This window comes from Shewanella surugensis (assembly GCF_023284005.1).
Taxonomy (GTDB): Bacteria; Pseudomonadota; Gammaproteobacteria; order Enterobacterales; family Shewanellaceae; genus Shewanella; species Shewanella surugensis.
In genome coordinates, this window is the sequence record NZ_JAKIKS010000021.1 from 1 (window position 1) to 57,671 (window position 57,671).

Annotated in this window: 43 protein-coding genes, 1 other RNA gene and 2 pseudogenes (1 of these 46 running past the window's edge); 17 read left to right on the forward strand and 29 right to left on the reverse strand. The window is 42.3% G+C overall.

The features are described from left to right. Positions 1-4: 4 nt before the first annotated feature. The 7 genes and pseudogenes from L2764_RS07295 to L2764_RS07325 form a co-directional block, all read right to left on the reverse strand. Positions 5-145, reverse strand: a pseudogene (locus L2764_RS07295) (phosphoenolpyruvate carboxylase); the annotation flags it as partial. A 3-nt stretch (positions 146-148) separates the two neighbouring features. After that, positions 149-322 carry a hypothetical protein gene (locus L2764_RS07300; RefSeq protein ID WP_248939563.1) on the reverse strand — a complete coding sequence of 58 codons (174 nt, stop codon included), beginning with the start codon at positions 320-322 and terminating at the stop codon, positions 149-151. Further along, on the reverse strand, positions 297-1,517 hold the full coding sequence (locus tag L2764_RS07305) for a phosphoenolpyruvate carboxylase (protein ID WP_248939564.1): 1,221 nt from the start codon (positions 1,515-1,517) through the stop codon (positions 297-299). The genes L2764_RS07300 and L2764_RS07305 overlap by 26 nt, the downstream gene beginning before the upstream one ends. 57 nt (positions 1,518-1,574) lie before the next feature. Then, the gene (locus L2764_RS07310) at positions 1,575-2,228 is read right to left on the reverse strand and encodes a hypothetical protein (RefSeq protein ID WP_248939565.1); all 654 of its coding nucleotides are present in this window, start codon (positions 2,226-2,228) and stop codon (positions 1,575-1,577) included. Then, complete coding sequence (locus L2764_RS07315; protein ID WP_248939566.1) at positions 2,228-5,908, reverse strand: ATP-binding protein; 3,681 nt, start codon at positions 5,906-5,908, stop codon at positions 2,228-2,230. Before L2764_RS07315 ends, L2764_RS07310 begins: the two co-directional genes overlap by 1 nt. Positions 5,909-6,234: 326 nt before the next feature. Beyond that, positions 6,235-6,942 (reverse strand): DUF3581 domain-containing protein, encoded by a 708-nt coding sequence (locus L2764_RS07320; protein WP_248939567.1) that lies wholly within the window; start codon positions 6,940-6,942, stop codon positions 6,235-6,237. Between the two features lie 352 nt (positions 6,943-7,294). Beyond that, positions 7,295-7,912, reverse strand: a complete 618-nt coding sequence (locus tag L2764_RS07325) for a carbonic anhydrase (RefSeq protein ID WP_248939568.1) — start codon at positions 7,910-7,912, stop codon at positions 7,295-7,297. Between the two features lie 644 nt (positions 7,913-8,556). Between L2764_RS07325 and dauA the strand changes: the two genes are divergently transcribed. Next, positions 8,557-10,281, forward strand: coding sequence for a C4-dicarboxylic acid transporter DauA (gene dauA, locus L2764_RS07330; RefSeq protein ID WP_248939602.1), 1,725 nt, complete (start codon positions 8,557-8,559; stop codon positions 10,279-10,281). A 243-nt stretch (positions 10,282-10,524) separates the two neighbouring features. Here the strand turns inward: dauA and L2764_RS28175 are convergent. The 6 genes and pseudogenes from L2764_RS28175 to L2764_RS07355 form a co-directional block, all read right to left on the reverse strand. After that, a pseudogene (locus tag L2764_RS28175) lies at positions 10,525-10,680 on the reverse strand (transposase); the annotation flags it as partial. A 338-nt stretch (positions 10,681-11,018) separates the two neighbouring features. After that, on the reverse strand, positions 11,019-11,534 hold the full coding sequence (locus L2764_RS07335; protein WP_248939603.1) for a peroxiredoxin family protein: 516 nt from the start codon (positions 11,532-11,534) through the stop codon (positions 11,019-11,021). A 585-nt stretch (positions 11,535-12,119) separates the two neighbouring features. Further along, complete coding sequence (locus L2764_RS07340; RefSeq protein ID WP_248939569.1) at positions 12,120-12,449, reverse strand: hypothetical protein; 330 nt, start codon at positions 12,447-12,449, stop codon at positions 12,120-12,122. 44 nt (positions 12,450-12,493) lie between these two features. Beyond that, entirely contained in the window at positions 12,494-12,907 is a 414-nt protein-coding gene (locus tag L2764_RS07345) for a DUF3010 family protein (RefSeq protein WP_248939570.1), read from the reverse strand. Positions 12,908-13,032: 125 nt separating this feature from the next. Further along, the gene (locus tag L2764_RS07350; protein WP_248939571.1) at positions 13,033-14,760 is read right to left on the reverse strand and encodes a hypothetical protein; all 1,728 of its coding nucleotides are present in this window, start codon (positions 14,758-14,760) and stop codon (positions 13,033-13,035) included. Positions 14,761-14,905: 145 nt separating this feature from the next. Then, entirely contained in the window at positions 14,906-15,766 is an 861-nt protein-coding gene (locus L2764_RS07355) for a Gfo/Idh/MocA family protein (protein ID WP_248939572.1), read from the reverse strand. 554 nt (positions 15,767-16,320) lie between these two features. Between L2764_RS07355 and L2764_RS07360 the strand changes: the two genes are divergently transcribed. Next, positions 16,321-18,825 (forward strand): alkaline phosphatase family protein, encoded by a 2,505-nt coding sequence (locus L2764_RS07360; protein WP_248939573.1) that lies wholly within the window; start codon positions 16,321-16,323, stop codon positions 18,823-18,825. 672 nt (positions 18,826-19,497) lie between these two features. Here the strand turns inward: L2764_RS07360 and L2764_RS07365 are convergent. The 6 genes from L2764_RS07365 to L2764_RS07390 form a co-directional block, all read right to left on the reverse strand. Next, on the reverse strand, positions 19,498-19,989 hold the full coding sequence (locus L2764_RS07365) for a YybH family protein (protein ID WP_248939574.1): 492 nt from the start codon (positions 19,987-19,989) through the stop codon (positions 19,498-19,500). Between the two features lie 45 nt (positions 19,990-20,034). Then, the gene (locus L2764_RS07370) at positions 20,035-20,928 is read right to left on the reverse strand and encodes a CopD family protein (RefSeq protein WP_248939575.1); all 894 of its coding nucleotides are present in this window, start codon (positions 20,926-20,928) and stop codon (positions 20,035-20,037) included. Positions 20,929-20,933: 5 nt separating this feature from the next. Then, positions 20,934-21,332, reverse strand: a complete 399-nt coding sequence (locus L2764_RS07375) for a copper resistance CopC family protein (protein WP_248939576.1) — start codon at positions 21,330-21,332, stop codon at positions 20,934-20,936. Between the two features lie 70 nt (positions 21,333-21,402). Next, positions 21,403-21,921, reverse strand: a complete 519-nt coding sequence (locus L2764_RS07380; protein WP_248939577.1) for a DUF411 domain-containing protein — start codon at positions 21,919-21,921, stop codon at positions 21,403-21,405. Between the two features lie 107 nt (positions 21,922-22,028). Continuing rightward, positions 22,029-22,523, reverse strand: coding sequence for a hypothetical protein (locus tag L2764_RS07385; RefSeq protein ID WP_248939578.1), 495 nt, complete (start codon positions 22,521-22,523; stop codon positions 22,029-22,031). A 100-nt stretch (positions 22,524-22,623) separates the two neighbouring features. Then, positions 22,624-24,789, reverse strand: a complete 2,166-nt coding sequence (locus L2764_RS07390) for an MFS transporter (RefSeq protein ID WP_248939579.1) — start codon at positions 24,787-24,789, stop codon at positions 22,624-22,626. A gap of 1,035 nt (positions 24,790-25,824) precedes the next feature. Here L2764_RS07390 and L2764_RS07395 point away from each other — a divergent pair. Beyond that, entirely contained in the window at positions 25,825-26,736 is a 912-nt protein-coding gene (locus tag L2764_RS07395) for a DMT family transporter (protein WP_248939580.1), read from the forward strand. A 144-nt stretch (positions 26,737-26,880) separates the two neighbouring features. Here L2764_RS07395 and L2764_RS07400 read toward each other — a convergent pair whose 3' ends face one another. From L2764_RS07400 to L2764_RS07415, 4 genes are all read right to left on the reverse strand, one after another. Further along, positions 26,881-29,283 carry a hypothetical protein gene (locus L2764_RS07400; protein WP_248939581.1) on the reverse strand — a complete coding sequence of 801 codons (2,403 nt, stop codon included), beginning with the start codon at positions 29,281-29,283 and terminating at the stop codon, positions 26,881-26,883. A 373-nt stretch (positions 29,284-29,656) separates the two neighbouring features. Beyond that, positions 29,657-29,989: a hypothetical protein gene (locus tag L2764_RS07405; protein WP_248939582.1), complete on the reverse strand. Its 333-nt coding sequence runs from the start codon at positions 29,987-29,989 to the stop codon at positions 29,657-29,659. A gap of 15 nt (positions 29,990-30,004) precedes the next feature. Beyond that, positions 30,005-30,526 (reverse strand): hypothetical protein, encoded by a 522-nt coding sequence (locus L2764_RS07410; RefSeq protein WP_248939583.1) that lies wholly within the window; start codon positions 30,524-30,526, stop codon positions 30,005-30,007. 75 nt (positions 30,527-30,601) lie between these two features. Continuing rightward, a complete protein-coding gene (locus L2764_RS07415) occupies positions 30,602-31,225 on the reverse strand; it encodes an SMI1/KNR4 family protein (RefSeq protein ID WP_248939584.1) in 624 nt (207 codons plus the stop codon). A gap of 852 nt (positions 31,226-32,077) precedes the next feature. Here L2764_RS07415 and L2764_RS07420 point away from each other — a divergent pair. Then, on the forward strand, positions 32,078-33,583 hold the full coding sequence (locus tag L2764_RS07420) for an eCIS core domain-containing protein (RefSeq protein ID WP_248939585.1): 1,506 nt from the start codon (positions 32,078-32,080) through the stop codon (positions 33,581-33,583). A gap of 478 nt (positions 33,584-34,061) precedes the next feature. Here L2764_RS07420 and L2764_RS07425 read toward each other — a convergent pair whose 3' ends face one another. The 3 genes from L2764_RS07425 to L2764_RS07435 form a co-directional block, all read right to left on the reverse strand. Continuing rightward, positions 34,062-34,838, reverse strand: a complete 777-nt coding sequence (locus L2764_RS07425; protein WP_248939586.1) for a phosphoadenylyl-sulfate reductase — start codon at positions 34,836-34,838, stop codon at positions 34,062-34,064. Then, the gene (gene cysI / locus L2764_RS07430; RefSeq protein ID WP_248939587.1) at positions 34,831-36,546 is read right to left on the reverse strand and encodes an assimilatory sulfite reductase (NADPH) hemoprotein subunit; all 1,716 of its coding nucleotides are present in this window, start codon (positions 36,544-36,546) and stop codon (positions 34,831-34,833) included. The genes L2764_RS07425 and cysI overlap by 8 nt, the downstream gene beginning before the upstream one ends. A gap of 125 nt (positions 36,547-36,671) precedes the next feature. Further along, positions 36,672-38,480, reverse strand: a complete 1,809-nt coding sequence (locus L2764_RS07435) for an assimilatory sulfite reductase (NADPH) flavoprotein subunit (protein WP_248939588.1) — start codon at positions 38,478-38,480, stop codon at positions 36,672-36,674. Positions 38,481-39,109: 629 nt separating this feature from the next. Between L2764_RS07435 and L2764_RS07440 the strand changes: the two genes are divergently transcribed. The 7 genes from L2764_RS07440 (at position 39,110) to L2764_RS27975 (ending at position 48,108) form a co-directional block, all read left to right on the forward strand. After that, positions 39,110-40,342: a Re/Si-specific NAD(P)(+) transhydrogenase subunit alpha gene (locus tag L2764_RS07440; RefSeq protein WP_248939589.1), complete on the forward strand. Its 1,233-nt coding sequence runs from the start codon at positions 39,110-39,112 to the stop codon at positions 40,340-40,342. Next, positions 40,342-40,617 carry an NAD(P) transhydrogenase subunit alpha part 2 gene (locus L2764_RS07445; protein ID WP_248939590.1) on the forward strand — a complete coding sequence of 92 codons (276 nt, stop codon included), beginning with the start codon at positions 40,342-40,344 and terminating at the stop codon, positions 40,615-40,617. Before L2764_RS07440 ends, L2764_RS07445 begins: the two co-directional genes overlap by 1 nt. A 17-nt stretch (positions 40,618-40,634) precedes the next feature. Continuing rightward, entirely contained in the window at positions 40,635-42,017 is a 1,383-nt protein-coding gene (locus L2764_RS07450; protein ID WP_248939604.1) for an NAD(P)(+) transhydrogenase (Re/Si-specific) subunit beta, read from the forward strand. Between the two features lie 322 nt (positions 42,018-42,339). Beyond that, positions 42,340-43,560, forward strand: coding sequence for an acetate and sugar kinases/Hsc70/actin family protein (locus tag L2764_RS07455; RefSeq protein ID WP_248939591.1), 1,221 nt, complete (start codon positions 42,340-42,342; stop codon positions 43,558-43,560). A gap of 290 nt (positions 43,561-43,850) precedes the next feature. Beyond that, entirely contained in the window at positions 43,851-45,041 is a 1,191-nt protein-coding gene (locus L2764_RS07460) for an acetate and sugar kinases/Hsc70/actin family protein (RefSeq protein WP_248939592.1), read from the forward strand. 522 nt (positions 45,042-45,563) lie between these two features. After that, positions 45,564-46,754, forward strand: a complete 1,191-nt coding sequence (locus tag L2764_RS07465; RefSeq protein WP_248939593.1) for an acetate and sugar kinases/Hsc70/actin family protein — start codon at positions 45,564-45,566, stop codon at positions 46,752-46,754. A gap of 280 nt (positions 46,755-47,034) precedes the next feature. Further along, on the forward strand, positions 47,035-48,108 hold the full coding sequence (locus L2764_RS27975; RefSeq protein ID WP_248939605.1) for a hypothetical protein: 1,074 nt from the start codon (positions 47,035-47,037) through the stop codon (positions 48,106-48,108). Between the two features lie 34 nt (positions 48,109-48,142). On the opposite strand, the gene L2764_RS07475 is transcribed toward L2764_RS27975, so the two are convergent. The 3 genes from L2764_RS07475 to L2764_RS07485 all read right to left on the reverse strand — a co-directional run bounded on the left by L2764_RS07475 (position 48,143) and on the right by L2764_RS07485 (position 49,428). Continuing rightward, positions 48,143-48,781, reverse strand: a complete 639-nt coding sequence (locus L2764_RS07475; protein ID WP_248939594.1) for a 5-formyltetrahydrofolate cyclo-ligase — start codon at positions 48,779-48,781, stop codon at positions 48,143-48,145. Between the two features lie 100 nt (positions 48,782-48,881). Beyond that, positions 48,882-49,062: non-coding RNA, 6S RNA (gene ssrS, locus L2764_RS07480), on the reverse strand. 57 nt (positions 49,063-49,119) lie between these two features. Further along, positions 49,120-49,428, reverse strand: a complete 309-nt coding sequence (locus L2764_RS07485) for a cell division protein ZapA (protein WP_248939595.1) — start codon at positions 49,426-49,428, stop codon at positions 49,120-49,122. Positions 49,429-49,946: 518 nt separating this feature from the next. Between L2764_RS07485 and L2764_RS07490 the strand changes: the two genes are divergently transcribed. The 6 genes from L2764_RS07490 to gcvP all read left to right on the forward strand — a co-directional run. Continuing rightward, positions 49,947-50,519 (forward strand): UPF0149 family protein, encoded by a 573-nt coding sequence (locus tag L2764_RS07490; protein WP_248939596.1) that lies wholly within the window; start codon positions 49,947-49,949, stop codon positions 50,517-50,519. A gap of 13 nt (positions 50,520-50,532) precedes the next feature. Next, entirely contained in the window at positions 50,533-51,783 is a 1,251-nt protein-coding gene (ubiH, locus tag L2764_RS07495) for a 2-octaprenyl-6-methoxyphenyl hydroxylase (protein WP_248939597.1), read from the forward strand. 42 nt (positions 51,784-51,825) lie between these two features. Then, complete coding sequence (locus tag L2764_RS07500; protein WP_248939598.1) at positions 51,826-53,067, forward strand: FAD-dependent monooxygenase; 1,242 nt, start codon at positions 51,826-51,828, stop codon at positions 53,065-53,067. A gap of 408 nt (positions 53,068-53,475) precedes the next feature. Further along, positions 53,476-54,570, forward strand: a complete 1,095-nt coding sequence (gcvT, locus tag L2764_RS07505) for a glycine cleavage system aminomethyltransferase GcvT (RefSeq protein WP_248939599.1) — start codon at positions 53,476-53,478, stop codon at positions 54,568-54,570. Between the two features lie 26 nt (positions 54,571-54,596). Further along, a complete protein-coding gene (gene gcvH / locus L2764_RS07510; RefSeq protein WP_248939600.1) occupies positions 54,597-54,986 on the forward strand; it encodes a glycine cleavage system protein GcvH in 390 nt (129 codons plus the stop codon). 222 nt (positions 54,987-55,208) lie between these two features. Further along, positions 55,209-57,671 carry the 5' portion of an aminomethyl-transferring glycine dehydrogenase gene (gene gcvP, locus L2764_RS07515; RefSeq protein WP_248939601.1) on the forward strand. It continues 438 nt past the right edge of the window, so the window shows 2,463 of its 2,901 coding nt (coding positions 1-2,463); its start codon is at positions 55,209-55,211; the stop codon falls past the right edge of the window.

Here is a 57,671-nt window from a genome sequence, read left to right on the forward strand (position 1 = left end):
AAAACTAGGACAGCCACAATTCCACATCACGAATAATAAAGTTTCCCATATAAACAGGATCGGGCTCTTCTATCAAGGCCAGCTCAAAATACGCTTTATGCTCCTCTGATAGCGCTTCATAACCGCCAATGACTTGATACAACCAAAACTAGGACAGCCACAATTCCACATCACGAATAATAAAGTTTCCCATATAAACAGGATCGGGCTCTTCTATCAAGGCCAGCTCAAAATACGCTTTATGCTCCTCTGATAACACCGCATAATTACGCGCCAATGACTTGATACAACCAAAACTAGGACAGCCACAATTCCACATCACGAATAATAAAGTTTCCTGTATAAACAGGATCGAGCTCGCCTATTGGGGCCAGCTCAAAATACGCTTTATGCTCCTCGGATAGCGCTTCATAACCGCCAATAACCTGATACAACCAAGACTCGTGCCCCCAAGATAATTCATGCTCAACCAAGTATTCTAATGCTGACTGTGGCTTTCCAGAATCAATCACACTCAAAAAATAACCATCAACGGCTTGCTTAAGTGGATTATCCGGAATGGAGAAATCCTCCTCATCGTTAAGTAACACCGCAGCGTGACTCGCTAACGCCTGAGGCTCAACATGAAGGCGGCTAATGGATTTAATCCGTGCCACCATGTCTAACAGCTCAGGTTCTTGACTGGTATTGTAAATATCGACAGAGGCGGACGCTAACAAAGCATCTGCTTGATTGAACAAAATCGGCACTTGTTTATGCGCCACATGATCAAGGGGTCGGTAATCCGGATGTAAGCTGGCATGCAATAACCAACCTTTGAATAATCGAGTGCGGCCTCTTATGTGCCTAAAACGACCTAACAACTCCAGTAACCTTGCCTGCACCACGCTCAACTCTTGAGTACAATCACTCAAGGTCTCCTGCATATTAATCACCAACAACTTACGCAGCTCACGAATATCACCCGCAATATCCGTCAACTCACTAAATTGAAATAAAGATAAACCATTAAGCAGCTCTGTGACTTGGCTCTGAGCCAATTCATTTTCTCGAATTTTGGCATTAATGCTGCCGACATAACCAAACTCGTTGTTTATTCGCCCCCACAATATCCGAATAGCGTGACGTAAACTGTCGCTAAAACGATAAACATGCTCACTTAAATCATTTAAATACGCTTCGCTGCTACTGTGATCAGCCTGCTCTCGTGCTTCTTTATAATGGGCTGCTAAGGTTTTAATGCTCGCAATCGCCGAGCCAATATTGGCATCAATTTGCCGATGACGCTCATCACTTAGGCTTTCTTCTAATAGCGCCCGCACCGTCCCTTTAAGACGTAGCCCTTGCTCCTTTTCAGGACGCCATAACACCCCAGCCGTTTCCAGTTTCTGTAATACATTTAAATCACGGCTATCTTCAGAGATCTCACCTTGCTGATAAACATCCATGATAAGTTCGCTGTGACGACTGAGTAACTTCAGTAATTTGACACCCGCTTGATGCAAGTTATCACTCATCTGCACATCCTCGAATATCACATCCTTGAGTGCCAGATAGCCATAAACCTAATAACATCACAATAAATCCTTTTGAGTCGCCGTTTCGGCTTGCGCTTCCAAGCTCAAACCTTCAGTTTCATCAATAAAACGAATCACTTCATAAAGATAATCAAGCTTTCCTGTCGCCATGTAGATTTGTTTTTCACTATTCGGTTTGATTAAATAGCCTAATTCTAACAAACGCTTAAAGATGAGTTTAAGTTGTGAGTCACTCTGGCTACTCGTCGAGCCAAATAATCGATAATGACTCAATTTGGCCAATTGCTCACGAAAAGCGGGTGTATCTTCAATCCGCGTCTGTAATTCAGTTAAACGAATAGTGGCACCTTGGGTTAATGGTGCATCTTGACCACTGGACTCTTGCACTAAAACCAGCCACTCCACCAACGGGGTTAAACTGTTACAAATGGTTTTAAATTGCCCAGAAATGACTTTGCGCTCTTTATCACCCAGTTGTAAATAACCACAGAAAAACACATCACCTTCAGCGGCGAGACTCACAGTCCGGTTGATTTGATTTAAATAGGCCTCTATTCGCTCTCGACTCACTGGGTTTTGCAACGCCCGCCACGCCTCTTCATGGGTGGTACGGCAAATAAATTCGCCTTGTAATAATAATTCAATGACGACACTCATGCCCACTAATACCGTTTCATTCGACTCAGACATTAGCTCGCTTCCTTCTTAACAACCCACTTCTGCTTCAACTTTTCACTAATCACATTGATCTGCGGCTTAACCACTTGTAATTGACGCGTTTGCTTATTGATAATATAGCGATTAGAAAACAAGTTCAGCACCTCAGATTCGGGGTTCGGAAATGCGCCTAATACCAAAATATTATTGTTCTCACAGGCATCAAAAATTTTCTTCACGTTGCTATGATGCAAGGTGCCTAACTCATCAATCGGCCAATGCACAGTGACATCCGAACGCCCTCGTAATAAGCGAGTAAAAGCCAATAAGAACTTACATAAAATAAGGTAAGCCATACCATGGCTTGAAGATTCATTCAGTTGACGATCGGTACGGATCACTAAGTCACTATTACCTTCTTTTAAACGCAGCTCAATTTCCAATAACTTAGCAATTCCGCCGGTGAGCGCTGAGCGGCCAATGATATCTAAGGCGCGGCGCATACTGACGATGTAATCCTCACCGGGCAATCCGGTAAAGCCCTCCGCTTTCCAATGGGTGAAGGCTTTCACAAACGCTTCAAGCTCTGGCCAAAATTCAAGCTCGCTGATCCGTGATCGTATTTTCACCTCAGAGCCCGATACCCCCTCTAGAAACAGTTCTTCACTGACTTCACGGGTAATACGGGCACTTTGGGTCACAATGCGTCTATCAATATCCACCAAGACATCATAAAACGCCGTTAAATCAACACCAAAAATACGTCCTTGCTCTCTAAGCGCCGTCACAGATTGCGGCACCATCACATTTAATAACTGCGCCAATTGCGGTACCAATTTTCGATAATCCAGTAATCGAATCGACTTATCATTGATAAAGCTGGACTCTTCTCGAGCGCGCTCCCAAAACTCCGCTAAACCTGAGCCTGATTTACTGGCGATAACTGAATCAAAGTGCTCAACATATTGCTTAACCGAACCCAATAGATAATCACGCTTTAATAATAACTCTTCACTCTGGCGTAAACGCTCAGGCAAATGCCCTTGCACCTCATCCTTATTTTTCGGTAATTTAAGCTCGGAAAGCTTGCGTAATAAACTGCGTAACTTACTTAAGTTTTCAGACGCTTCAACTTGGGCTGAATCAGAAACCTTACGTTTTTGGTCAAGCTCATCTCGCTCAACTTTTACGGCTTTGGCTTTGGCCTTCAATTGCTGCTCTAAACTGGCCGTTTCTCGTTTCACATCGCTCAACTGCGTTTGTAATTTAGGTTTACGTTTCAGCCAAGTATGTTGATACCAATCCTCAAATCGCAATACCTCACTGCGGCGTAAATCAGCATCCACTATCTGCGACTCAAGTTTAGCGATATCTTGTTTAAGCTTAAGGATCTGCGCTTCATCGACGCCACAGGATTTAAGCTCATTTTTATACCACTGCTCGCAAGCCTGCTTATCGGCCTTCGCCGCTTGTCGGCGCTGCTCGATATTCACTTTTATCTGAGTAAGTTGTGTCTCAATCACACCAATGACGTCTTGCCAATAGGCTTTTTTCTCCATCACCAAATCTAGCATTTGCTCTTTATGTGCTGCTTGCCAATCTAATTCACTCTGCTTCAGTAGCTTGATTTCCCCCTCAAGCACCGTTAATTGCTTTTGTGAGTCACGCTTACGCAGCGCTAACGCGTGATTGATTGTCTCTTGCTCTGTACGCTTTTCATCTAATAAACGCCGCAGATCTTCACGGCTATTTTGATACGCGGTTCTGGAAAAAGTCAGTTCTCGACTCATTTTATCTAGCTGCTCAGTCGCAGCCACCAGCTGCTCTTCCGCGTCAGCTTGCAGCGCTTTGGCGCTCAATAATGCTTCTTCGGCTTTGCTGTGCTCGATACGTAAGGCTTGCTCCGATTGCGCAAATCGAGGGGATTCGATGGCCTTTAAATCAATGCCAAGGCCATATACCCCTGCTATATTTTCCTTTATCACATGAGGGTTAAGATCACTTCGATGCAGTAATGACTCATTAATGACTTTACCTAAACTGCTTTCCCAGCCTTGCACATCACGACGTAAAAACTCAAGTAAAGTATGAGATTCGGGAAAGAGCACATGCTCCACTTGTTCCAATTCAGCTTGTCGCTCGCTCACACGCATTGTGGCAATGCGTAATGCCTCATGGCTTTGCTCACGTAAACTACGTAACTTGCGCTCTTCACTACTCATACGCTCAAACTTAGCGTTACAGGCTTCTTGTTCTTCGTCAGCTCGACTTATGCGCTCATCAAATACCGCCAAAGCCATTTTCTCATCTTCGGTATAGGCCACATTGTTCACCGTTAACAACAATTGAGCTTTCGACAGTTTAAGCTGATAGTGCTGCTCACTCGATTCCGCTTTCTTTTCCTCAAAGGTTAAACGCCATTCTTGCTCTAAAGCCTCAATATCACCGCGAGCAAAATTATTCTGGGTATCTAAATACCCACGTTGCTTATCTTGCTCAAGATGTAACTGTTCAAGCGAGCGGTTTAACTGCTCACCTATTTGGCTGCATCTGGCGTTATAAGCCGCTTCGACGTCTTGGTGTTGTTCAGTTTGTAATTTATGCTGTTCGATAAATGACGCTTTGTCACTCTGCCATGTGGGTAGTTTTTCTAAATCCGCTTTTGCTCGCTCAATATCCGTCTCTAAAAAAGTGTCATATTGATTCTCAATCGACTCTAATTCATCTTCACACTTCGCTAAATCCCCTTTAGCCGCCGATAAGTCTAAATTAAGTTCATCACGTTGCTCTTTCCACTCTCTATCGAGCTGCTGTAGCGAGTAATTATGGCTTTTCGACAAGGCTTGATTGCACTCTTGGCGCTCAATTTCAGCCCCCTCATCTTGCACATAGCCTTGTGTTAGGCCACTTAAGCGCAATTCAACACTCAATAATTGATCAAATTCTTGCTCTAATTTATCAAATTCAGGGCCGATTTTTTCAAAACCTTGAATAAGCTGACTTTCACGGATCCACGCTTCAACATGCTGTGGATTTAAACGTGAACTGGGCGGCGTGACTCCATCTTCTTCTAAAATCGCTGCCACCATGGACTTGACCGTTTCCATTTTGCCTTCTTTGGAGTGCACAGCTTTAGCCAGTTTTTCAATGTGCCGCAGCGCATGCTCACCATCACATAAAGAAAACTGTTTCGCATAAGTGCGTAATTCACTGCGATGCCCCCCCGTGCTCAATAAGGCTTTATCATTTTGAATAATGCTGCGATACTCTCGCGTGTTTAGCAACTTAGTTGTGCTAATACCCGCCCGCTTATATTCGCGTCCAAGCTCTGCCATGGTATAACAAACAAGTTGGTTGTTTTCACGGCTTTTAGTGTAATCTTCAAGGGTAAAGCCTTTAGCAATAAAGCGATAATTCACCCCTTTACCGTCACCGGCAGAGGCTAAAACCCCTTGATACATTAATCCATCTGACTTTTGATACTCAAAAATGATATAGCTGGATTCATGAGGTAAATACCAACGCTCAAAACTGTCTCTTGTTGACGGCACCACACGGCTAGGATATTCACCATAAAAGACAGGTACCAGACGTTGCAATGTGGTTTTACCGGATGCATTGGTACCACAAATATTCGTATGGCCGTCCAACATGAGTTCAACAACGCCGGGTAAGTGCGTATCTATGAGTATGATGCGATGTAAACTTGGCATTTCTTTCCTTATCCAACACCTGCAAAGTCGCAGGGAAACCTTGGCTCGACTGAAAAATCAGTTTATCCGCCGAGTAAAATGAGATTAATACATTACGCGAAAGTGAATGTAAGGAGAGTAAATTAAAACAAAATGACGCGCTTAGCAAACTTAGGAAAGACGTCGGATACACTTTTTGACTAAAAGTACTAAAAAGCATAATGATAGAAGCTTGAAAATAAACCTAAAAAGATGCATCCATTGTGTTCTTGGACCATATATAGATGATGGCGAGCACTCACTCACCACACATTTAAACCATGCTTAACGATTTAAGCATAATAAACTTAAGCACTGACCGCCAATTTGAAACCTTCGTATTGATCGCACATTTTCTGCATCAATTCTTCATCAATGGCTCTCAAACCACTCAAGACTAAGGTTTTCTCACCCGTTCCAACGAGCTGTTCACCACAATGTAATTCAAAGTTTAATGTCACGTCACCGCGTTTACCGTCAATTTTTAAATATTGCTTAACAAGATTCAGGGTCACTTCAGAGAACACTAAGGTGTGTAAATCAACCGACATGCTTTCATAAATAATGAGCGGACGAGCAGGGTTAACCATGACCCCTTGCGCTTTCATCATAGGCACAAGTACATGAATAAAATTCAGTCCTGAAAAAGCCACATAACTGCGGATGAAGGCTTCAGTCTGCGTCAGGCAACGCGTCGTCTCGCCACTGCGATGGACTTTTAAATAGCATTTTTCTTTTTCGTCACAGATATCAAAATCTTGTTCTTCGCTATCAGAAAAAGCTAACGGCACGTGATCGCCAACCATACCCGCAAAATTAAAGGTCATTTTTTGACTTAAACCATATTCTGTTAATACTAAAGCAAAAAGTAAGTCTCCAGGCACACAAAATCGCTTCGCATTCACATCATGAATAGGATTAAAATCTTGAGCCACATGCTTAGCGAAAGTACTCGCTTGCGTCCGGCTAACCGAAATAACTTGATTTTTCTTATTAAAATAAGGACTTAAAAACATATAGCTTATTAACACTTAATATAAATCAAAAAATAGCTGCGAAGTATACAGTAAATGCATCCCTTTACTCACCCGATGAGCTAAATAAATAAAAATCAAACAATAAACAGTTAAAAACAGCCTATGAAAGTGAAGATTTATTCATCAGTTAATTCAGTAGGGAATGAAAAAATATTTGAGGTTGATACTGTGATATCGACAGTCAAGCTATGAATGGACGATGTCCATTCATAATTGAAGCTTATATTTATCACAGCTGGCAATTTATTTTGAAGGACGTTTAGGCAGCATGCTGGATATTTAGACTATCATCGCTGGCACAAAATATTAAACGCCCTTGAGATTTATTCAATCAGAGGCAACTTTGACATTCATCTGATTTATCAAGGTCTATATTGACACCTAAATCTTTTATTTTCCCGTCTTTTAGATTATATATCCACCCATGAATACTAATCTCCTGACCCCGACACCTAGCATTTTCTATTATGCTAGTTCGACCAACATTCTTTACCTGTTCAATTACACTTAATTCACAAAGCCTATCAAGCTTGTCATCATCAAGAGGGCTTAATTCGTTTTCATATAGATTATAAACATCTTTAATATTGTTTAACCAATTTCCAATAATACCTAAATTATGTTGTTCCATTGCAGCCCTAACTCCACCGCAACCATAATGACCGACCACTAATATATGTTTAACTTTTAATGTTTCTACTGCATATTGCAATACAGAAAGACAATTGATATCACTATTAACCACTAAGTTTGCAATATTTCGATGAACAAAAATTTCTCCTGGCATCGTTCCCATTATTTGGTCTGATGGCACTCGACTATCAGAACAACCAATCCATAAAAAATTAGGTTTTTGCTCCTTATGGTTTTTCTCAAAAAAATCACTTTCATTACGTTTTATTTTTTCTGCCCATTCAATATTTTTTTCCAAAAGTCTTTCATATATCATATATAAAACCCAGAATGAAATTAACTAAAAAAATAAACACTGCTTTCAATTTAACAACATAAAAAATTAACAGCATTCAATGTAAGAATGGAACCTGTAACCCCATAATTAATAAACTATAACTCATAAAGCATAAACCATAAACCATAAACCATAAACCATAAACCATAAACCATAAACCATAAACCATAAACCATAAACCATAAACCATAATTCATAATTCATAATTAACAATTAATAAACCATAAACAATAATTGATAGCTAACAATCAATAATCAACATTTAACATTAATTTAATTCACTTATTAACCAACATCCAATCCATAACAAAACAAGCGAATACCAACATACCTATATAAACACCACTTTATATTGCAAACAAATAAAAACAAGAACAAACCAGTAATCACATAAAAATTAACACAAACAAAACCCAATCACTATATAATAATTCAAAATTAATTTAGAATCACATTAACAAAAAAACAAGTATACAATTAAAAAATATTAATTGATAATATCAAATCACCTGCCACCATTAAAATCACACTAATTACAATGAAGGATTAAAATAACAAAACATACAATACTAACAGTACGATTATAACAAAGTCATTATAATTTTATAAACCAAAGAATTTAAATTATGAATAGAGCTCATTTACTGTCCTTAAGATTAAGCCATGCATTACGAGAAACCTTTCAAGAAAAAAAATACAATTTAAATAGCTTAATAAAGGATATATTAGCTGGTATAACTGTTGGCATTATTGCGATCCCTCTATCTATGGCTTTAGCAATCGCTATTGCCGTTCCTCCTCAGTATGGTTTGTACGCTGCAATGGTCAGTGGTTTCATCATTGCGCTTACGGGGGGAAGTCGTTACAGCATATCTGGCCCTACTGCTGCTTTTGTGGTTATTCTTTATCCAATAACGATCCAATATGGGTTGGGTGGTCTACTTCTTGCCACAGTTATGTCTGGTGTCCTACTAATAATAATGGCTTATGCTAGATTAGGACGGTTAATTGAATACATTCCAGAATCCGTTGTACTTGGCTTTACTGGTGGTATTGCCATTGTAATATTCACACTTCAAATAAATAATTTGTTAGGGTTGAATATAGACACGATGCCTGAGAACTATATTGACAAACTTGATATAATATTCAAATCCATCCCTAGCTTCAATCCTGCCAGCTTATCTGTTGCGAGTTTAACATTAGCTATCATGATATGTTGGCCACGCCTTAAAATTCCAATCCCCCCTCATTTACCCGCAGTCATTATATCCAGCATATTTACTTATGTTTTAAGTCAATATAACTTTGACATTGCAACTATCGGCTCAGAATTTAGCTATTTACTAGACGATGGTACTGTAGGGACCGGGATTCCTTCTGTTCTTCCCGTTTTTAATTTCCCTTGGTCTTTCCCTACTTCTGATGGTACTCCTCTAACATTAAGCTGGCCTCTCTTTATTGACTTACTCCCTAAAGCCTTCACCATTGCGATGTTAGGTGCTATAGAATCATTACTCTGCGCCGTTATACTCGACGGTATGAGTAATAAACGACATAGCGCGAATAGTGAATTGCTCGGACAAGGAATTGGTAATATTGTCGGTCCATTTTTTGGGGCTATCACTTCAACAGCAGCAATTGCCAGATCATCAGCTAATTTCAAATCTGGTGCTCAATCACCACTATCAGCAATGATTCATTCCGTTATTATTTTTATTGCTATTCTATTTCTAACGCCCTATTTAGCAAAAGTATCAATGCCAACAATGGCAGCACTGTTAGTCGTAGTCGCATGGAATATGAGTGAAACCCCTAAAATCATTAGTGTATTAAAAAAGGCCCCGATCAATGATATCGTTGTACTTTTACTCTGTTTATTTTTAACGGTATTCTTTGATATGACCATTGCTATTGTTTCCGGTATTATTCTAGCATCAATATTATTTATGAAAGAAATAGCAAAAACAACGAAAATAACGAACGTCACCACTAAATATTTATCTAATGACAGTCAATTAATGAACAATTCTAAAATTATTAAAATTAGTGGCCCATTGTTTTTCGCTGCAGCTGACCGCTTATTTGGAGAGCTGAGTTATCAAGCAAAACCTCTATCAAAAATAATTTTATGCTTAGAAGATGTTCCTTTATTAGATGCAGGAGGCTTATCTGCTCTTGAGCACTTTATTCGTGAGTGTAAAAAAAATCAAACACAGGTTTACTTAGCTAATTGGCAATTTCAACCATTGAAAACCCTAGCTAGATCTGGATTGGCTCCAATAAAAGGTGAACTCATTTTTTGTGCTTCACTCTCGTTAGCCTTAGAAGATGTAAAAAAAGACTGATGTATTCCTTTGTCGCACCAGTGCTGCAAACCTTTATATATTCAAGCAATTAAGTGTAGCGCGCTTACCAGGCTATAGCCTAAAGAAGTGAACTTATTATGAAGTTCACTTCTTTTTTGGATAGATTAACAAACGATAAAACACAGGTGTAGTTCTGCATATCATGGGGCCGAAGGCTGGGTTTTCAGTATAACGACACAACGATTTAAACGGCGTTATACCATTTCCTAATTACCCATAAGCTCAGCCATACTTAAATACTTCTGCGACATACATAAATCGTGGCAACATGTCTTCAAGCGAGAACCTTCGATTAAAGCGATAACAGTACTCAGCTAAATATCTAGGGAAATGTTTGAGATTAATTGAATGATAAGTCCCTGTTGTTGCATTTTTTACACAGGGCAACCGCACGAACGTTTTTTGAACATATTATGAGTATTTTTAATGTGTTACCGGTATAGTACTCATCCTGATCAATGTATTTATCACCAGTTTTTGTATGATAACCGAACGTTACGCTTAAACAAAACCAACAGGAGTAAGCCTTAACAATCAGAAGATGATATAACGAGAGTAAGCTTGCCTCTAGAAGACTAGAGCTCCGTTGCCTTAAGTATAGCGGTAAGCCACTGCACTAATGACTGAGCAATCATCAAGGTCGGTGCATGAGCTAACGTAAGCATTAAGCGGGATCCTGCACGTAAGTCGCCCCGCTAACCTAGCATTTTATCCCGTTAACGTTTTTCAATCCCTAGCGTCTTTAAATTATTGGCAATATCTTCAGCCGCAGTATTGGCATTAATATCATCATCAATTTTTAAAATGGTACCATTTTTACCAATGTAAAAGGTTTCACGGCTCGCCACGCCTAAAAAATTCAGCACATCATAGGCTTTCGCCGTTGCCTTCGTTGGATCGCTCAGCATAGGAAAATCGACACTTTCTTGCTTAGCAAAAGCTTGATTATCCTCTAACGGATCCACACTCGCCATCATATACACCGCATTATAAGCGCGAATTAACTGGCCTTTTTGCACCAAAGAGCGGCATTCTTGAGTACACACTTTGGTATTAGCCATCGGATACCACGCCAGTACCACGGTTTGTTTACCTAAATAATCACTTAACTGATAAAACTCACCATTAGTGGCTTGCAGCTTAAAGTTAGGCGCCTTATCTCCTACTTTCAATGACGCTGCACTGGTCCAAAAGCTCGCCACTGACAAGCATAAAACCATGGCCATTTTCATGCCCGCTCTTAGTCCGCCCCTTTTACTGACAGATAACGGCATTACTGTACTCTGAGTCAAAAAAAATCCTTTCATATTATTCTCACTTTTTATTAAATAATGGTTTAAATGATTAATCCATCTCAAGCTAACGGCTTATTAAGCAGACTTCAAGCTCATTATTTATCATCAAAATGAAAGGAGGATTTCAATCCTGATGACTTAAGTCGGCTACTGCTTTAATGCATCAATAAACTGTTCTGCTTGATCTAAACGGTAATCGCTAGGTAAAACCAATACAAACCTTGCCCCTAGAGCACCGCGTATTATCGGCGATGAAATCAGTGTCTCATGCCAATATACCCGTGATACTTGAAGATGCAGGATTCAGCTGGAATTAAAAGCCTTGTAGGCAAGGCTTTGAGCAGATGACCTAGTGATTCTAAGTTAATGCTCAATAATGCAGAATAAAAGGATTTTAAACCAGCCTATTAGGAGTCATTAAAACCAACCACTTCTGTGTTGCATGCTTTTAAAAGGTGCCTACATTCCCGCAATCATGCGCCTTAAACTGATTGGTTTTACTGGCTCTGAAAACATGCATCTTCAAGTATCACGGGTATAAAATGTTAATGGCGAACCTATATTATTTTGGGTAAGAGCCATCAATTGAGTGGCTGCAGACGGTGTTAGCTCAACCATCACCGAGATATTATCATTCCCCTTTCCATTCAAGTACGCAGCAGAAACATTCATGTGGTTAAGTGCAAAAATCGTTTCCGAGTTCGCCTCTGGCGTTGTCAATTGAAAATACACCGCCGACTTGGCTGAAGCGTCGTCAGAAGGTGCCACGCAACCAGAAAGCACAGCAGCCAGCATAAATAATGCAGTCGCACAAAAAAGGCGGTGATAGTGTTGCTTTACTAACGTAAACACATTGATATCCCCTATGTTGTTATTTTACTCAAACCTTCACCGTTTTATAATAGCCCCTCATAGGCTAAATCATAAGCCTTCGCTAAATCTTGCGTTTTAGGCTGCAAGGCTTTACGTTCATTCTCACGCTTATCCGTTGCTCTTAACGTCGCGGGATGAATAAACACCACCTCAACATTGGCAACCGCTAATAAAATCCCTTCTATCAAAAAGGTCCCCGCGCCTCCAGCACCTTGCCCAGTAGTAGCACGGCGATTAATCACGATTTTATCCACACCATGGGCTTGGCAATAAATCTGCACATCTTTGACTAATTGAGCGACATCGGCTTGAGTCGGGTTTTTGAGTAAACTCAATTTATTAACTTTAGGCGCAATCAACTCATGTCGCTCTCGAGAGCCAGACAAGGCAACCATTCTAATGTCATTAGACTTTAACAATAATCCCGCTACGATCACGAAGCATCTCCTTCACTTAAATAACTTAAATAACTTAAATAACTTAAATAACTTAAAATTATAATAAAACAGCAGCCAATAATGACTGCTGTTGAGGTATTCACTGAAACGGGCTCTAAAACCGCTTAGTTTTGATTATTTTTAAATGATTTCACATAAGAGTGAAGCACAATGCCTTTATTATCCACATCCAAAGCTAACTTCACTTCCATATTTTGCGGTTTCATTTGAGATAAGTCGAGCACATCATTGGTCCCCGCCATCTCTGCATAAGCTTGGAGTGGCTCCAACATCTTGCTCGAATCAAATGACAACATCGCCAAATCATTTTTAACCACCATTTCATGGCTTAAATGCTCCGCAGCGACTTGTCCTTTATCACCATTAAAAATCACTAAATGTTTGCCTTTGATCGCCATTTTTAATGCAATGGGCCACTCTCCTGGTAAAGCTAGCACATGAGTAACATCAGTCGCAGTGCCATCAATCGGTAAACTCACTTCAGCCAACGCAGGCGCAAACATCTTCATCATATTAAATAATAAGGCGGGCTCGTCACTACTGATACTGGCAATAGCATCCACACTCTTAAGCTCAGCACCATCATTGCCTTCAGTCAACTTATAATCCAATAGCGCCGCACTAGCGCCCATCACCCCTTGTGCCATTCCTGTCATCATACCAACCATGGCTGGATCGCTTTGCGCAAGTTGCTGCTGAAACTGCGCTAAAGGTTCACACTGATATTCAGGCATCAGCAGATTATCCCAAATGTCTGTTAATGAGCCGGAGATCTTCGATACATCGAGTCCAAGTCCCATCGCCGCTACCGCACCATCAAGATGACTCACATAATGAGGAATAAAGCCTCTCATATCACTGAGCGCTTTGAGTATAACCGTATTATTACTTTCAACCACGGTGGTTAAATCAAACATACTCGAATCTTCGCTGACCGCAAAACCTTTCAAACCCATGACCGTTTGAGGCCAATTAGCGCCAATACCTTGAAGTTCTATTCGGCAGTTATCTTGCTTTAATTCTGAAAAAGCATCTTCACCTTCTTGCGTTGCATAACGGGTTAACTGCTGTGCTAATCGATTACCCTCTGTGGTGGTTATTCCAGTGATCAAAGATTGGTGATTAATGAAACTGATGCTCGAATGCGAAAAGCTGTATTTTTCAATGATCTTTTCTAAAGCGCCAGTATCAGCCAATGACTTAGGCATAGATGAAAGCTCAAGCGCCGTATCCAAAATATCATCATTATTCAATTCAGTATTAAATGTCACAATTAACCGGTTATGATTGATTGCCACTATCATATCAAGTGAGTTTTCTTCGTCCCCCAGTGCATACACGCGATAATTAATATCTTGTAATTGCGCTTGACTATGGGTCATGCCACTTGAGGTTTCAGCCTTATCAAGCTGACCCCAAAACACACTGGCATCGGCAATATCCAACTTAAAGACGGGAATCGCACCCAGAGTATAAAAATAGCCACGTATCGCTTCTGCTAATCCCCAAGTCTGAATAAAGGTTGCCCCTTTTTCTAAACTTGCGATATAGGTTTGAGATAAATCAAATAGAAACTTAGCGCGAGGATCGTCTTCTCCCGATAAACCCTCGAACAATTCGGCCGTAGCATTTTTATCCGCATCCGACAGTGAATTGACATACGTTTTAATCGGAAAAGGCTGTAATTGACCTGAAAATAATGCCGTGTCACTCGGAATATAAGTCAGTGCAGTGTTTTGCTCGAATGGATTATCACTCCCGGTCTCTTGACTCAGCCAATACCCTACCGCGCCGGCGGCGACAATGGCCCCAGCAATCAAGATTTTTTTCATTTCTAAAACTCCATGTTTTTTTAATTTTTACTGTTCAATGATATAAAAGATTAATCTTACGCTATAAATCAAATCAATGCGGCACAAAAGTCCATGCACTGTACTCAAGCACTGTTTATTTTTCTGTTTTTTTATTTTCTACCTTTTATCTTTTACCTTTCAAGGTCTGCTCAACCACCTTTTGCACCGCAAGCGCTTCTTTAAAGCTGGCTAATCGATGTGGTTTGTTTTGCATCATCAGACTCACCTCATCCAGTTGAGAAGCCACCGACCCTTGTGATCGAAGCAGTGGTATATTTTGCCACCCTGATTGCTGACCTATTTTAACCACTGAAAAATCCGCATAGCGTAATGATTGTTGCTCACCATATAAGCTCCATTCATTCACATCGGGGGCTGAGCCACCCACGGCCCCCATTAAACGCACAGGTAAATCACCACAACGATACTCCGCCATCACACTGATCTCTGCAGCGCCATTATCAGCAAAAATGACATGACCATGAATCAATTGCATTTCACCTAACAGTCGATGATGCATAAACACAAAATGTGAGAAAACTTCGCGCAAAAAACCGCCTTGTTCACGGCCCGATAACCAACTTGATGCCCCTTGCTGCCATGTTCTCGGCCAAGCACTGTACTGAAAACGTATATCGACGGATAAATGCGGCCCCAAATCCCCTGCTGCGATCACTTTTTGCATCATTTCAAGTTCAGGGCTGCTCGCTAACGATAAATTAACCGCCGCCTTGAGCTTATCATCTGTAGAATGACGTTCTAATTCAGCAACGAAAGCCGCCGCGTCATCAAAATCCACCGCCAAAGGTTTTTCGCACCAAAGGGCTTTACCCGCCTTGAGTACCAAGCGGCAATACTCAATATGAGTCTTGGGCGGCGTGGCGATATAAATCACATCAACATCAGCACGTTCAATAAGGGCGATAGCCCTTGTTTCACAGCTAATACCCACATATTTATCGGCTTTAGCCTCTAAGCTAATCAAACTAGGCTCCTAAACCAATAATGCCTAATCTCGTTTTATGTCCTTGCTGCACCCTTATGCTTCCTGCTATTCATATGATTTAAACATTGCCGTATTGATCATATCGAATTATGGGAATAAATAACATATTGAATATCAATAAAAAAGGTTAAATAGACATCAGAAAAAGGAGACTGATAAGAAAAAAGGAAATGAGGATGAACGAAATTAGGACGGTCACCGTAAAAACCACGCAATGCCCCCATATATTTCTAAAATGTGTTTCCTTTATATTAGGAAAGCTTCTTATACAAGTAACACAAATTATAAAAAAGTTAATTTTTATAATTAATACTGAATATAACCTTGATCATATTCATTTACTTTCATGAAAAATCACATAATCTTTGTCACTTCATTAATTTTAGTTAATATCTACACCAATTAATCTCCGCCTTAAACATGGCCACAATGCTGAAAAGGCCCAACAAGCATTAAACATGAAAACTCTCCCACGGCATATCAAACACTCATGATCCAATGATGTTCATCCCCATGAAAAAAGGTGCTCACTAATGTTATTTTTCGCCTATAAGAGAATGATAATTCTTTTACTGCTTATTATATTGGTATCTGGCTGCAATGATAATGCAGCCACCACAGAACCCCCTCGACTGATCGTGCTCGTCACCTTAGATCAAGGCCGATTTGACTATCCATTAGCAGCGATAGACAGCCCAAGTACTGAGAATAGCCAATCCGGTTATACCGGATATGGCTTGGCCGAAAAAGAACCTAATTCAGCCTATGCTAAATTTAAAAAGCAGGGGTTTGTGGCCGATTTTGCGTTAATAGAGCACAGCTCAACCCTCACACCTCAAGGTCATCACACAATCAATACCGGTGGAAACCCTTGGAGTCATGGCTTCCCGAGCATTGATTATACCCGCTATGATATCAATGCCGCTAAACAGTATGAATGCGCTGATAACCGTTATTCTACTTTGGGACTGACGCAAACGAGTAATAATATTGCAAATGCTTACATGGGTTGCCAGTCAAGCTATACCATGGTGTGCCCATTCACCAAAGAGTATATCACTGATGATACTCATCAAGTGGTTGAGGCTCCGCCTTGCAGTTTCCCAACCTCCGTGGTCAATGAAAAAGGACAAGTTGTCGATAAAAGCTATTACTTTTCCTATTTAAACGGCGGAACCACCGCGCTAGCTCAAGCCCCGATCACACTGGGTGATGCCATTTATAAGACCTATAACCAAGACAATAGTGATCCCCATGCTAATAAAAAAAATAATGGTAAAGTAAAAGTCTTCGGTATTGGCTCTTGGGACGAACCAGGCATCACTATGATGGGACGCAGCGGGCGTTTTTTATCGGTCAACACCTTAAACGGGCAATACACTAGCAGTAACTACTTTTACCCCCAAGGTTTACCCACATGGCTCAACACCTTCAATCAGAAAAATGACTTAATCGGTTACTATCAAAAACTCGCACAAGATCCCAAAGAGCCCATGCTAGCCCTTTCCTCTGATAATTCAGGCTTTGACTGGATCATACCCAATACACTCGAGAGTTATCAAAATGCAGAATTTCAACAAGACGATCGTCATTTAGCTTGGATGGAGCCACCCGTAGCAATCAATGATCAAGGGCAAACAATCACACAAAATCCAAACTATCCACATCATTTCTCGAACCAGTCACTCTCAGAGTTGACCCAACAAGCTTACTTCGCCCCTTTTTCTGAAGGGCGTAATTTTGAGCTCGCCAAAGAACTCATCATTCAAGAAGATTTGGGGCAAGATGCTGCGCCTGATCTATTAATTTTAAATTTAAGTGCACTGGATATGGTCGGGCATATGTATGGCCCCGATAGTATCGAGCATGAACAAACTCTTGGCTTTATTAATCGACGTTTTGGTGAATTCCTCGATTTTATTCAAAAACGATTAGGCAAAGACAATGTACTGGTCATCTTTACCGCCGATCATGGCATGGACTCCGTCCCCGAATTTCTCAACAATGCCGCTGGCGTCAATTATCAAAATCAAAAACGCTTTACTCAACAAGCCCAATTTTACACTCAAGCTGACACAGCCTTAGATCCCGCAGCCATCAGTAAGTTAAATCAACAAGCTAATCGATTATGTCTGGTTAAAAATGCTGGCCTCGGCGAATGTCAGCAAGAAATTAATCCCGACCAAGTCTATTTGCTAGAAACCATTAACCAAGCGATCAGCACGTTACTCAATCGATCGGATCGCTATGTCGCCGAAATCACTAATCCTGGTATTTTTCTCAATAGACAACAAATCGTCTCTGCACTGCCCAATGGCGGCTACCCGCAAACCTTAGCAGGCTACCAAACTTTCATTAATGATTTAATCACGCAACTCAAGGTGCAAGCCCAAAAACAACAACCTCAAAGTGTCGATAGCTATTATTCAACATTCACCCTGCGCAACACCCCACTGGCCTCTCTTGATTACAAAAAAGACGCCTTACTCAGAAAAGCGATACTCTCCACCGACAGAAATAATACCAATAGCGCACTCGTCACAACCGATGCTGGCAACTCATTTTCCATTACCACTGGACGCTCTGGCGACATTACCGTCGTGCCCACATCCCATAGCTATTTCTACCAAGGTGAAAAAGATGCCGCTATGCACGGCACACCTGAGTGGTACGACAGTGCCATTCAGTTGATGTTCTGGGGAAATAAAGTGACTCAACAAAGACTACCACTGCTCACTCAGCCCATGCGAGAGCGCAGCATCGTTCGTCAGCGCGATATCACCCCCACCATTGCCGCCATATTGAATATCCCTATTCAGCATTATCCACTGCCCGGAAAAAACCAAAATAACCAAATTTATGGCAAACCCATCAATGACATTATGGTGATGTATAACAAGATATCGCCCTATCAATCCGTACCAGAATTACAAGCAAATGATAAATACATGGAAAATACGCCACTGGAATACTTAGGCCCGCCAACGAAAAAGACCAGCAACTGGATCCCAGCTTCAAATACTCAAGTCACTCATTAGCATACAGTGATTTGGACCTGAACTTGATTTGAGTTTGGGTTTGGGTTAAAAGCAGCCAAGCTGCAATAGCAACCCGTTTATATCACTGTCAATAAGAGGGCTTCAGTCTTTATCTGAAGCCCCTTATTCTTATGTTTAACGCTCACCTTTATCTTCATTTTTATTTTAACGTAGGACGAAAAGTTAAGCCTGTCCTAACTTGGCTTCTAAGTTGAGTGAGCTGTCTATGGATAGTGTTAAGAACGTGAGTTTTGACTCACATTGAACCTTAAGCGATAACGTTATCTGTATACCGTTAGTTCCTTAATTCGCTATCGCTTGTTCTGGGATCTAGTGGGATGCTCTGGAATGTTGTGGAATGTTGTACAGAGATTGTTGTCACTCCATCAGACCTCGACAGACAGAGGACATACCACTTCAGATACATATTTGGCTTTGCAAGCTCAGCGACATCTACACAGTGTTTCAAAACAAAAGTAAAAACATTAACGCAATGTGCTACATCGGTCTGTGATGTTATAAAGTTTACTCTGATCCCATATTCCCTCATGATCTCTAACCCATAGTTTGACCATCCCACAAACTCTCTTTTTAAGGCTAATCCCATAAAAGCGAACCCTGAGGTTCGCTTTTGCATCAACAATCATAATCGCTTTTTGCGATAATGGTTTGTTATGACCAATGAATATGGACAATTTTCCAAGTGTTATCACTTTGACGTTTTAACACTAAGGTTTCCATATTGGTTGAGTCTACTTTTTTGCCTTTGTATTCACCCACAACATGACTGACCGAGGTTGCGATGGCGATATCGCCTGTTACCCTCACTTGTCGCTCTTTAAGATTAATGGTCAAACCTTTTAAATACGCCATATCGGCTTGAAGATGACCACTGGCATAAACCGCCAATGAAGGCTCGACGCTACCGCCTTCATAAATAAGCACATCCGTTGCTAACACCTGCTTCACACCCGCCTCATCACTGGCTTTTAGTGCGCGGTGAAATTGCTTAACGACTTTAGCAGCCGGTAAATTCTCACCAATAAATGCAGCAGGCCCATTGTCATGAGGCTCGTTACCATGAGCCCAAGCCAAGGAGCTTATGCTAGTGCAAGCTGCCAGTAGCAACCCAATACCTAAACTGATTATTTTTCTGTGTCTCATTATTATTCCTTTCATTTTATGTCATTAACAATAATACCGATATCACTATTGCAGGCTAACGGGCCCAAGAACACTCGATAAAACCCCTGTCACCGTTAAAATAAGGAATACAATCCCCAACTCAATGCCAATAGAGTGTTTTAACTTAGCTCTGGCTGCAACACCTTGGCTCAACTGAGGCGATAAGCGCCATTTATGACTCGCTGCAATGCCAAAAAGCACCACCACTAAACTGAGTTTAACGCTAATCGCCAGCCCATAAGGACTGTCAACAAACGCCGCCACATGATCGAATAACAGCCATAGCAATCCTGAACCAGAAAACAACACCAGCGCCACAATGGCCATTCCCAGCTGTCCAAATCGGTGCATGACTCGGGTTAATAATACTGGCTCACTCTCATCACACATCCGCCACAATGGATAAAGCGATCCCACCCAACTGGCAATAGCGACGAGATGCATAACAATCAAAGCCTGAGCCCAAGGTGCCAGTTCAGTGCTATGCCCGATAACACTAAAGCTAAAGGCTAACAGACTCCCACTTAAGCCTAACACCCCATAAGCCACTCCTCTGCTCACGGTTATCTTGCTCATACACAATAAGCTCGCCACCAAGGCTAAAATAAAGCCGCTAACACGCCAACGCACCGCCTCACCCACTGAACTGTCCCAGAGAAACGCTTGCATTTGCGCGTCGAACATCCCCCAAAAACCCTGCTCTGCAAACGAGCCGACTAATGCCAAATAATTAAGGCTAATCGCCACCAGTCCCAAAACCGCGCCGAAACCAATATAGGCTCGAATAAATCGCGCCTCAGCGGGATCTGCCCGCGTCAGGCACAACATTAAGCTACCCCCGATGACGGCAGCCACACTCAAATACATCAATCCTTTAAACACAATGGCTAAGATCTCAAACGTATTCAACAACATCATCTCAATCACATTTTGTGATGAGATTGATGCTCGGCTGACAGTTTGCTGCCATGGAACATAAACTGATATTGCCCCTTCATTTTATGGCCATCGTTTCCCATAATCATCCAAGTCACCTGATAATTCCCCGCCATTAACACAGGCAAAGACACGGAAAAATCAGACTGACTTTCTCCATGATTGGGTAGCGTCAATGCGATATCCTTATCCCCATCATTGAGGCGTAACTTGACTAACCGTACTGGCGCCGAAAAATTGAGTTCAAGCTGACTCGGTGATTGATTGAGCATGGCGCCCTCAGTAGGCATGGAACCCACCAGCCCCACATGGGCCAATACAGAAGTGCTAAATAAACAGACTAGGGTGAATAGGACGATATTGATGGGTTTTATAATGGATTTCATATACGTGACCTTCTACAACTAATTAATAAAAATAAAATTCGAATATCAATCAAATAGATCATGACATTCATTACTCAAGTGATGCTTCAAGACTATTAACTCGCCCATATAATACCGTGCTACCATCCTGTTTTAACAATAAGATATCATAAGGGCGAAACATGTCTTGGTATTCCATCCCCGGACTGCCTACAGGCATGGCCGGAACGCTAAGGCCTAAAGCATCTTCTGGTGGCGCCGCTAAAAATGCTTTAACAAACTGAGCGGGGATATGGCCTTCAAACACATAGCCATCGGCAGAGATCCCGGTATGACAAGACTGATAAGCAGGACCAATCCCTTTCGATTGCTTCAGCGCATCTAAATGATGAGTATTATGGGTTTGAACCATAAAACCTCGCTCATTCATATAAGCAACCCACTGCTTACAACAACTACAATTCGGGCTTTTATACACATCAAGCATCAAGGGTTCACGCTTAAGCGCTGCCTCAGCATGTGCCAAAGGCATAACCCCAAGCGTCAACACGACAATCAAGCATCCTCTTGCCCATCGACGAACAAAAAAATAAAAATGAATGATAAACACAGTATGACCTCCAAAACAGGTTAGGCTACATGCGTTAAATAACACGCTGCAGTCAAACCTACTCAGTAAAAATACAAACAAAAAATATCAGTTAAATTTGAGTATTATCATATAATGGATATCGGAGGTCGATATAAAGAAGCTCGATATTGAGGCTTAACTTGGGAGGGTAAAATAAAGGTAGGCTGCACACCTTGAGACAGTGAAATCAGTACAGGAAGCGCCATATTAAGGGCGGCAGAGACACAAGAGCCCAGTTCGCAATGACACTGAGCTTCAGCACTCATTTGTGATTCATTTTCATGACAATAAGCCTGAACGGTCACGCCACTATCAGCGACTGAAGCAGCCACCTTGATTGAAGGCGTTAACGCATTACTCATCACAATAGGAGTCGGCATAGCCGCTGTCATATTCATCGCACAGGGGACGATCGCAGACGCCAATGCCTGACTTACCAATGCCAGTAACATTAATACCACTATGATCAGCTGCCGAATATGCAATCGAGCCTTTCCTATCATTAATGAAGGAAGGTACTTTTTATCGCTAAGCGACTTTAAATAAGTACCTTGTAACCACAGAATATTAACCCAACTCACTCATATCCCCAACAACTATTTATACCCAAGCCCGTTTAGTGTGCTCAATTCAGTTGAAGCCTGCATCTTCCATGGTTACCGGGATAGGCGCCAAAATGTGCTATTCAATATCATCAGACTGCGTTTGTACCGCTTCTTGTAATTGCTGCTCTACCATGCTTTGTAACGGCTTATCATCAATAGAAGCCCTTAACTCGCTGTCTTCAATATCGTCCGAGTCTTGCAATATTTCGAGCATATCCGATGCCACTTCAGGAAAAGAATCCACAAAGGTACTGGCAATATCCACCGCATGTTCGGGGACATTATCCACCATATGATTAACATAAATATTGGCGGCATTTTCGATATTGTCTAACGCATCAGCCGAGAACGTTTGCTCACTGTCATGTTCACCGCCACTGTCACTTTCACTGTCAATTAAGTTTTGAACATAGGCTTCGGCCACATCATTTGACGCTTCAGGTAATGATTCTGATACCGTGAAGGCAAGCTCTGCCGACTGCTCAGGAGACACATCGGTTAAACGATTATACAGTTCTGTTGCCGTATTTTCTGAAGCGGCAGCGACCCTATCGACGGGTCGCATCGCATCTAAAGAATCAGATAGATTTGTCACGTACTCTTCTGTCATTTCCAATAGTTCACTCGGATATTCTTCGACCATATTCTCAGCGGCCAACGCCATTAAATCAATACCGTCATCGGGCATTGCATTAGCAATCGCGACAACAATATTAGTGAATTGATCCGGATACTCAGTGGTGATCCAATCAACAAGTTGATCGGCTTGTTCAGGAGACGCATTGGTTAATGCCTCTGCAATGTGAATACTCATTTGTGGGGCGGCAGACGTAATTGCCGCATATAATTGACTAATGTCGATCGCATCTATGGTACTTAATGCCGCTGCTAAGTTCGACGCGTTTTTAGGATCTCTTAACACCAATGCTTTCACCATATTCACCGCAGCCGATGGGTTTTTACTCGCCAAGCTAATCGCCACCTCCACTTCTGCAGTGGCTTCAAATTGTGCCTCAGCATAGTGTGTACGAGGATCCAATTCCGACACCACACCACTGGGTGTTTGCATGATAAAGCTTTCTTGGTCATCAACAGGTAAAGCGTGTCGTAACTTCATTAGAACACTGATAAAAAGTAACAAGGTTAAGGCGGTAACACTCATAAAACTAAACAGCGCGCTACTGCCAAAAGCACTCATTACCACTGAGGCAAGGTAAGGTCCGACAATACTGCCTAATGCATAGATCAATAATAAGGAACTCATTGCCGACAAGATTTGCTCTTTCAACACGGTTTCAAAAGTTTCAGCCATACTCATGGGGTAAAAACAGGCAACCAATCCCGTAATGAGTGCAATCACTAATAACGATAAGGTAAACATACCACTGGACATCAGCAGTGATACCGTCAAACAAAGCCCGATGAGCGTCGACACCATCAATAGCATGATTTTTCGACGATCAAAATTATCCGATAAATAAGCAATAGGGAATTGTAAAATGATCGCACCAGAAATCGCTGCCCCCATAAAGATGGATAAATCTAAACCTGCAATGCCATGTTTACTGGCAAAAATAGGTAACATATTAATTAAACCTGCGTACAGGAACCCGCTATAAAAACTACTGATGACACCGAGAGGAGACAGTTTGAACACGGTCATTAAAGACATCGACTGACTATCTTCAACGATTGGGCCTTTTTGCCGACTAATGACAATAGGGGTAATAGACAAGCTAAATAAAATACCGCAAATAACAAACAGGGTAATGTCATCGATCGGCGCGACATTTAATAAAAATTGCCCCGAAAAAAGTGCAGTCATCATCATCATCTGATTAATAGACAGTATTCTGCCTCTGTTTTTTTCAGTCGCACTATCACTGAGCCAACTATCCAATGTGGCATTAATGCAAGCAATACAAAAACCGGTGAGGATCCTCATACCTGCGAGCATGAAAGGCTCGGGATAGAGCCCAGAAAGCAAAATAGCAACGGATGTTAAACTACCACACATCGCAAATATTCGTATGTGACCCACACTTTGTAATAAGCTACGGCTGTAGTACGCACCCAACACAAAACCGACGTATAACATAGATAACACTAAGCCAATATTATCAAGGCTCACACCATCATTCTGCATACGCACAGGTAACAAAATATTGCTTAGACCGTAGCCCAACATCAATAAAAACCCACTAATGAGTAGCAACATAAAAGGTTTAAGGGTGGTCTTCACAAGGCGGTTCTCATTTCTCTATTCAAAGTTCAGCTTCTACGGTATGCACTAAAAAATAGCAGCATTTACTCGACTTTAGGAGTAAGTCACACAATACGCCTATATTATACTAATCCAGTTCAATATGTGAGCTTTCAGCGGATATTCGTAATACTTTATAACTAGTGGATGTAGTGCTGGTTTAAATGGAGTATTAATCATTCTACCCTGTATGCTACCAGTATGAATGAGACTTCCTTTTTATCTCTTTGAACAAGGGTACAGAAGAATAAAATAAAAGTGATGCCTGTCCTAAGAGTACTAAGAATGAATCGCTAAGCTGCCTGTACGGCAGTGGTAAGATAGTGAATCAGATCGTGAGTTCCCACTCACACGGGGCTGAGTCATAGACTAGCGTCTGGCCATGTAGGTATTGGCAAGTGTCTTGCTATTGGTAATCATATTGAAATTCATTGCTGCCACAGGCTCTTTTGCAGATACCTCTGTGACACACTGCAAGTATCTGACTAGTATGAATAGCAGGGAATGCCAAATCATATCGGTATTGGTTAAGAGTATTTGTATGACATTGGTTTAGTTGAATTAATTTCTGCCGCAGGCTAAAGTCGTGGATTTCCATCCACACTGGGCCAAAGGGGATCAACAGCAATCCCCCTTGGAACCCTGTGCCGCCCCTAGCGGAACAAAACACTTCATAATTCACAAAACAAGAATAACTAGCGCCTTAGATTCATCATCCCTGATTCAACTAAGGCTATTTCGGCCTCCCTGCCTCAATCACATTATTCTTGATTGAATTATCTCAGCTGCTCCGATGGGGGACTCAAAGAAAAAGCCAGTGGATTGCTTCGATTTTATTACTTGGGTTGTTAGCGATGCCATGAGAGGGTTAGCCAATTATTTATCGTGGGCGCCTTACGCATTAATACCCACTAAAGTTGCATAACTAATACCTTGCAAATAAAAATGGTAGCACACATGATGCCAACTTATTTTCACTTTAAAACAGTTAATGACATTTAACAGGAGGTCCAAGTGTTGCCCAAACACCTTATTGGTTTTATTTTGGCATTATTAGCCGCGCTCTTAAATGCCACAGTGGGCATTATCAGTGTTAATTTATTTCAATCGGGTTTAAGCCCAGAGAGCATCGCATTCATTAAGTGTTTTATTGCATTAATGTTTGTGGGGAGCTTATTGATAATAACAGGGCAATATCGATTATTAATACCTTATTTCAAAGAAAAAGGGTTAGCACTCGCAAGCAGTGCTTTTTTTGGTTTATTTATACTTTATCATTTTGAAACAGCAGCATATGAAACAATTAATGTCCCCGTTGTTGTTTTTTGTCTTTTCGGGGCATCCACTATCACGACCTTTATTCTTGAAGCTATCATAGAAAAGCGCTTTTTACATTTAAACGAAATACTCTCAATGATGATGGCAATCTTTGGCCTATCGTTGATTTTCATTGAAGGGGGCTTGTTAGATGAAAACATGATAGGAATGGTCAATGCCATGTTATCCGGTATGGGTTACGGCACCTTTTTAGTCTTGTCAAAGCGATTTAACATTGGAACAGGTTTAGTCACCTTGTTTGGTCTACTTTTCTTTGGAGTCATCTATCTGTCTTTTCCTTTTCTTTCAGCAGGCAGTATTCATATCACACTGGAGAGCTTGTTTTACCTAGTGTTACTCGCTCTGTTGCCCACAATATGTGGGTTCTGGGCAACAACAAAAGCATTAACCCTCATTAAAAGTCAGTCAGTACAATTAATCGAGTTAACAGAACCCCTTTTTGCCATATGTTTCAGCTTCATTTTTTTAGCCCAATTAAGCACAACTTTTGAAATATTAGGAGGAGGATGCATTATTTTATCGATTATATTACATGAATACCTACCACTAAAAAGTATCGATAAACCCGCCCCAATGACAGCTGAGTGAGAGCAAGCACCAGTGGCGATTAAGTGAGAATTAGCAGGTGAACTAGCAATAGTTCACCTTTTTTTTGTGCGTTACTGGTATTTAAAAGTTTAATCTACAATAATCTTGCCGTTTTTAATTAAACTATATATTCGTGAATTAATACTATGTTTTATTTTTGATAAATTTTTTATGCCACCAATCACCATAGCTTGGTAACCCTAAGTAAATTTGCTGAGTTGCATCAGCAAGCACATCAATATCCTTTAGCTCGTAACGGTATATCTCTACGATCGATTTATGTTTGGAGGTAGCATTTTTCCATGCATCCTCAAGACTAAAATCATCAACTGAAAATAATTCAATTCCCGTTAGTACAATAACAATAGCTTTTTGTTCTCTAGTCTTTCTATCAATCTCACGGCCCCACAAAGCTAATTTAGCTAATCGGGCCTTTTCAGATTTAGACAAATTTGTTTTTAATAATGAAAACACTAAAACAGCACCTGGATGCCTCTGAGCAAGCTCTTTCATTGCTGAAATATCTTTAATGCCAATAGCCTCTTTTGCAAAGCTTTTGGCCTCACCAAAGACTAATCTTGCTTGAGAGTGATTATCCAGTGGGGAAGTTTGCTGTAACCATAAAAGATAATCTGCTTCGATTTTTTTTCCATCTGAATACGTTAATTCTCGCCCTGCTGACCATGACATATTAGAAAATGAAGCTTCACCAATAACCTCAGAGAAAAACCTTATAGATAAGGAGGCTGAATAACCGCCTTTTGCATAATTTGGCAGGGCAAATGGTCCTATTAATCGGTATGCCCAAATCAGATGATTTTTAGTGTCTACTTTTGGAAAATCAAATAGCCTCATGCATAGGTCACACTTTAGACTATGATCTAATTTTGGTAGTTCAAACCAACTAGGGTGACCGCATTCAGTGCATTTTATTTCTGCACCCAATTCAACAGCTCCATTATTTACCAACTGATCAAAGCTTCTATTTTTCCATCTTTTGTTTTTTGTAGCGGCAATGATTTTATTTCTAAATGCCATCACATTGTCTGTTTTAGATGCTGGCTTCATAGCTATCTTATTTAACTCTTCAATCACTTTTTTGCTTGTTAAAGCTCTAACTCCCCAAAAACCACCCAAGGTATCAATTATTTGCTGAGTGGACCTGCCAGCGTCAGATTGAACTGTTGTTATATCTTTACTTTTAAGCCATGTTGAAATTGCATCACTACAAGTTTTTATTTCAACATACTCTGTATTTGATATAGCTCGAGGTAATAAAGTTAGCCCCTCACTTGTAGGGAGAGCAAAATCTCCTCCCATGTATGAACGAGGAAACTTTGGGTTACGAAAATCAATTGGAAATACAGTATTGATTGAGCGGTCAATCCAGCTTCTTAATTTTATAACGTTTGCCCATTTACAATTACCACGATGGTTATTTACAAAGCTTGGTTTTAATGTATCTAATTTTACGGTGCTGTCATTGTCATCAAATGAGTATTCTGCGTCTCTCTCTTCAACCGTTAGCAGAGGACGTTGGTCCCTTGAGATCCCTTTGTATGCTTTTACATCAAAACGGGGATACCAATGTTGAATACAATTAGCCCCTTCTCTATCAACCTTAATGTGATTTTCAAAAATCGTATTAGCTTCTTCGTCTTCAATCCCTCTAGAGAACATCGCTTGAGGACGTATCATCACACCATATCTGTTACCAGGTAATGGCCTGTAATTTTTAAGAATAAATTCTTTACAGTATGCACTAAGTTGGGATATCCATTGCTTAGGGATAGGAATGACTCGATTGGCATATACAGCACGTAAATTCCAATAATCTATTAAGTCATATGGTTTAGTTAAGTCGAAAACAAACAAGGTAGGTGACATGTGATTATTTGAATAGCGTTTAATGTATTTATTCGCCATCCGAATAGGTGAAGTAATGCCTTCACGATATATTTTGTCTAAATTTTCATCCTCTAATTTTATCGTATGAGCATCAAAGTTATCTTTAAAAACACGCTCATAATAGCTATATTCTTTTTGCTCTGGAAACTTGCCAAAAAGACAACTAACAAGCATATTTTGAACAGCTGATTTTCCTTCTACAATAGTAATGTTATGAGGTGTTCGTAATTGATATTTATATTCATTATCATATAATTCGTTATATAAATCATACGTATCCAAGCCAAATCCATTCCAACTTTCATGACCTTCACCCACAAGTAATTCTTCTAGATTTATAACCCTTCGACTGTCATAACCACTATTTCTAGCCAAGCCCTTTTCACATTCAACTAATATATCTGGCTCAAAGAAATCCAAGTAGCGATTTAACGCTTCGCTAGGTAATTCTCGCTTCAAGCTATCGTTAGACCACCATGTAGGGGTTCTTCCAAATACTGGAATGATAGGATTATATAACCCTCCCCATAAACATGTGTTTATCCTAAATATTTTTTCGATGTTTTTTTTGTCTGTGGGACGTACCAAAAACGCAAACCTAATTGGTCTTAATCTACTTTTTATATTTATGGTTTTCATGCAGTCCCTTCTTGGACTTAAATGAGGTACTTCACATTTAAGTTCAGTAAATTATCTTTATCCAGACACAATTAATCAATAACATACTCAGATTTTCACCCGTTATCAACCTAATGCAAACGCTCAGCCTTTATTTCTATTAATACGTGGAATACAAGGCTGGACTGTTTAACCTTCTCACTAGTATCCTCACCATCGTCAAACTAAAAATGGTGATCGTAGCACCAACATCATGGGTACTGAACTGACTACAAAACAGAATGTAGGTAGCTATATAAAAAGTACATTAGTAAATACATAGCCAACCACTCATAATCAGCTGCCTACAATTCAACATGATTTTTTAGTTGAATTGTAGATACAGCTATATTTTTTAGTTTACTTTTTCATAATAGATATCTCTATCAAGCTTTTTCAGCTCTAAATATCCCAATAAAACACCTCCACCACCAAATATAATCATTAAACATTCTTCTATCGAACTGATAGCAGTCCCTCTAAAGAAGCTACCGATAAAAACAATAAGAAAAATACTCACAAATCCGCCAATAAAATATAACTTCATTCTCGTGACTATTTGCTGGACCGAGCTATTATTTAACCTAACTTGGCATTCAGGACAATTAAACTCGATCTGCTTATTAACTTTATCGAGTTTATTTAATTTCAAATAACCAAATTTGTGCAGACATAAAGGGCAGAACATTATTACACCAATTAGTTAAAGAGTGCGATTAAAAGCATCACATGATGCAACTTTAGCCACAGCCCTGACATGAGCCATAGTATATTTACTCTTCAAATCATTTAAACTCAAATAGGGTGATACCACACTATACTGCGTTTCAGCTACAGCTTGGCCATTTGAATCAATGAGTTCAAGTTTTATACACCAATTTTCCTCAGATACTCTACCAAAATACGTCTTCCCTTTTTCTAATTCTATATTTTCAACGTTAAACTTAGCAGCCCACACTAAATTTGATTTAGAAGGATCATAAGGAACTTTAATCCTTAATTTTGCTTGTTGTGGTTTCACATAATGTGCGGCTATATTGGGGGTAGTAAAAAACCCCACGTTTAAGGCTTCATCATTTACCTTTTCAAAAATAACCGCAAAATATTTGTCATTACTCCTAAACTTCTCATTCTGTAATTTAGCATAATCATCAACATTACTAGGTACAGCGACACAACCACTAAGGATCAAAAAAATAAAATTTATAATTAATAAACGAATCACAACACACTCCATAAAAAATTTATAGCCAGCCACTAACAATCTTTTCCAAACGCTTATTTTTAACCGCTTGGTTGACTAACATTCGAAGTATATCATTTTAAGTGCATCAATAAACTGCATTTTCTGAAAGTGAAACATGTGAGCATCACTGTCCCATACTGCATGTTCAAGGCAATGAAACAGTAATTCAAAAAACTCTTCTAGCGAATCTGCAAAGACAAATTTCTCTTCTTCATCAGGGCCAAAGTTTATCACTTGTCCAAACGTACCTTGGCTATCTGGATCAAAATCGAGACCAATAAAATTGTCACAACCATCGGTTAATAATGGAACCCATTTAGCATTCGCCAACAAAAGTTTAACTTTGCCCGTTTCTCGAGAAGCACAAAAAGCATGCACCTCATCATCATACTCTTCTAAAAATGCTCTACCATCCTCTAAGGTCCTCAATACCTGACTTAATGACATGAAACTTAAACCAAACATATAACCAAGTGTTACAGACTGATTTTCGCCATCATTGGCAGAATAAAGTGTCAATAAATTAGCAGGCAACTCTTGCTTCACTTCTTGTTTAAACCATACTGTTAATTGAGCTAAATCCTGCTTAGATACAGCTCCATTTAATCCTGTCATTAATTGAGGATACATGACCTCAATTTTAGCTCTCAGCTCATCCCACGCTTTGCCTTGCTGCATAATACAACATCCACTACTTTATAATATAACTTTGATATCTGAAGATTAATAAGTATTGATGAATAGATGTAGCCGACTTTAGTCACAAATTCAAAGTAATCATCTTAAAGCCAGCCATTAATAATCAATAACATACTAATGACTAACAGTCTTTTAAAAGAAGTGACTTAAGCAAAATTGATGAATTTTAAAGCACAAAACATCAACTCAGTAGATAAATAAAAAACTTAGGTCAAAGAAACCCACTGCTTTTGATTTTATTTTTTGCTTTTAGCTTTTAGCTTTTAACATCCCGTGTAGATGCAACTGTATGCCTTCGACTTCAAGGATGAAGTCGCAGAGCGCTCAGGGATGAGTTTACAGCGTGCTACAGAGGTATCTGCACAATAAGCCTGCGGCAAGCAATAAATATAATTGAACCAATCTAATCCAAACACACCTCATCAATACCAAATAAATCAAGGGAACACACAAAAAATGCCATCAAGCTTTCATTCAAAGCTTACGTATGTTGCTGGGAATCCACGACCTTAGCCCGCTGCAAGCTAGAGGCAGGGACATCTAACAGGTCTTTAAGAGAGGGATATCCTTAGGACGAGCGGTCCTTCGAATCCCACTCTTTACTACAAGAAGGAATGGGATCCACGACCTACCATTAAGCGAAGCTTAATACATAACAATGTCACCCGCCTTCATTCAAAGGCCAACCCATTTTGGGGCATAAACAGGTTCAACACTACCAGAGATAAGGCTCATTAATTACTGCCCTTGGGCTTTTCAAAAACAGCTGAAAATTTTGACTATATTTAGAACAGTTACATCACGCGATTCATGCGAATGACAAGGAATGTTATGTCAAACGATGTCAATAAGTACGTGAATAAGGATCCAAAGAGTCATTCCCTTAACAATAAAGTTTCCCCGAAAAGGAGCCCGTCTAACAATCAGTTTATTGATAATCGACCTGAAGCCGCGCTGCAAAGAAAGTACCAAGAAATGGCTAACAATAGTCCACAAGCTGCCCGCATGGCACAGTTACAATCCATGGCCGATAATCATGCGGCCAAGCAGGCTATTCAAAAAGCTGACACTAATACTCACAATAATACTGGCCTACCCGATCACTTAAAAAGTGGCATGGAAAGTTTATCGGGCATCAATTTAAATCATGTCAAGGTGCATTATAACTCGGCTAAACCTGCGGCGGTGCAGGCTCATGCTTATGCCCAAGGTCATGACATTCATCTAAGCGCTGGCCAAGAAAAACATTTACCCCATGAACTCGGTCATGTTATCCAACAAGCCCAAGGGCGAGTCAATCCCACCACCACAATCGGCGGCTTAGCAATCAATGATAATGCAGAACTGGAAAAAGAGGCCGATGTACTAGGCGCTAAAGCGCTGCAGATGCAACCAAAAGAGAATAACAGTTGGCCGGTTGCTCAGAAGAAAAGTTATTCTGAACAAGGTAGTATGTTTGTTGGTAACGGCTCTAAGGCTGTTACACAAAGAGAACTACTTCGTGATAGTTGTGTCTCTCAATTTCAATTAGCTTCGGTGGCCAGTGGCGCTGTTAATAGCTTTAATATATATCAACCCATGCAATTTATTGCAGAGACACTAGAACAGAAAATAATAAGAATTCTAGCCGCGCGTAAAATTGTAATCACCGCTGATGAAGCGGTAGGATATGCGACCTTTCTGACTGAAGAGGATGAAAACACTGAAATTCAGGTAGTAGGACATAACAGAGCACTGAAATTAAATAAAGCTGGTATTGTTTCAAGTATTGTTCGCCGCCCACAATCAGATGCATCGAGGATGCGCGTATCTGCTGTTAGTGGTCCCATGCAAGAGGATGCATCCAGTATGGTAACTGAAGGGCCGCGCCCTTTGACTGGAGAGAGAACTTCACAGGGTGCAACAATAAGTGCTGCAACGCTTTCCGATATTCCTTCGCGTTCCAGTCTTAGAAGCGTAATGGGAGGAAGTGCAGCCAAAATGAGTGGTATTGAGCACTCTGAATGGCTTCATATTGTAGCCCATTCTTTAGGTGGCCCAGATTCTCCGGTCAATATCGTTGCTGGATCACATTCTCTTAATACAGCAATGATACCTTTTGAACGTTTTGTTAGAGCGAGTGCTCGTTCCGGCCATATGACTGATTACAGTGTAACTTTTTATTCTGACACTGAGCAGAGTGTCATGTATGTACATCATGTTGAGATCAGAATTGTACTGCCGGAAAAATCAGGTATATGGACTTTACAAGTTAACAGAGAATCTATGTCTGAATTTATCAATGGACAGGTTCTTGCTGATATTGAAGAATTTGTTGCAGCATTTGCAGCTAAGTGAGTAGAGCATAAACAGGACCAGTCACTTTATTCATAATAGCCCCCCCCTTTCTAGAGGTTATTAATCACCAGAGATTTCGTCATAGAAAACCTCTGTTCAAGCCCATAACAAAACCTAAAAATCATTAAAACGCTTCTTAGCCCAATTAATATCGTTAACCCCACTATCTATTACCAGAAGGAATGATAACTCTCGACCTTTTTTTGATTTACATCAAAGTCCGCTGAAACAATAACACAGTTAACTGCAATCAATGATATTGAGCTAAGCGCCAACACCCTCTCTATTAATCAAGAAAGGTCGAGTCCAAGTAGCCACTTTTTCTTAAGCTATTTTATCACTTATCTGAAATATTAATAGCGTTGCTGACGCAGACAATACAAGGCGGCACGTAAGCTGAGTCTCGGAGTTGACTAGTGTCAATGAGAAACGAAGCTAAGTGCCAACACAGTAGTGTCAAGTCCAAGCAGCTATAAAGCTAAATGTCGTAGTGCAGACCACACTCACGCTTAAGCCCATTAAAACGAGTCTCTTCTTCAGTCATACCTAGCTCTAATGGCTTGCTTGAATGCGTATCCCCCACCGATACATAACCTTTTTCCCATAGTGGGTGGTAAGGCAATTCATGCTGCGTTAAATACGCATGCACATCCTTATTGCTCCACTCAACGATGGGTAACAGTTTATAACGGCCACCCGTGATCGCCAAAATAGGCAAAGCTTCACGGCTGCTAGACTGGCTATGACGCAGTCCGGCAAACCAAGTGCCAACTTGCAAATCCTGCATGGCTTGTTGCATCGGCTCGACTTTATTGATCTTATTATAACGATCTAACCCGTCAATACCTTTCTCCCAGAGATTACCATAACGGGCTTGCTGCCAAGCGGCGCTGTAGGTGGCAGCGTAGGTTTTCAAGTTCAAGTCTAAGCGCTCGGTCATCTCATCAATAAACTGATAGGTCTCAGTAAATAAGTGTTGAGTGTCCGTCAAAATCACCGGAATATCGGCTTTTTGGCGACTGAGCAGATGCAGCATCACTGCAGACTGAATACCAAAACTGGACGATAACGCATGGGTATTAGGCAGTAAAGCCAATGCCCATGTCACGCGTTGCTCAGCGCTTAAATCGATTAAAAAAGCATTAATGCGCCCAAGCTCAGCTTGCTGCTCAACCTTTGGTGAGTCGAGTAAGGCCTTAAGCTCGTCTTGAGAAATCGGGCTATTGTTTATGCTCTTGTTTATGTACTCATCCATGGAAATCCCTTGCAGCATCATTAACGGCTTTTACCACCCCAATTCGAACGGTGAAATTACCAAAAGTTTCGTCCACCTCTTTCTCTGCGACGAAACGGCCAAACAACGTATCCAGTTCGGCCATTATTTCGGCTTCTTGAATATTTTCTTTGTGTAATTTGTTCAATCGGGTCCCTTCAAAATTAGCGCCTAAATACAAGTTATAACGCCCCGGCGCTTTACCGACTAATCCAATTTCAGCGGCAAACGGACGCGCGCAACCATTAGGACAACCTGTCATACGAATAACGATGGCTTGATCTAAGAAGCCATGTTTATCTTGTAAATTCTCAACTTTACTCAAAAAATCGGGAAAGTAACGCTCAGCTTCAGCCATCGCCAGAGCACACGTCGGTAAGGCCACACACGCAATAGAATGGCCACGGGTTTCACTGATGAGCCTGCCCATTAAGCCATACTTGCGCGCTAAGCCTTCAATTTCTGCCTTATCGGCTTCATCGACACCAGCAATGATGACATTTTGATTCGAGGTCATTCTAAAGTCGCCTTTATGAACTTTAGCGATTTCCCGCATCCCCGTTTGCAGTGGCTCACCCGGCAAGTCTTTAATACGACCCCCTTCGATAAATAAGGTCAGATGCCAATCGTTAGCGACACCTTTTATCCAACCGTAACGATCGCCGCGATCGCCAATCACCACATTACGTTTCGGCTCAAAGGCTACACCTACCCGCTTTTCAAGCTCGGCTTTAAACGCCTCATAGCCATGATCGACAATGGTATACTTTAAACGGGCACGCTTACGGTTAACGCGGTTGCCCCAATCACGCTGCACTGTCATCACCGCTTCGGCAAATTTAAGCGTGTCTTCGAGTTTGATATAACCAAAATCATCGGCTAAACGTGGGAAGGTTTCCACTTCACCATGGGTTGAACCCATCCCCCCACCAGCGACTAAGTTAAATCCGACTAATTCGCCGGCTTCAGCCACCGCAATAAAACCTAAATCATTGGTATAAACATCCACATCATTATCAGGCGGTACGGCCACAGCCATCTTAAATTTACGCGGTAAATAAGTCTCACCGTAAACGGGCTCAACATCCTCTTTAGTCGTCATGATTTTTTCATCATCTAACCAAATTTCAGCATAAGCTTTGGTGTGCGGTAACATGTTATCCGACAGTTTTTTAGCCCACTCATAGGCCTGTGCATGTAACTTCGACTCAACAGGATTGGGGTTACACATCACATTACGGTTCACATCACCACAAGCGGCAATCGAATCTAAGGCTTCACGATCAAGATCGCGAATAATGGTTTTCAGATGACGCTTTGGAATACCATGATATTGAAACGTTTGTCTTGTGGTTAAACGAATGCTATTTGAGCTGGTGAGCTCACAAGCAATTTTATCCACGCCCAACCATTGTCTGGTAGTACACACACCACCAGGTACGCGCGCCCGGAGCATGAAACTATACAGCGGCTCTAATTTTTGCTCTTTACGTTCATTACGCAAATCACGATCATCCTGCTGGTAAAAACCATGGAATTTAATCAGCTGTTGATCGCCGTCACTAAAAGAGCCTGTGACCGCCGTCCCTAAGCCTTGTTTAATGGTCCCGCGTAAATAATTACTGTCGGTTTTTAAATACTCATTAGCCGCTAATTTTTCGCTTTTTGGCTCAGTCTTTTTATCACTCATGGCTATCGCCTCACTCTTGTCTTTATCTGAACTGCGATCGATGTCACAGCCATCTTTTATTCTTTAATCGTACCTATTGATCCTGCGCGACTGTCTTTTAACACTAACTACTTGTAATAAAATGGTTAGTAGACATCTTTTTGATAACGTTTGTCAGTGCGCAAGGTCTCAAAATAAGCTTGTGCTTGCTCGAGACTCATTTCACCATGAGTAATAGCCACATCAATTAGCGCTTGATGTACATCCTTTGCCATTCGCTCTGCATCACCACAAATATACAGATGCGCTCCTTGTTCTAGCCATTGCCATAACGCTTCACCTTGCTCAGTGATTTTATGTTGTACATAAACCTTGTGTGCCTGATCGCGCGAGAAGGCTAAATCTAATCGTGTCAGCTCACCGGCATTGAGGTACTGCTGCCATTCGATTTGGTATAAGAAGTCTTGTTCAAAATGTGGGTTGCCGAAGAATAACCAACTATGACCTTGTATACCTTGGGCTGCTCGCTCTTGCATAAAAGCTCTAAAGGGTGCCACACCAGTACCAGGGCCAATCATTATCACTGGCGTTTCGGGGTTTGCCGGTAAACGGAAATGGTTATTCGGCTCCACATAGACGTTAACTTGTGCGCCTTCTTCAGCTAAGGCTAAAAATTGCGATGCACCGCCAAAGCGAGCCTGACCATCATGTTCTTCCTCCACCAACGCCACCGTTAAATGCACTTCACTTTCCACTTCGGTTTGACTAGAGGCAATAGAATAGAGACGAGGCGTAATGCCACGCAGTAACCCAACAAAACCGCTCGCCGTCACCGTTGCGGGGTACTGACTAATTAAATCAATCACTTGATGATTAATCACATATTGACGCAGTTGCGCTTTATCTTCACACAAGGCCACTAATCTGGCATCTTGACTCAGCTCTGCCCACCCTTTCACCGCATTAGGGTTTAATTGGGTCAGCTCTTTAATTTCAATTAAGGCCTGCTTAATCGACACGGTCTCATTGCCCAAGCTCACGGTTTCAGAGGCTTCGATGCCCAACTTAGCCAATATATCATCGACTAAGGTTTCATTATTAGTAAACCAGATCCCTAAGGCATCACCCGCCTGATATTGTATGCCTGACTCACCCAGCTCAATTTCAACATGACGCACATCGCGATCCGAATCACGACCCGTGAGTTTTTGGCTCACTAATACTTCAGCGGTATAAGGTTTCTGCTTAGTGAAGCCAGTTTCAAACGTATTGACGACACTGCCACCCGCAATCGACACCACACTCGCTGTGGTATCATCTTTAATTAGCGGTTTAACGGCTTCCAACACTTGGGTTTGCCAAAGCGCGGCTTGCTCTTCATAGTCCACATCACATTCAACAATCGGTAATAATACTGTCGCGCCTAACGCGGCTAACTTTTCATCAAAGTCTTTACCCGTTTGGCAGAAAAATTCATAGCTTGAATCTCCCAAAGCTAACACAGAGAAATGCAAGTTATCGAGTTTAGGGGCACGTTTAGACGATAAAAATTTATGCAGTTCAATGGCATCATCCGGCGCATCGCCTTCACCATGAGTACTGACCACTGCCAGTAGTAAGCTTTCTTGTTTCAATTGACGGACTTTGTAATCGCCCATCGACACTAAATTAACGCCATAGCCTAATGCTTGGGCTTTCGCCGCTAATGCTGAAGCGATCCCACGGCCATTACCCGTTTGGCTACCATATAATACAGTCACTGTTTGAGCGGGTTGGCTTTCAGCGCTTACCGCGATCCCTGATTGTCCTTGTGCTCCTTGCTCTGCAGTGGCTGATAGATATCCACTCACCCACGCGAGTTGTACGGCATTCAGCTCGGAAGTGAGCTGTTTGAGCTTCTCTGTTTGTGCTTGTGACAACGGAGAAGTCAGTGATGAAAGCTCTTTTAACAACATGAAAACGGCCCTAGATCAGTTTAATGTCTGATAGCTTAGCCTCTGCGCTCGAAAGTAAAAAAGAATAAAAGATGATTTTTAATTCCATTTTGGAATATACAAAGCGCAAAAATTAAGCTACAACATAACAATGAATAAAAAACACCTCGCTAATGCAAGGTGATATTGGTCAATTTTTTGCTCTTTTCCACTTGTACTTTATATAAGAACACTGATAAAAATATAGACCTTGTACATTCAGCATAATACCCAAGCCACCTGAAGATACGTCTTCGAAGGGGACTCGTATTAAAGTGCGACACAATCTGAACCTTTATCAAAGGCCAGATAGTCTTGTCATCACGGCGAACAATAACCCTGATTGAGCAAATGAGATACAACGATTGTTTTCCATCCACGGGAATACAACATAAGGAAGCTATATCATACTGAATTAATTATATTATACCCACAACTCTGCGTTTGAGTTGATAACACCAGTCGCATAACATGCTGTTTATGCCATCATAGGTGTTCATTAACCATGACTCAGTGCCAAACTGCTAATAAAGAATAACTTCTTGGGGATCCATCGACTCATCGGTATTCCTTAATTTCTTACACTTACTTTTCACGCACAGGTGATCCTTTTGAAAATAGGCCTATTAAAAGAACATCATTTTGACGAAAAACGCGTCGCACTCATCCCTGCAAACGTGACACGTCTGATGAAGAAAAACATCGCCATTATGGTTGAATCGAGCGCTGGGGTCCACGCAGGTTTTATCGATAAAGATTACCAAGACGCAGGCGCAAGCATACATGACAGACAAACAATCCTCGCTCAAGCGGATATTATTGTATTAGTCAACGCGAAAGGCGCACAACTCGACGAATTAAAAAGCCAATTAAATGAGAAACAGCTGCTCATTGGCATGATGGACCCACTCGCCCATCCAGAACATGCACAAACCCTTGCCAGTATTGGCGTCAGTGGCATTGCACTGGAAATGGTACCGCGGATCACAAGGGCACAAAGTATGGATGTCCTGTCATCCATGGCCACCATCGCAGGGTATAAGGCCGTATTACTCGCCGCCTATAGAGCGCCCCGTTTATTCCCCATGATGATGACCGCTGCGGGCACATTAAAACCTAGCCGTGCGCTGATCATGGGCGTCGGGGTCGCAGGATTACAAGCCTGCGCCACGGCAAAACGTTTAGGAGCGGTCGTTGAAGCTTACGATATTCGCCCCGCCGCACGGGAGCAAATCATTTCTGTAGGGGCCAAACCCGTCGAGTTGGATCTTGAAACCGAAAATACCGAAACCAAAGGCGGCTACGCCACCGAACAAAGTGATGATTTTTTAAAACGGCAGCAACAAGCCATGGCCAATGTGCTGGCTCAGCAAGATATCATCATCACCACGGCGGCCATACCGGGGCGCACCGCACCGATCTTAATCACTAAAGAAATGGTCGACAGCATGAAAAATGGCAGTATCATTGTTGACTTAGCCGCTGAGACGGGGGGGAATTGCGAACTCACCGAACTGAATAAAGAAGTGCTACATAAGGGTGTGACCATCATCGGCCCCAGTAATATCGCCTCAACAGCAGCCACTCATGCCAGCCAAATGTTCGGCACCAACATCGAGCATTTATTAAACCTATTGCTCGATAAAGAGGGAGTACTGACACTCGATATTGAAGATGAAATCGTCAGAGATACCTTGGTAGCCCACCAAGGAGAGATTATTAGCCCTAGGCTGAGAGATGTACTCAAACTGCCAGCACTCTCTATACCTCCAACACCCACAGCAGATGAACCCACGCCCTCTTCGGCAGAAAATAACTCAACCACAACTCAGGAGACACACTAATGGATATTTTATTATTACTCACCTTATTTGTAGTGGCCATCTTTCTCGGCGTCGAGATCATCACTAAGGTCCCCCCCACTTTACATACCCCGTTAATGTCTGGTTCCAATGCCATTTCAGGGATCACCTTAGTGGGCGCATTATTATCGGCAGGATCCGGCGCGGGTATGTGGGTCAATGTCTTAGGCTTTATTGCCGTCGTACTCGCCACCATCAATGTTGTCGGCGGTTATATGGTAACCAATCGCATGCTTGCCATGTTTAAAAGAAAATAAGGAACGCATTGATTATGATGAGTACCAGCATTATTTATCTCGTTTATTTAGTCGCGGCAGTGCTATTTATTTTAGGCATTAAAGGCCTCACTAAACCCCGCACCGCCGTTAAAGGTAACCGCCTCTCTTCTTTAGGGATGCTGATTGCCGTTGTTGTGACGTTATTTGATCAAAGTATCTTAAGTTACCAATGGATTATTGCCGGGATCATTATCGGTGGCGCCACAGGCGCAACGTTAGCCAGTAAAATTCAAGTGACATCGATGCCACAATTAGTAGCGATGCTCAATGGTTTTGGAGGCGGCGCGTCGTTATTGATTGCTTTAGCCAATTTTTTAGACCCTCAGTCGGCGACCCACACCATCGCCTTAATCTCCATTGCCGTCACAATCCTCATTGGTAGCGTGACACTGTCGGGATCATTTGTCGCCTTTGCCAAACTGCAAGAGCTCATATCAGGTAACCCCATCGCCATTCCAGCCAATAAATTACTCAACGGTATTTTATTTGTTGCTGCCATTGTTTTATCAATAATGATCGTCAATAACCCTAATGACACCGTGCTGGTTTATCTGCTTGTGGCCGTCGCGCTGGTACTGGGTTTATTGTTGGTGCTGCCTATTGGCGGCGCGGATATGCCCGTGGTTATCGCACTGCTTAACTCCTATTCGGGGATTGCCGCAGCCACCACCGGCTTTATCACAGGCAATACCGTACTGATCGTCTCCGGTGCACTGGTAGGAGCGTCAGGGCTTATTCTGACCCAAATTATGTGTAAAGCCATGAATCGCTCATTGTTTAACGTATTATTTGGGGTGATGGCCGAAGGCGGTGAAACCATTGATGCCGATGAAGTCTATGCAGGTAAAGTAAAATCATCATCAGCAGAAGAAATTGCCATGATGCTGGAAACTGCTGAGCGGGTAATTATTGTACCGGGCTATGGTCTCGCGATGGCGCAAGCGCAACATGCGGTGCGGGATTTAGCCAATGTATTAGAAGGACGAGGGACACAAGTCCTCTACGGCATTCACCCCGTTGCAGGGCGTATGCCCGGACACATGAATGTCCTCCTTGCTGAAGCGGAAGTGCCTTATGAGCAGCTTATTGAAATGGATGAAATTAATCCACAATTTGAGCAAACTGACGTCGCTATTGTCATCGGTGCCAATGATGTCACTAATCCTATGGCCCGCGAAGATAAGGGCAGTCCTATCTACGGCATGCCGATTTTAAATGTCGATAAGGCGCGCAGTGTGGTCATTGTTAAACGCTCACTCAGTCCTGGCTTTGCCGGATTACCTAACCCTCTGTTTGCAATGGATCATACTTTAATGTTATTTGGTGACGGCAAGAAAGCCATTGTCGAGCTGACACAAAGTCTCAAAGAAGCAGATTAACACATTCTATCACCCGTTTTGTCAGCGCTCTTTTTCAACATTTCGCTTTCAAAATGCCTCATCAGACTCGTTAATACGAGTCTGATGTTTTCACTAACACGACCACAACCTAGCTTAACGTCAATGAAACGCTTAAAAAAATCCCAACAACACCCTTAAAAATACCAACACAAGCATCAGGAATAAATACATTTAAAACGTTTACATTACAAACAACCTACTGAATAAATGCATTAATTTAATATTTAAGCGACTCTATTTTCGTGATGAATGAGCTATGATATTGTGCGCGTTTACTCTCAATGCAAAGATACTGTTTTTCATGACCAAAACAACATTCCCTCTGATTTTCACCAGTCTGTTAACGTTACAAGCTTGCGGTTTTTATCCCACCCCTAAAATTGACGAGCCGGTCAGCCATCATCGCATAGTGTTGGATGCTGGCAGCAGTAAAACTAAACTCTATTTTTATCAATATGATACTCAAGGTAAAAAATCGCCTCAGCATATAGAAACCTTAACTGAGAACAAACAAACGCCCGGCTTAGCCAATATACCGCTAGCCCAGCTAAATGACTATTTAAGCCAACTATTTACCCCTACATTAGCAAAGCAGCTCCAAGACTTATCTAAAGCCCAACAAGATGATGCAGCACATACACTGCTTGAACAAATTCAAGTGTATTCCACTGCGGGCATGCGCTTAATGTCGACCGTCGATCGCAATGAAAAAAACCAAGCAGTGTCAACTTGGATAGCGCAATGGCTAACCGATAATCACATCGACTTTGATAATAGCCATTTGGATGTGCGTACCATAACGGGTGCCGAAGAAGGCGCCTATGCTTGGGCTGCCTTTAACTATGTTGAAGATGATTTTACTCGCCAAACCAGTGGGATCCTTGAGCTCGGTGGCGCATCAATGCAAATTACTTACCTTGATAAACAACACACCAATATTACCGTCAGTATCGGTGGGCAAAGCTATGCCCTTGCCAGTGAAAGTCATCTGTTAGGTCAAGATCTTATTGCTAAAAAACTGTCTCAATTTGCTGCCTGTAATTTAACGGGCATAAATGATACGGCAAAGGGTAATTATGCAGTATGCCATCATCAAGCTGTCAAACTCATTGAAAACGAGCCACAACTTGCTTTACCTCATGCCACAAATATTCATCGCTACGGACTGTTATCAAACTTTTATCATACTGCACAATTTTATGGTTTAGATAAGCAATATTCTTTAAGCCAATTGGAAGCAAAAGCCTCTCAGTTTTGCACTCTAGACTGGCAAACGGCGCAGGAACAACATGCCGGTATCAATAAAACCTACTTAGCCAATTATTGCCTAGCAGGCGCTTATCAGGCCGCGCTGCTCGATGAAGGTTACCATTTAACCGATAAGCAAAACTTCACCCCGGTAAACGAGTCTCATACCTTAGAAGTCTCTTGGCCTATTGGCCTGATCATCACCCAAGACTATCAGCAAAGGGCACCTTATGTTGCCCGCCAAAGCGAGAATAAAGCCCCCGCAAAAGCCTAGCGTCAACACTCCCTGCTGCAATCGTCGATAGCAGGGAGTCGTGGCTTAGGTCGACTCATTACAACGGTTAATATTCACAGCCACAACACTTATACATATCAACTCACCACCCGTTACTACCTACCAAATTGATTTTCAAGTATATATTGACTAAAGTTGCAAGCAAGGCCGCCATCCATTAGTCAAAATATTAAGTGACTCTCACTTTTCACTTCCTCGAAATAACCTCAGTACAATCTATGCTAGGCTCCGCGCTTATTTCTACCTCTATCAATGGAATTTAACACCGCATGCGCTTACGAATTTATAGCTTCTTTTTACTTCCCTTTCTTTTACTCGGTTGTGATGGTGCATTAAACGATATTCATGGCAAAAATAAAACAGACCATAACAACGAAAAAGAAGAAACCTTACACCATCATATTATTCTCGATGCGGGTAGCGCCACAACGTCACTTTATTTATATGAGTACAATAGCGAAAAAAAAGAGCTGGCAACAAACATTGAAATCATCAGTTTCATAACGCAAAGTCCTGGTATTGCCGATATTCAAACCAGTCAAATACCCGCTTATTTGAGTAAACTATTTAATAATGATTTGCTTGAAAAAATCACCCAGGCTTCAAAAAAACATCACAGTGCCACCCCTAAGCTTATTCAAGGGATCCAATTTTACTCTACCGCTGGTATGCGTGAATTGGCGTATAGCGAGCGAGCCGATAAAAATACAGCCATTAATGACTGGCTTGTAAAATGGGCCAAAGACAAGAGTGTTCACCTCAACAATGCCATCGATGTGAAAACCATCACAGGCAAAGAAGAAGGCGCCTATTCTTGGGCCGCATATAACTACATTAGTCATCAATTTAAAGAGGAACTCGAAGGCATCTTAGCATTGGGTGGCGCCTCAACACAGATCGCTTATCAAGATAAAAACCTCAATAATGCCAGCATCACCATTGGCGGTAAAGCTTACCCTGTTTATAGCCAAAGTTATCCTCTAGGTTTAAAAGTAGTACAAGCGGCATTAAAGAATGTTGATGAATGCCATTTACTCGACTATAGCGAGACATCGAGAGGTGATTATCACTTATGTCGCGAAACAGCTAAAGCCTTTATTAGTCGTACAATGGGTGATGCCTACCAAGGTAACCAATATGTCAATGAATTCGGTTTACTGACCGAATTCTACAACCACGCACAATTTTTTGACTTAAAACAAAACTATTCATTTAAAAACTTACAAGATAAAGCAGAGCAATTTTGTAGTCTAGATTGGGAAAACGCTAAAACGACTTATCGTCATTATGATCCAGAATACATGGAACCCTTTTGCATGATGACTGCATTCCAAGGGGCATTATTAGAAGATAATTATCACTTAAGTGATAAACATAAATTTCATCCTATTCAAAAAGTAAACAACACCAAAATTTCATGGCCGATGGGACTCCTCATCACCCAACAATACCAAGAGTAAAGTAAACCGTTAAAGCAGAACATTGAAATACCTGCTTTAACGGGTCAATATCTCCCCTACACTCTTGAGCCTTGTTTAAAAAATCATTTCAACCTACCGTCATTTAACAAATGATATCAACAGTCTGCGGCACCATGATAGCCAAGCTATCCATTCAATGATAAAGCCTGCCATAAACCTAACGGTAAACATACAATGGCGCCTATCTAATAAATGAAGCAAACTCATTTATATCAGGTGTTAACCCCATATTTAAACAGTCCAATTTTTAATACCATGCTGCTATCAAGTTAATTTATGCCTAAGCGCTCTGAAATACAGAATCCAACTGATGTCTAATTTCAAGACAGAAAAACGATAACGATTAACGCTCTATTTTTAACTGAAAAAAGAGTTCACTATACAAAACAAGCACAAATAAAAAGATATATTTACCTTAAAATTCAGGCTGGATTAAGAATAAACATATAAGCTCATGGTAGTCTCGCCTTCATAACAATAAATAAAATGGACAATGAGTGAATGCAATACAAAAAACTCATCACACTAGCATTAAGCTTATTCTTTATCGTGGATTATTCTAACGCCTACGCGATAGAAGCCATTAAGCCTCCACCAAATAATATCAATACGCCTCATTACCGTATTGTGCTCGATGCTGGCAATAATAAAACCAGATTGTTTTTATATCAATACACGCAAGGTGACACCGTACCCAAAAATATCCACACCCTAAGCGAAAGAATACACTCACCGGGTGTCGCCGATATTGCCATCATTGATCTCAGTGATTACCTAGATTTTCTTTTTACATCTGAGTTGGCAGCGCAAATCCAAGCATTGATCACAGACGGCCAAACCAACATCAGTCGGGCATTGCTCACCCATATTCAATTTTACTCAACTGAAGGGATGCGTTTACTTTCCCCCCAAGAGCGAGCTTCTAAAAACACTTTTATCCGATTATGGTTAACCAATTGGGTCCGAATACATAATATAAAAATTCCCCCTCAAGAAATTGAAATCCGAACGCTCTCAGGTAGTGAAGAAGGTGCCTATGCCTGGGTAGCCACCAATTACTCACAACATCATTTTCAAGGCGCACTCACAGGCATTGCTAAACTCGGTGGGTCCTCCTCACAAATCACTTATCTCGATCCTAATTTGACCAATGTCAGTGTTAAAGTGGGCAATACTCGATATCCCTTAACCAGCAACAACTATCCACTAGGACAAGATGTGATTGCTAAGCAACTAGCCAATGTTGATGCATGCTACTTAACGGGCTACACCAATACCTCCAATGGCGATTATTTTAGTTGTCAGGCCCAAGCTAAAGCCTTTATTCGCACTCAAACTAATATGCCCGTTCCTAATGCCGCTGAAGTCGTTCATTACAACCTTTTAGCGAACTTTTACTATACGGCCCATTTTTTTGGGATCGAAAATAATTACTCTTTAAGCTCACTACAAACCCAAGCAGAGCAATTTTGTAACCTGAATTGGGAAACGGCTAAAGCCGAACATACCGATGTTGATGAAAAATATTTAGCAAACTATTGTATGGGGGCTGCCTATCAAGCCACACTACTTACTTACAATTATCATATGAATTCATTCCAACAACTCAGCCCCATCAATGAATTCAATCATCAAGAAATCTCATGGCCTATGGGCGTTATCGTCACTCAACAATATCTAGAAATCAATTAAGCCTACCCGTATTCCACGTTCACTGGGGTATCGATTTAAGAAGACCCAAAGAACACTCGCGCACGCGAGAGTGCGTTGTGACCTATCCTATCAAGTTTCCACATTACACATTAGAGAATGCCTAAATTAATATCCTTGACTATGATTTAACTATCCTTTTGTGACATCAAAGACAAGTTGAATCAATAGGAGCTGAAATGCATCAATCGAACCCATTCAAATACACCTTAATATTACTGTTGCTGTTATTTGTATCTGCTTGCAATAATGATAATACCGAATTGTACTCGATGCGGGCAGCACCAAAACAAAACTTTATTTATATGAGTATCGATACGTTGATTCACTTCCCTATGAGATAATAACAGAAACCGAAAACAAGGTCGAACCAGGTGTTGCCGATGTTGATAATATCGATCTAGATAGCTATTTAAGGACTATTTTCAACGATAATTTAGTGCTCACCATCGCACAATTCACTATCACTGAAGGTAAAACCATTGACGATCCTTTACTCAGTGGTATTCAATTTTATTCTACAGCAGGTATACGAGCCTTACCTGAAAGTGAACAGGCAACAAAAAATGCCTATATTGATGCATGGATAAAAAATTGGTTAACCACAAACAGCATCGCATTTAATGGATTAACATTAGACGTGCGCACCCTTCCCGGCGAAGAAGAAGCCAGCTATGGTTGGGTTGCCGTCAACTACTTAGAAAACGCTTTTCAAGGAACTTTATTTGGCTCTGCCGAAATAGGCGGCGCCTCAACACAAATCGCTTATCAGGACGATGCCATTCCTAATGTCAGTATCAATGTTGCCAATACCCAATATTCAATCACGGGATACAGTTACCCATTAGGCCAAAATGTCATCATCGACGACCTCTATCCTCTCGATGCATGCAACCTAAAGGGTTACACCGATACTGCCACCGGTGACTATGCAGAGTGCCGTATCGCGGCTAAAACCATGATTGATGCTACCGTAACAGTCAATACCCCCAATGCCATGGACGTTGCCTATTATGATTTATTGTCTAATTATGTTAATTCAGCCGAGTTTTTTGGCCTTGAAGATGATTATTCATTAACGGCGCTGCAAAGTGCTGCTGAAACCTTTTGTGAGTTAACTTGGACCCAAGCTCAGGCAGACTCCCCTGATGTGAGTACCCATTATTTACCCTATTATTGCATGGGTGCAGCCTACCAAGCGGCACTTCTAGAAGACAGTTATTATTTAAGCGATGCCTACCAAACCTTTGATCCCGTTGACAGCATTAACGGAACCGATGTCGACTGGACCATAGGTGTGCTAGCCACCCAATCCTTTACACTGCTTAGTGAATAATGATTGATTAACTGATAAATAAAGAGATGAGTGGTTAAACAGCAATGACTTGAGTCGGCGTGACAATATAAGGCAGATGTATATCCCAAGGTTGTATCTCAATATGAGGAACTTGCTGACAATCATGAGCGTACCCCATAGGGATAGGCCTGCCAATATCGCGCCAATGGGCGAGTGTGCGATCGTAATAGCCACCGCCCATTCCAAGACGTTGCCCTTTAACATCAAAGGCTACCAGTGGCGTCACCATCACATCAATGCCTTTTATCGGCATGACATCCCTGACATGTAATTTGGGCTCTAAAATACCAAAACGATTAGACACTAATATGGTATCAACATGATAATGCAAAAATAATAACTGGCCCAAACAAAAAGGATGTAAACGGGGTAAATAAGTGTGTATACCCTTTGCCCACAAGGCTTCTATTAGCGGCTTTGTGTCCAGCTCACCATCTTGACTTACATAAAGCGCCACATGCTTTACTTTCTCTATAATTGCTAGCGACAGCAGTAAATCACAGGCTTTAAGGCTAGATTCACGTTGAAGATGAAGAGGGATTTCTCGGCGCTTGCCACGAATAGTCTTTCTGATTTCATTAGCAGAGTAAGTACCATGCGGCAAACCAGAATTGGCACTAGCTGCGTCAGCTGGAAGTGAAGACTTAGCCATTTGAGCCTCCAATAGGGTGTAAACTGAAATAAGCGATATGTCGTTCTTAACGAGGCTTGTGACAAATACTTTCTACAGCGAATGAATCATTAAAATTAAGATGCTCCCCAGAACACCGTTACCGGCGCAGCCCTTGAACCGTAGGTTCAAGGCGGGTAAATGAATACCTCCTAAGGCTTCTCGATACGAGCCGAGCTTGCTCAATGTCAGTATAACATTCACCCTGGGTTTAAAATTATCGGCACAGGGACATAACCAGCTAGCGCGCATCCCAGGGAGCAAATTTTTTATGTCGGCTTGATATTAACAGATCCTATCAAACCCACCGTTATTCAAGTTTAATCTACTTTAGCCGAACGCTCAACTAGCGCATCTTCTATGGTCGATTGCAGCAAACCGATTTTGTCATCCATCTGCTTATTATAATTTTGGTTTTTCTGCTGTTCTTCCAGCAATTCATAACCAATATTTAAGGCTGCCATAATAGCAATTTCTTCACGACTAAGGCTATTGGTTTTCGCTTTTAACGTCGATAATTGTATGTCTAAATGTTGCGAAACCTGTCTTAGTGCTGTCTCTTGCCCTACTGGACAAGCGATAGAATAAGTGCGCCCCATCAGGGTAATGTCGATAGCCTTGCTACTCATGTCGCGAAGGATCCTTTTGTCATCACTTGTGCGGACTATATCGGTCTCATACATAAAGTGCAATACGAGACTGATACTAAAAGCACATGAATTGTATTAATTGTTGTTTACATGACCACTTGTTCTAGGGGGTGTTGATCTTTGGTGATTATTTCTGCAGCAGTTTGTGGCGTCTTTAGACAAGGCTAAGCTTATGCTGTGTAGTTATTCTACATCAATAAGCGATAACGCTGTAAAAAGGCACCACAAACGCTGTCCATAGGATCCGTCTAAACGTGTTTTACCCTTTGTTGTAGAGAATTCGCTTAGAAAACTAGGCTGCACTCACTACGCCTCGATTAAAACACGTTTAGTTCGGACATAATTTAACCACCAAAGATCAACAGCCCCTAAACAATGGAAAAAATAAACGGCATTTGTCATCGTTTTGCTTAAGTTTGTGATAGTGGTACTTGGTCGAATCACCCACTTCTGCTAGCATAAACTTGTAAAGTAAATATAGCGACAGGACACCCCATATGGCAACCTCCCCTTTCTTTCAGATCGATAATTTACATGCCGCGCTCAAAACGGCCGAACTAGGCCAGCAAGCCGTTGAAGTGCATGGCGCACTTGTCGGGCTTATTTGTGGCGGTATCGAGCAAAAAAATAATGCATGGGTCCAGCCTTTATTAGAGCTCATTAATGACGGCCAAGCCTTACCAACTGAACTGCACCAATTGATCAGCGAACTCTATCAAGACAGTGTCACCCGTCTGTCAGATCCTGACTTTGGTTTTAGCCCCATTTTACCCGAAGAAGAAGAGCCACTGTCTAAGCGTGTCGAAGCGCTCTCTTTATGGGTACAAAGCTTTTTAACCGGCCTTGCTATCATACAACCCAAGCTCAACAAGGCCTCTAAAGATGTCCAAGAAATCATCCAAGACTTGGCTAACATCGCACAAGTTGAGATAGATGTCATTGATGATGATGAATCAGAGACCGCTTATACTGAATTACTCGAATTTACCCGTATGGCTGCATTACTTTGTTACGCAGAATTTGGGCCCGATTTGACCGATCCGGCACAAGAAAACCCCGCCATGCATTAAATTTGACACGCCAATGACCAATACAAACCGTCCATCACAAGAAAAACTGCATGTCGATGTCGCCATCGTGGGCGGCGCAATGACGGGGGCGATACTGGCCTTAGCACTCGCGCAGCTATCGACTCATACTCGCAACAAGACAAATAAAAAAGGTCAGCCGCTTAAAATAGCCCTGATTGAGGCCCAGCGTCCCAATAACGGCCATCCCGGCTTTGATGCCCGCTCTATCGCCATTGCACACCAGTCTATTTTTGAGCTGACGCAATTAGGGATTTGGCCAAAGTTGGCTCACCTTGGCACGCCGATCACCCATATCCATGTGTCCGATCGGGGTCATTTTGGCATGACCGAACTCAATAGCGAGCATTTTCATCTGCCTTATCTGGGACAAGTCGTTGAACTCGACGCTGTAGGCCACAGCTTATTTCAGCTGCTCGATAACAGTGACGTGCAACTTTTTTGCCCCGCCACACTCGAGCATGTCGACACCCATCCCGATAAACAATCTCTAATGTTAACTGATGGCCGTCAAATTGACGCTGCGTTGGTCATTGCCGCCGATGGGATCCATTCAAAAGTCCGCCAAAGTATGAATTTGCCACTTGAACAAGTGGACTTTAAACAAACGGCCGTAGTCGCTAATATCCATACGCGTAAGCCCCACCAACACTGGGCCTATGAGCGATTCACCCAAAACGGTCCATTAGCCTTGTTACCGCTGACCTCTCATCAAGGGCAAAATAGACTCTCTTTGGTCTGGGCCTTATCGGATCAAGAAGCGACTCGATTACTCGATGCGCCAAAATCGGTTTTTATCGATGAACTGCAACAAGCATTTGGCTTTCGCGCAGGCGAATTTATCGATGTGGGTCAACGGAGCAGTTACCCGTTAATGTTATCGAGTATGCGTCGCCCGATTTATCATCGCACCCTGTTTATCGGTAATGCCGCCCAAACCTTGCACCCGATAGCGGGACAAGGGTTTAACTTAGGCCTGAGAGATTTAGTCAGTGTGATTAAGATCCTCAAAAGCGCCATCGCCCAAGAACAAGATCTGGGCAGCGCACAAGTAGTGCATGACTATTTAGCCTGTCGCGTTAAAGACAGAGACAGCACGCTTGAACACATCGAATTTTTAGTTCGTGGCTTTTCTAACCAGCATTGGCCATTAGTCCTGGGGCGCGATCTAGGCTTAAGATTGCTTTCTTGGTTCCCGCCACTCAAAATGCCCATAGCCAAAACCGCCATGGGCTGGAAAAGCTAATGACAATAAAAAATGTTGCCCGCCATTATTTAAGGATCTCAAATGTTAACTACCCAAACCTTTGATGTCGCCGTCATCGGCGGAGGCATGGTCGGACTCGCCACAGCAATCGGCTTAGCCATGGAAAATATGCGCGTGGTGCTCATCGATGCGGGTGAAGTTCAAGCCGTGACGGCTGCGCCAATGTTAAGGGTCAGTGCCATTAATCAGGCGAGTCAACGTTTACTCACACATTTAGGCACTTGGCAGCATTTAACCCGTATTAGCCCTTATCAAAAAATGCAGGTCTGGTGTGAAAACAGCTTAAGTAAAATCGACTTCGATGCCCACAGCCTCGCCATGCCACACTTAGGCTGTATCATCGAAAATGAGGCAATAAGTTATGCCCTGAGTCAAAGTGCTGCGGAACTCAGCTGGCTCAATCATATCGAAAATACCAAGGTCACCCATATCGCATTTGGCGAGCGAGAAGCTTGGCTAACACTCGATAACGGTGACAACTTAAGTGCGGCATTAGTGGTCGCGGCCGATGGAGCAAACTCTTGGGTGCGGTCACAATGTCACATTCCCATGAGTTTTTGGGATTATGGCCATCACGGTCTAGTCGCCACCATACGCACCGAGCATCCTCATCAGAGCACCGCCAGACAAGTGTTTACCGAAACCGGTCCGCTGGCCTTTTTACCCCTAGCCGATCCTTATCTTTGTTCTATCGTCTGGTCCTTACCACCCGAGCGTTCCGGCGCCCTACTTGAGTGTGATAAAGTCCAGTTTGAACGCAGTTTAACCGCTGAATTTAATGCTAAACTCGGTTTATGCCAACTTGAAAGTGAGCGCCAGGCCTTTCCTTTGCGCATGCGCTATGCCCGCCATTTTGCGCGTCATCGACTCCTACTCGCCGGCGACGCTGCCCATACGATCCACCCGCTTGCAGGGCAAGGGGTCAACTTGGGATTTCTTGATGCGGCCAGTATTGCCCAAGTGGTCGGTGAGCTTTATCGAGACCATAAAGATATTGGCCAATATCGACATTTACGCGCACTTGAACGCTGGCGTAAAGCCGATGCCATGGAAATGATCACCGCAATGGAAGTCTTTAAACGCTTATTTGATGGCCGTAATCCCATTAAAAAAGCCATACGCGATTTGGGATTAAGTCTCGTCGATCATTTTTCGCCATTAAAAACACTGTTTATTCAACAAGCACTCGGTAATAAATCAGGCTTACCTAAGCATTGTCAGTTCGCCGCACAAGAAAAAGATAAAGTACAGAATATCAATTAGTTACAAAGTAATTGCTTCATTATACTTTTTCTCATACATAAATAGCCATTGATTTTACATGAGAAAAAGTAATGCAAAAACCCTATTGATTAGAAAAACCGTTGTGATATCCCTCACAACCTCAAGGTATACTCAAGCCAGTTAAACATAGACTTTTGTCCTATTTCAATGTTAACGCTGTTTGGGTAACAATTTTTGACTCGCATTTTTCGAGTATTGTTCACTCACATAGAGATTAAGGTACCGCTGAGCCCAGCAAAAAATCAACAAACAGGCTCAAGTAACGTCAGGCTGAACATGTCAACATGAGCACTTTATATAAGAACACATTATAGTAAGCGCTTCATAGTGAAAAGAGTCTGACTCTTGCATCGATAATCGCAGCAAAACCCCAACAAGGGAGTCAACATGGCTAATAAAACGGTACTGTTTCAAAAGCACCTCGACGCGAACGCTAAAATGGTTGATTTTCATGGTTGGGACATGCCCCTCAACTATGGCTCTCAAATTGAAGAACATCACGCCGTCCGCCAAGATGCGGGCATGTTTGATGTGTCACACATGACCGTCGTCGATGTCACAGGCGAGCAAGCCCAGCCCTTTCTGAGGCAATTACTGGCCAACGATGTCGCCAAGCTCACTCTTCCCGGTAAAGCCCTTTATGGTGGCATGCTCAATCATGAAGCTGGGGTAATTGATGACTTGATCACCTATTATTTAACCGACACCCATTACCGCATCGTCGTCAACTCCGCCACTCGCGAAAAAGATCTTAGCTGGATCAATGCCCAAGCGAGCCCTTTTAATGTGCTCATTACCGAACGTCCTGAGCTGGCCATGATCGCCGTACAAGGTCCCAACGCCAAAGCCAAAACAGCACAAGTCCTCAGTGACAGCCAAAATCAAGACATTGAAGACATGAAACCCTTTTTTGGTCGCCAAAGCGGCGACGTGTTTATTGCCACCACAGGCTACACAGGTGAAGTGGGCTTTGAAATTATCTTACCCCAAGAACAAGCCCCGAGCCTTTGGCAAGCCTTGGTCGATGTGGGCGTTAAACCTTGTGGTTTAGGCGCACGCGACACGCTTCGCCTAGAAGCTGGCATGAACCTGTACGGCTTGGATATGGATGAAAGCGTTAATCCGCTGGCCGCCAACATGGGCTGGACGGTTGCATGGGAGCCAACCGATCGACACTTTAATGGCCGCGAAGCATTGGAGGTCATCAAAGCCTCGGGTAGCGAGAAACTGGTCGGTTTAGTCATGACAGACAAAGGCGTTATTCGTCATGGTATGAAAGTCTTTTTTACTGACGCACAAGGCTGTGAGCAAGAAGGATTAATAACAAGTGGGACATTTTCCCCTACCTTAGGCTATTCTATTGCCATGGCACGTGTACCGAGTCATATCGGTCAGACAGCTGAAGTCGAAATGCGTAAAAAACGCATCTCTGTCAAGGTCGTAGCACCCAGCTTTGTACGTAACGGTAAGCAAGCATTTTAAATTAATCGGAACAAGGAACAATTGCAATGAGTAACATCCCGACTGAACTTAATTACACCGCTTCACACGAATGGATCCGTAGAGAAGAAGATGGCAGCTATACGGTAGGCATTAGTGAGCACGCTCAAGAATTATTGGGTGATATGGTGTTCGTCGAGCTTCCCGAAGTAGGGGATACCTTAAGTGCGGGTGATGATTGCGCCGTCGCTGAATCCGTAAAAGCGGCTTCCGATATTTATGCACCACTTTCTGGTGAAGTGCTTGCGGTCAATGAGACCTTAGAAGACTCGCCTGAACTGGTTAACAGCGATGCCTTTGGCGATGGTTGGTTTTTTCGCATCATGCCATCTGATGTCAGTGAACTTAACGAGTTACTCGATGCCGACGATTATCAAGCCGTCATCGATGAAGAATAGCTGACAATAACGCCCTCTATTCATCTTGAGGGCGTGATAACAGCCTTTCATTGCAGAGAGATTTGTGATTTAGCGATAAGGATCCTTTCATCAACGAATCGTAAAACACACCTTATTTGTGGCACCTTATTTGTGACACGTTACTGAAACATTAGCACTCAGTGAAGCTGTGCCCTACACGCACCTAACAGCTTGGCTGACGACAGGAAACTTTGGTTACCCATGACTGCAACCTTGACACAATTAGAGCAACACGATCGGTTTATTCGCCGTCATATTGGCCCCAATAATGCCCAGCAAGCGGCCATGTTAGACGCCATTGGCGCCACATCCCTTAACGATTTAACGGCGCAAATCGTGCCAGAGTCGATTCGCCTACCCCAAGCCTTAGGCACGGGTGAACCTTGCTCTGAAGCCGAAGGCTTAAGCTCTCTACGTCAAGTCGCCAATAAAAATAACGTCTTTAAAAGCTATATTGGTGCGGGTTACTATGGCACGCATGTCCCAAGCGTGATTTTACGCAATGTATTGGAAAACCCCGGTTGGTATACCGCTTACACGCCCTATCAACCCGAGATTGCCCAAGGCCGTTTAGAAGCCATTTTAAATTTCCAACAAGTCTCGATGGACTTAACAGGACTGGATTTAGCCTCTTCCTCCTTGCTCGATGAAGCCACCGCTGCCAGCGAGGCCATGGCATTGGCCAAGCGAGTGTCAAAAGCCAAAAAAGCCAATATTTTTTATGTCGCTGACGATGTGTTTCCCCATACCCTAGATGTTATTCAAACCCGCGCCGAATGTTTTGGTTTTGAAGTGGTCGTGGGGCCTGCAAGTGAGGCAGTCAACTACGATCTATTTGGCGCCCTATTGCAATACACCAACCGCCATGGGCAAATCGACGATCGCAGTGAGCTCATTAAAGCCCTACATGACAAGAAAGCCATTGTTGCCGTTGCCGCCGACTTGATGTCGCTGGTGCTGCTTAAATCCCCTGGTGAAATGGGCGCCGATGTGGTCTTTGGCAGCAGTCAACGCTTTGGTGTGCCGATGGGCTATGGCGGCCCACATGCCGCCTTTTTCACCGCTCGCGACATGCATAAACGCTCCATGCCCGGACGGATCATTGGCGTGTCACAAGACACCCGTGGCAAGCGTGCTCTGCGCATGGCGATGCAAACTCGTGAACAACATATTCGCCGCGAAAAAGCCAACTCCAATATTTGTACCGCCCAAGTATTATTGGCTAACATGGCCTCTTTCTATGCCGTGTTCCATGGGCCACAAGGCTTAAAAACCATTGCCGAGCGCATCTTACGCTTAACCGATATTTTGGCCTCAGGGCTACAAAGCAAAGGCGTCACGCTACTGAATAACCGCTGGTTTGATACGTTAACCTTAGATCCGTTAACTAAGGCCGATGTCACGGCCATTAAGGTACGGGCCAAAGCCGCCGAAATCAATTTACGCATCGACAGTGAGACTCGCCTTGGGATCAGCCTCGATGAAACCACCGAGCGTCAAGACATTTACACCTTATTTGAGGTGATATTGGGCCCAGATCATGACCTTGATGTCGCCGTCCTCGATGATGAGCTTCTTCAAGCCAGCGCGGCGCAGAGTGGCATACCAGAAAGCTTTAAACGCACGGATCCCATTTTAACGCACCCCACCTTTAACCGTTATCAAAGCGAAACAGAAATGATGCGTTACATCAAACGGTTAGAGAATAAAGACTTGGCACTGAATCACTCGATGATTTCTTTAGGCTCTTGCACCATGAAGCTCAATGCCGTTACCGAAATGCTGCCGATCAGCTGGCCAGAATTTGCCAACATGCACCCTTTTTGCCCGCTCGATCAAGCCCAAGGTTATGCGCAGCTCATCGAAGAGCTATCCGACTGGCTAGTGAAAATCACCGGCTATGATGCCATCTGTATGCAGCCTAATTCCGGCGCTCAAGGCGAGTATGCTGGCCTATTGGCGATTAAAAAATACCATCAGTCTCGCGATGAATCTCATCGTAATATTTGCCTTATTCCGCAATCGGCCCACGGTACAAATCCTGCCTCGGCGCAGCTAGCAGGCATGAAAGTGGTGGTCACGGCGTGTGACAAAGACGGCAACATCGACATGGATGACTTAACGGCCAAGGCGAGCGAGATGAGTGATAACCTGTCTTGCATCATGATCACTTACCCGTCTACCCACGGGGTGTATGAAGAAAGTGTCAAAGCCATTTGCGAGCTCATTCATCAACACGGTGGACAAGTCTATTTGGATGGCGCCAACATGAACGCCCAAGTGGGGATCACCTCACCCGGTTTTATTGGCGCCGACGTATCGCATTTAAACCTGCATAAAACCTTCGCCATTCCTCACGGTGGTGGCGGGCCGGGTATGGGCCCGATTGGCGTCAAAGCCCACCTGGCACCGTTTGTCGCTGGGCACACCCAAGTCAAAACGGGCCTTGCCAGTGACAACAATGGCGCGGTATCGGCCGCCCCGTTTGGCAGTGCAGGCATTTTACCGATTTCATACATGTACATTAAGTTGCTGGGCACAAAAGGCGTCACAGAGTCGACACAAGTGGCCATGCTTAACGCCAATTACATCAGTCAAAAGCTCTCCAGTCACTATCCTATTTTGTACACAGGCCGCCATCAAAGAGTCGCCCACGAGTGTATC

Coding starts and splice junctions, on each gene's coding strand:
- L2764_RS07305 (WP_248939564.1), bottom strand. CDS start 1,517: ATGAGTGATAACTTGCATCAAGCGGGTGTCAAATTACTGAAGTTACTC.
- L2764_RS07310 (WP_248939565.1), bottom strand. CDS start 2,228: ATGTCTGAGTCGAATGAAACGGTATTAGTGGGCATGAGTGTCGTCATT.
- L2764_RS07315 (WP_248939566.1), bottom strand. CDS start 5,908: ATGCCAAGTTTACATCGCATCATACTCATAGATACGCACTTACCCGGC.
- L2764_RS07320 (WP_248939567.1), bottom strand. CDS start 6,942: ATGTTTTTAAGTCCTTATTTTAATAAGAAAAATCAAGTTATTTCGGTT.
- L2764_RS07325 (WP_248939568.1), bottom strand. CDS start 7,912: ATGATATATGAAAGACTTTTGGAAAAAAATATTGAATGGGCAGAAAAA.
- L2764_RS07335 (WP_248939603.1), bottom strand. CDS start 11,534: ATGAAAATGGCCATGGTTTTATGCTTGTCAGTGGCGAGCTTTTGGACC.
- L2764_RS07350 (WP_248939571.1), bottom strand. CDS start 14,760: ATGAAAAAAATCTTGATTGCTGGGGCCATTGTCGCCGCCGGCGCGGTA.
- L2764_RS07360 (WP_248939573.1), top strand. CDS start 16,321: ATGTTATTTTTCGCCTATAAGAGAATGATAATTCTTTTACTGCTTATT.
- L2764_RS07365 (WP_248939574.1), bottom strand. CDS start 19,989: ATGAGACACAGAAAAATAATCAGTTTAGGTATTGGGTTGCTACTGGCA.
- L2764_RS07370 (WP_248939575.1), bottom strand. CDS start 20,928: ATGATGTTGTTGAATACGTTTGAGATCTTAGCCATTGTGTTTAAAGGA.
- L2764_RS07375 (WP_248939576.1), bottom strand. CDS start 21,332: ATGAAATCCATTATAAAACCCATCAATATCGTCCTATTCACCCTAGTC.
- L2764_RS07400 (WP_248939581.1), bottom strand. CDS start 29,283: ATGAAAACCATAAATATAAAAAGTAGATTAAGACCAATTAGGTTTGCG.
- L2764_RS07405 (WP_248939582.1), bottom strand. CDS start 29,989: ATGTTCTGCCCTTTATGTCTGCACAAATTTGGTTATTTGAAATTAAAT.
- L2764_RS07415 (WP_248939584.1), bottom strand. CDS start 31,225: ATGCAGCAAGGCAAAGCGTGGGATGAGCTGAGAGCTAAAATTGAGGTC.
- L2764_RS07420 (WP_248939585.1), top strand. CDS start 32,078: ATGTCAAACGATGTCAATAAGTACGTGAATAAGGATCCAAAGAGTCAT.
- L2764_RS07425 (WP_248939586.1), bottom strand. CDS start 34,838: ATGGATGAGTACATAAACAAGAGCATAAACAATAGCCCGATTTCTCAA.
- cysI (WP_248939587.1), bottom strand. CDS start 36,546: ATGAGTGATAAAAAGACTGAGCCAAAAAGCGAAAAATTAGCGGCTAAT.
- L2764_RS07435 (WP_248939588.1), bottom strand. CDS start 38,480: ATGTTGTTAAAAGAGCTTTCATCACTGACTTCTCCGTTGTCACAAGCA.
- L2764_RS07445 (WP_248939590.1), top strand. CDS start 40,342: ATGGATATTTTATTATTACTCACCTTATTTGTAGTGGCCATCTTTCTC.
- L2764_RS07450 (WP_248939604.1), top strand. CDS start 40,635: ATGAGTACCAGCATTATTTATCTCGTTTATTTAGTCGCGGCAGTGCTA.
- L2764_RS07455 (WP_248939591.1), top strand. CDS start 42,340: ATGACCAAAACAACATTCCCTCTGATTTTCACCAGTCTGTTAACGTTA.
- L2764_RS07460 (WP_248939592.1), top strand. CDS start 43,851: ATGCGCTTACGAATTTATAGCTTCTTTTTACTTCCCTTTCTTTTACTC.
- L2764_RS07465 (WP_248939593.1), top strand. CDS start 45,564: ATGCAATACAAAAAACTCATCACACTAGCATTAAGCTTATTCTTTATC.
- L2764_RS07475 (WP_248939594.1), bottom strand. CDS start 48,781: ATGGCTAAGTCTTCACTTCCAGCTGACGCAGCTAGTGCCAATTCTGGT.
- L2764_RS07485 (WP_248939595.1), bottom strand. CDS start 49,428: ATGAGTAGCAAGGCTATCGACATTACCCTGATGGGGCGCACTTATTCT.
- L2764_RS07490 (WP_248939596.1), top strand. CDS start 49,947: ATGGCAACCTCCCCTTTCTTTCAGATCGATAATTTACATGCCGCGCTC.
- ubiH (WP_248939597.1), top strand. CDS start 50,533: ATGACCAATACAAACCGTCCATCACAAGAAAAACTGCATGTCGATGTC.
- L2764_RS07500 (WP_248939598.1), top strand. CDS start 51,826: ATGTTAACTACCCAAACCTTTGATGTCGCCGTCATCGGCGGAGGCATG.
- gcvT (WP_248939599.1), top strand. CDS start 53,476: ATGGCTAATAAAACGGTACTGTTTCAAAAGCACCTCGACGCGAACGCT.
- gcvH (WP_248939600.1), top strand. CDS start 54,597: ATGAGTAACATCCCGACTGAACTTAATTACACCGCTTCACACGAATGG.